Source organism: Streptococcus parasanguinis (assembly GCF_901875555.1).
Lineage (GTDB): Bacteria > Bacillota > Bacilli > Lactobacillales > Streptococcaceae > Streptococcus > Streptococcus parasanguinis_H.
In genome coordinates, this window is record NZ_CABFMD010000033.1 from 55,970 (window position 1) to 113,640 (window position 57,671).

Sequence of the window (57,671 nt, forward strand, 5' to 3'; positions counted from 1 at the left end):
TTTTGAATTGAATCCATAAAATTCCTTTATCTGATAGCAAAATTGGTCCATGATCATATAAATAATGAATTCGATGCTTTAAATCCCACAAATAATACTGAGATTTAACACGCTCCTCACTTCTTCTTTCTCCCATATAAGTGAGATAAATATTGCGATATATGGAGGTTTCTGCCTGTGAAGTAGAAAATATCTTCTTATGGTTTTTATTTTCAAAGGTAAATGAAGCGTCTTTATTATTTGCAACCAAGTAAAGGAGATTGTGCCCATTCGTCAATAAATCGACATAATAGCGTTGATCATCCTTTGTTTGATCTATAACCTTTTTCTGCCCATCACTTAAGGAGTAGGCTACAATTTTTGTGGTTAAAGCTGTGTTATCAATTTGTACATAATACAAGTAATTTTTAAAGACATTCGGAAAACCGCTATTTTCTGATTCAATTGTCTGATGAGACCCTGTTCCAAGGTCAAATTCTTCAATTTGATATAGGCTATCGCCTACTTCATAATTTATAAAGAGTTTCTGGTTGGATCGAGCTACTTGAGTAACTGGAACCGTTCCAATAGGTCTCCTATCGATCAGTGTCGTTAAAGATTTGTCTTTTATCTTCCAAAGATAGTAGATCCCTGTCTGATTGAGTTGATCATACTCTTCAAAAACAACAATATCATGATCTACATAGCTAACAGCTACATGAGTCAGATTGGATGTCTTTTCAACATCTTTTATCTTTTGAAAGTCCTTGGTATGTAAATTCATACTGGCAAGATAATTCTGATCTTCGTGTCCTTGGTCAACAGCCTCGCCATAAGCAATCCCATCATTTGACAACGCGGTAGGTGTAAAGATTTTCCCATCTGGATAAGGGATAGAAATAGAATTTTTTAATAAATCTTCTGCCTTTCTTTCCGCGAATCCTATTTTCCTAGATACATTGGTACTACCGGAAGGAGATTTCTTTTGTGGTCCTACAAGAGTGCAGGCTGATAAGAGAATGATAATACCGATGATGATAAAACTTAAAAATTTTTGTTTGACAAGATCTTTTTTCTTCATCAGCCTATACCTCCTGACTTAAGCATTACTTCGTTACCTATTTATCTACAATAAAAAGATAACGAACGATTTAAAATTGAAATCTATTTTTTTCTTTCTAGAATAATAATACACAAAATAAAAAAGCAAATGTCAAATTGTCTCTTATATACACATTTTATACTTAGATAAATGAACTCAAAATATTTTCCTCAGTATTTATTGGTTCAAACTATGCTATCAAAGTCTTCTGAACGGAAATCTCTTTATTTGATAATTGAAAATAATTGTATTTCATATTAAAAACACCTCAAATATTAGACGAACTCTAACATTTGAGGTGCAATTCAAAATTATTATTTGTTAAATTAAATGATCATTTTTTCAAATATTGCTTAACTAGGTGATCTAACGGGATAATGTGTAGTTTTCAATCCCTTACCCAATAACCATTGAGCATGGATATAACAATATGTCGATTATATCTTCAAACCGTTTTATGACTAAATCCATTTAGAAACTCATTTCTTGAAAAAGCGATTCACATCTGACCTACATGCTTCTAACAACGTTATTTCATCAGTTAATTCGAGTAACTGCAAGCCTTCATCGACCAACTTTTTATCACTTAAACAAATTCCAAGTGTCACTTTAGCATTTCCTAGAAAATCATATCGCTTACTTTTTTTGGCCGTATCTAACAATAAATAACTGATACTGGTACACTTCTCTATCAAACCATTCCAAAGAAAAATGCTAGCTAAATTAGAGAGTAATTTATACTTGGTGGGAAGAATCTCTGTATAATCAGAGTAATCATTCAACCTATCTATCACTTCATCACAGACAGAAATCACTGTTTCTAATGGAAGTGTAAATAAAATAACGACAATTAATTTAAGGTCACTATGGTACCAGACATCCTGTTTTTTAATTTCGTTCCAAGCTTCCGTGGCCATCATTCTTACCTTTTCATTTGGACCAGTTTCTCGTAAACAAAGAATGACCTCTACTCTCTTTAGTATATTTGACACAGGAATATCATTAGGATGGTTTTTTAAATAAGCTACACTCTTATTCTTCAGTTCCAATAATTTATCATTTGATTGGTAGGCATTGTTATCTTCTGCCAATAAGATAATTTCTTCTCTATCGGAATGGTGGTAAGAATGACATATATATCGAAATTCTTCGAAATCTAGGCCAACTTGCTTTAGAAGATACTCCATCAACTCAAAACTCGGCACCACTTGGTTCGATTCAATACGCGATAAGTGCGCTCTTGAAGTGTAATCCTGGCAAACTTCCTCTTGACTAATATGTTTTGATTTCCGTATTTTTTTATAAATCGTACCGTAATCCCAACGCATAACAGCTCCACCTCTAATTATGTGTATATATGTGACATTTTTACATTTCGATATAGGTTTAGTATATCATATATATTAAAGAAAAACGTAGAAAACGTGAAAAAAATCACTATTAATTCTTTGTATCATCGCTCCCACTCTTCAATTTGTTAGATAGTTGGAGATGGCGGGGATGCCATTCATTGAAAGGAGACCTGTGTTATGGTAACTAAGTATTACAAGTATATTCCTTGGTTGGTTTTAGGAGCTATTGGATCTTATGAGTCCGCAACTTATTTTGGACATAGTACATTTGATATGCTGTATTTATCTATTGTTTTTATGATTGTTTACGTAGCTTTGTTCATTCTACACGAAAAATATCTGAAATATAAATATAAAGAGATATTTACACATATTATGAGCAATCCTGAAAAAGATCATCATCATTAGTAAGATATAGCATACTAAAGCACTTCGAGAAATGACCTATTTTTTTCAAAGCTCATTTAAGCTCTATTTTCTTTGAGCTTGTAGTTTTATTAGTGAGGGGGGACAAATGGTTAAAGTTAGCGAATATAAAACTTACCTTGTATTGTATGTTAAAAGTATCCTCTATCTGTGGAAAACGTCGCCATTCAATATTTTAGTTTTGATTATCACGATACCGATCCAGGCATTATTGCCTTCGTTATCATTGTATATTGCGAATATACTCATTAATAGAATGAACAACCTGTCACAACAATTATTATTCTTATTGCTGGGAGTATGGGGTGTAGCTTTCCTTTTAAATAATATATTTACGCCGTTAACAACAATGATTCAAGGCAAGTTGACAGATGATCTTACCTATACATTGAACTGTGATATTATGAAAAAGTCTGAGGAAATTCAGACGATTGACTATTTTGAAGACAATATTTTTTATAACGATATTCAATTATTAAGTTCAGAAGCCAGTTGGAGACCTGTGAATTTATTGGTCTTTGGGACTAGTATTATTTCAAATGCAATACTGTTTATTTCAATGCTGGTTATATTTGCATCATTTCATCCAGTCATTGCCTTACTCATGCTGCTGGTTTTAGTTCCACAAGGGATGATTTCTTATTCCCTTCAACAGCAAGCTTTTGAAGTCCTTGTTTCCAACAGTGAAGAATCAAGAAAACTGGAATATTATAGTCAGGTTTTACTATCGTCAGAGGCGATCAAGGATGTGAGACTATACAACCTCTACAATTTCTTTATGAAGAAGTATACTCAATCTTTCTCCAGTATAAAAAGAAATATTCAAAAGACAAGGTTAAAAAAATTTAACAGTTCTGTCATTTTTTTGATTTTAACCGCTCTATTGAGTGTAGGAAGTTTTATCTATATCATCTATTCTATCAAAGTAGGACAATTGGGAATTGGAGCTGTAATGCTTTTTTCTTCAAGTATTGTGTATGCCATTAATAGTATGTCAAGATTGATTGAAGATTCTAGTTTGCTGTACGACACCTTGCTTTATATGGAAAAATTTTTCAAGTTTATTGCACTGCCATCAGACTCTAAGAGCGCTACAGTTGCTGTGCCATCAAGCATTGAAAAAATAGATTTCGTAGACGTATCATTTAAGTATCCAACTAATGAAAACTATGCCTTAAAACATATCAGCTTCAGCGTCAATAAGGGAGAAAAGATTGCTATTGTTGGAGAAAACGGCGCAGGAAAAACCACATTGATTAAGTTACTTACCCGATTTTATAATATCGAAGAAGGTGAATTATTGATCAATAACATCTCGATTAGTAACTTTGACCCAGAAAAATTTAGGGAAAATGTCTCCGCTATTTTTCAGGATTTTTCTAAATTTGATCTTACCCTTAGAGAAAACGTGGGCATTTCAAATATACAGGAGATCAATGCAGATGATCAAATCCTAAAGGCATTAGAGGACAGTGGATTTGAAAGTAGTCTATCAGACTTAAATACTATTCTTGGAAAAAAATTCGATCATAGTCGTGACCTTTCAGGAGGTCAATGGCAAAAAGTTGCGCTGGCAAGAGCTTTCTTCTCTCATTCACCTATACTGATTCTAGATGAGCCTACAGCTGCGCTCGATGCCCGAACCGAATATGAATTATTTGAGAAATTCTTAAAATTAACGGAAGGAAAAACTGTATTTTTCATTACACATCGATTATCAAGCGTCCGACAAGCAGATAAAATTTTGTTATTAAGAAATGGAAGGATTGAGGGATTTGATAAACATGACGCTTTAATGAAAACCAACAAATACTATGAAGAGCTTTATACCATGCAATCTTCTTTATATTACAAAGAATTGAACTAACTTTCAATTGCTATCGGTATAAGAGCGTATTCTTATGAAAACAAGCAAAAACAACCGGAAAAGAAACAGTTCACGACTGCTTCTTCTCTGGTTGTTTTTTATACTAACGATTTTTCCGACTTAATTGATAAGAATATAGGATCGGAATGAGAACAATGGTGAGGATGACCAGCACCAGTACATAAGAAAGCGCGAATTGGAGGCCTGCTTCAAGTAGGAGGATCAAACCTCCGAGGACCCACAACTTCCCTGCCAAGCGATGGGTCTTGTGCCAGTTATCTTCACTCTGTAAGGTCCAAGGCAGACGAATGCCAACCGTGTGATTCACTTTCAACTTCGGCATGTAATTGCCCATGATCACAAAGATGAGGCCTAGCAAAACCGAAACAAAAACAGATGGATTGGTCGTAGAGCCTAGCGCCTTGCTATAGATGAGATAGGAGATACTTAAGGAAACGATCGGAGTCAACCAGTGGTTTACTTTGACCATTTTCTCATTCATCGTGCGATTCTTAGGATCACGTCCGATCATAAAGATCACAAACAGATGCACCAAGAGAAGGAAAATAGGAAGGCCAAACACAACCAGGGGTTTTGGTTGGAAGTTATCAGCCTGATCAGCAATATTAAAGTGAATCGGGATTTGGTTAGGTAATTGCGACCAAATCATCAACCCCCAAAACATGGGGAAAAGGATCACCATAGAAGTTAATATCAATAGTTTTTTATTCGTTTTCATCAGTAGAGTCTCCTTTCAAATCAACGAGCCAGACCATTAAATCCTCCAAGACAGAAGTATTGAGTTCATAGTAGATAAAATTCTTCTCTTTTTCTTCTCGAATTAAATCCGCCTGCTTGAGGAGGCTTAAATGATGGGAAATGGTCGCTCCTGCTACATCAAAGTGGCTAGCGATATCCCCAGCAGATAATTTCCCCGCCTTTAGCAGTTCTAAGATACTTCTTCTTATCGGATTTGATAAAGCTTTGAATGTTTGCGCAAAATTCATTCTCTATCTCCTCTAATCTATTTAGATATCTTTCTAAATAGATTGTACAACTCCACTATCATTTTGTCAACTCTATTTAGAAAAAAATCTAAATAGTTTCTGTTGTAAAAAATTATCAGACCTAAGACCTATTTTCAAAAAGAAAACCCTTCCTTAAGTTTTCTTTAAGCAAGACGCACTATAATAAAACCATCAAATGAAGACCTCCTAACTTTATTTGATAGAAAATCCTAAACTTTTTCATAATAATCTCCCTATAGAGGCCACCAAAACCGGTGGCCTTTTTCTCTACGTATCTTAGCGAACGTTAAGTGAGCTTAGGTACATTGATGCAGTTTGAGCGGAGCGAAAACTACGATCCTTATTTTTTAGTGAGTCAAGTCCATTCGGGACGCAGACGAACTTAGGTACGTTGATGCAGTTCGAACGACAATGAGAACTACGGTCCTTAGAAAATTGAATGAGGTGAACTCAGAGAGTTCAACCGAATTTAGAGATATTGATGCAGTTTGAGCGGAGCGAAAACTACGATCCTTTCCCGAAACTATTTTTCATCATAACGCGAAAAAGCCTCTACAAAAATCTGGATCATCAGTCTAGACTTCTGTAGAGGCTTTTCATCTTTTATCTCTCTTCCATTACATATCTTTGTGGATGCGATAGGTATTGTAGGCTGTGACCACATTAGCCACGGCACTGACTCTTGAACTGCGTGCGATATCAGCTTGTAGGGCATTGGCTTCTTCTTGCAAATTCACTTGTGTTTCTTGGAATTGTTGCATTTCCAACAGATTATATGCTTCTGGTAGGGTTGAAGCGCGTCCTTCTGCGATTAAGTTGTAGAGTCGAAAAAGGTCGTGGTAGTTATAAAATTTTTGTGGAAAACCTTGCAGCCCTTGTTGGTAGGCTGGTTGGCTGATCTCCTGGTTATAGAGGGCCTGAGCATTGGCTAGAGCTTGCTTAGCTGGGGCTACAAATACAAAATATTTGAACGCAATGAGCCCACCCATCAAGGCAAGCATCAATAGGAATCCGTTCATGAGATGGCTTTGTTCTAACAGAAAAATCGTGAAGGCGAAAAGAAGGTTGAGGGCCATCGTTACAGTGATTGGTCCATTGAGTCTTTTCGCTGCTCGATTCAAGCGGTTTTGTTGCCGTTGGACTTCATCCCAAGCGACTGCAGCTGGTGCTGTTAGCACGCGCTTTTCATCTAATAGCTGTAAAATTTCTTGTGTCGTCATTGTAAATCTCCTTTTGTTATCAGCTTATCTTCTAGAATTGACCTTATTTTATCAAAAATCCTTTTCTAAAAAAGGGCCATGTAAACTATAGTTTCATTTTTCTTAAAAATAAGAAAAATTCTCGTATTTTGACCGAAAATTAAACTCAGAGTTTAATTTTATTTCTTTTTGAGCTATACTAGGGGAGTACAATAGAAAGGAAGTTTCTTATGTCCTCATCTTCTCCATTTGGTCCAACATTTCGTAAAATTCGTGAAGCACGCGGTCTTTCTCTCAAAGAAGTCGCTGCAGATATTGTCTCTCCTCAGTTCCTCAGCCAATTTGAACGCTCTCAAAAAGGAGTAACCATCGAAACCTTCTCTCGCCTCTTGCTGTCTATGGGGGTGGATTGGGATACCTTTTTGTCCCATTATCCTGGCTTAACCATTCAAAATTTTAGTCCTATTTTGATGAAATACATTAATCAAGAAAATATGGATTTCTTAGCAATCATCGATCGGTTAAAACATGAGAAATCACCTGTAGCAGAGGAAAACAAAGAGCTCTGGCAACTCTATTTGCGCTCGCTCGAAATCAATGTCAATAACGCGATGGGAAAAGAAATCCACCTGGAGGATGCACCCGTCTCGATTCAACGAATCGCTCAAGAAGTACCTTTTGCCTATCAAAATGAAATTGAGCAGGACTTCACCATTGCCCTTTTATCCGTCTTGCCTTATGAAGTGGTGGCTAAGATTCGAAAGGAGTCACTAGAACTGTTTGAAAGCAGTTATTCAGCATACTCTGCCAATGCATTGGCCTCTTTGCTACTGAATTTGGCCAACTACTTGATTAAAAAAGAACTCTACCTAGAAGCTAAGAATTTCCTCCAGTCCATTAACCAACTTCGCAAGCGCAAGCCGATTTTGAACACCAGCATTTCTATGCAGTTGGAATTTATGCAGGTCTATGCCCTCCTTGGTTTAAACGAAAAGGAAGGAATTTACCGTGCCAAGCAGGTCATGAAAGCACTTGAAGGCTTGATTGCACTTGAAAATTTCGGAACCCCCTTGGTTCAAATCAAAACCAAATTTATGCTCCGAGTTAATGAACTCAACCAAACCGGCATTGATTTCTTCAGCGAATAAATCCCTCTCAGACCTAAGACCTATTTTCAAAAAGAAAACCCTTCCTTAAGTTTTCTTTAAGCAAGTCGGGCTATAATAAAACCATCAAATGAAGACCTCCTAACTTTATTTGATAGAAAATCCTAAACTTTTTCATAATAATCTCCCTATAAGGGCCACCAAAACCGGTGGCCTTTTTCTCTACGTACCTTAGCGAACGTTAGTGAGCTTAGGTACGTTGATGCAGTTTGAGCGAAGCGAAAACTACGGTCCTTACTATTCTTAGTGAGTCAAGTCCATTCGGGACGCAGACGAACTTAGGTACGTTGATGCAGTTCGAACGACAGTGAGAACTACGGTCCTTAGAAAATTGAATGAGGTGAACTCAGATAGTTCAACCGAATTTAGAGATATTGATGCAGTTTGAGCGAAGCGAAAACTACGGTCCTTACTATTTTTACGAACGTTAGTGATCTTAGGTACGTTGATGCAGTTTGAGCGAAGCGAAAACTACAGTCCTTTGAAAAACGTACCAGTTCACTAACCGACCCATCGTTTTTGATTCTATTTTCTATTTACTCCCAATCTATGTTATAATGAAGAGAAATTTTTGACAGAGAGGTATTTATGAAGAAAACACATTCTCGTTTATTGATCCCAGGCATCATCATGCTTGGTATTATTTTGCGGACGCCCTTTACGACGCTACCGACCGTCTTATCTGATATTGCCACTGGCTTAGGAGTGGACGTCAGCTCTCTGGGGCTCTTGACTAGTCTGCCTCTTCTGACTTTTGCGATTTTCTCTCCTTTTGCGATTCAATTTGCAAAAAGACTGGGAATCGAGCGTCTTTTCTTTCTCGTTTTGATCGTCCTTACTGTTGGATCTGCCATTCGCACGATCAATCTTCCTTTTCTCTATTTAGGGACCATCTTAATTGGAGCTGGTATCGCCTTTCTCAATGTCCTGCTTCCAAGCTTGATCCAAGCAAACAAACCCAAGCAACTTGGTTTTTTGACCACTCTCTACATCACGTCCATGGGGATGTCGACCGCTGTGGCTGCTTCTGTCGCCGTTCCGATCACCAAAGCCACTTCTTGGCAAGGATTGGTAAATGTTTTGACCGTCTTGTGTGCAATCGCCTTAATCGTTTGGATTCCAAATCTCCGTTACAACCACCATTTGGAAAGGAATCAAGCTACTAAGTCTGATAGCAAGTGGTATACCAATAAATATGTCTGGGCCATCATGATTTATGGAGGTCTTCAATCACTCCTCTTTTACACCAGCATGACTTGGTTGCCAACCATGGCCGTTCAAGCCGGGCTTTCTAAAGTAGAATCTGGTCTCCTTGCTTCTGTATTTACACTGATTAGCTTACCTTATTCTCTCACAGTGCCAAGCCTAACCACACGCCTTTCAGATCAAAAACGCCATCTGATGCTCGTGATCTTGGCTGGAGCTGGTATTTTGGGAGTCGCTATGCTCTTAGTTCCGACCAGTAACTTCTTCTACTGGCTGCTCATCAATGCCCTGATCGGAAGTTGTGTTAGTGCCCTCTTCCCTTACCTGATGGTTACTTTCTCCATGAAATCGACTACACCAGAAAAAACGGCTCAACTGTCTGGTCTGTCTCAGACCGGTGGCTACATCTTTGCGGCCTTGGGTCCCATCCTCTTTGGTTACAGCAAATCGCTCTTTCATTCATGGACACCTGCTGTCGTTTTATTATTGATATTAACCCTTATCATGGCATTTGCCCTCTATCAGGTAGAAAAAGTCGATAAAATCTTATAATCAGGCTCTGGCTGGAAGTTCGTCTTCCAGCCTTTTTTTGTGCCTACAAAAAAAGAACTAGGAGTAAGTCCTAGTTCGATGTTTCTGGATTGAATTATTCGTTAAATGAGATATGCACGTGGTCATAGTGGTTTGCTGTATCTCCACCACGGTCAGGCATTTGGTTCCAAGTGTTAGCTGGTCCGTAAATATTGTCTACTGGCATGTAGAATTGTTGTTTCCAGATGACGTATGAGATACCTGCACGGTCCATATTGTCAATAGCATATTGAGCTACTTGATCTCCGAGTTGTGAACTGGTTGGGACCATTACGTCCACTGCAAGTCCTTTACCATGATCGTCTGGATCCCCTTCACGGTAACCACCAATGTTTGTGATACCGAATTTCGCAGCGATTTCTTGACGGAAAGCTTCCGCTTGTGGTAGAAGGTGTGGATCAGTTGGAATCGTATTTCCGCTTGCTGTAGTTGATGCTACTGGTTGCACTTCAGGGGCAACAGCAGTTTCTGTTGCTGCAGGTTGTGTTGCTGGAGCTGGTGTTGTTTCTGCAGGTGCTTCTTCCGCAGCTGGTGTTTCTGCTGGAGCTTCTGGTTGAGTAGTTGGAGCAGATTGAGGGGCAGCAGCTACTTCTGGGTTTTGAGTCGCAACATTGGTAGCTGGAGCACCGTAGCTTGGTGTTTCTGGAACAGCTGGTTGAGCTGGTGTTTCTGTTGCTGAAAATTCAACAACCGGGGCTTCCGCTGGAGCTTCTTCTGCGGCTGGAGCAACTGGAACTGCTTTGTTATCTTCATTGACTGGTTTTGACAAGTCGTTCACAGCGACGGTTTGGTCGTCAACTGTCACTTGGTTTGTTGTCAAATCAGCACTTGCAGTTGTAGCATCTGTCGCACCTGCTTGAGGAGTTTGGATTTCAACTGAAGTCACTTCTTTTTGATCGTTCACAGTTGTTTTCAAAACAGTACCTGGGTAGATCAAGTCCATGTTGCTGATGTTGTTCAAGTTTGCCAATACGTGAACATCGATGCCAAGTGCTTCTGCGATCGAACTCAATGTATCACCATATTTGATGGTATAGGTTTGTTGGTTGTCACCACTTTGTTGAATGTCGTGTTTGATTTCATCTACTGAGCGAGCCACCCAATCTTCAAGGGTTTCTGCTGTTGCTTTTGTGAATGGGATCACTGCAAGAGCTACTGTCGAAGCGATAAGGGCTTTCGTGTTAACTTTTAATTTCATCTTTTATCCTCTTTTTTCTTTGCTTTTGCTCAAGATTTTCTTGGGCAAATTGATTACTATTCTATCTTATCACAATTTAAAAATAATAAAAGGTCTTTTTGGCTATTTAACAAAACTGTATTTTTCTTGTAACATTTCGTCTTTCTTGTCACATTGTTACAAACTAGTAACATAGAAATAGAGAGTTGAGAGAAGAGGGCGAGGGCGCAAAAAACCTCATCTAGGAGTGGTCCCTTGATGAGGTTCTTGTATTTATAAAGCAATTGAACCCGGCTGAAATGCTGTGTGAAAAACGCAAACTGTAATAGTACTAACTTCAAAGGCACAGTAGCTGATTGGATTTTTCTCTCACTTTAAGAGCTCGGAAAAATCCTAATCAGCCTTGTGGGGGCAGGACAACGAAGCATTCTATACAACAGTGCTTCTGTCCCGCTCCCTATTTTCACCTTGCATTTTGCGGGCTTTGTATCTTATTTTACCTTCATGATTCTGACGAGGTTGGCGCGTTCGGCTTCTTCGAGTTTCATTTCGATATAGTAGATGGTTTCTTTGAGGTCTGGGATGGTCGCATATTCGAGTCCGTTCACTCGACGGCGAGTTTTCTCGATTTCATCTGCCATAAGTTGACAGCTTTTTTCGATTTCCGCTAATTTGAGCAAATCTGGAAGGAGAGCACCCATTTCTTGGATGGTGCTGTCCATTTGACTGTTGGAGGCAAGGTAGCTATAGACCACATCTCCTTCGTCATCGCCGTATGGATTATCGATACGAGCATGGAGCTTGGGCACGCGCACACTCATGACATTTTCTTCCTCGATATCGAGTCTCACTTCTCGCGTGGGAACAGCAAAGATTTCTTTTACCATGAGGTCGCTCTCTAAGGACTTGGCCATCACAAAATCTTGCATGTTGTCCACCAGTGCTGCCTCTACCCTTTGGCGCAATCGGTCATTCTCACGCACTGCCTCAATAAAGCGACGCATGAGTTCATCCCGCTTATCCTTGAGCAACTTATGCCCTCGGGTTGCTGTCTTGAGGCGCTCTTTGAGAATATTGAGCTCCATCCGAGTTGGTTTTACATTTAATCGTGCCATAGGCTAGTCCTCTTTGTTTGGCAGATACTTGTCAATCATCTCATCCTTGATCCGTTTAAGCTCTGTTCGTGGAAGGATGGATAAGAGTTCCCAACCGAGATCCAAACTTTCCTCAATCGTCCGATTGGTTGTAAAGCCTTGGTTGATGTATTCTTGCTCAAAGCGGTCGGTGAATTTGACATAGAGCTTGTCGGTATCGGACAAGGCAGACTCTCCAAGCACTACAGCCAGTTCTTTGGCTTGTTTTCCTTGGGCATAGGCCGCAAAGAGCTGGTTCATGGTCGCCGCATGATCTTCCCGTGTCTTGCCTTCACCAGAACCCTTGTCCTTCAAACGAGAAAGGGATGGAAGAACATTGATCGGTGGGCGGTAGCCACTGTTGTAGAGATCACGAGACAAAATAATTTGTCCTTCTGTGATGTAGCCTGTCAAGTCAGGGATTGGGTGAGTGATGTCATCTTCCGGCATAGAGAGGATTGGAATTTGGGTCACAGACCCTTTCTTTCCAACCAAGCGTCCTGCACGTTCGTAGAGGGTGGATAGGTTGGTATAGAGGTAACCTGGATAGCCCCGACGTCCTGGAACCTCCCGACGGGCAGCAGATACTTCCCGAAGGGCCTCACAGTAGTTGGTCATGTCGGTCATAATAACCAAGACGTGCATATCTTTTTCATAAGCCAAATATTCTGCTGCGGTCAAGGCGATCCGAGGAGTCGCAATCCGTTCGATAGCGGGGTCATTGGCTAGGTTGATAAAGAGGACAGAGCGGTCAATGGCCCCTGTCTCCCGCAGGTCGTTCATAAAGAACTCGGCTTCTTCAAAGGTGATCCCCATGGCCGCAAAGACCACGGCGAAATTTTCTTCGGAATTGAGAACTGTCGCCTGGCGAGCAATTTGAGCTGCCAACTCCTTGTGAGGGAGACCAGAACCTGAAAACACGGGGAGTTTTTGGCCCCGAACCAAGGTATTCAAGTGGTCAATAGCTGAGATCCCTGTCTGGATAAATTCATCCGGATAGTCCCGTGAAACAGGGTTGATGGCTTGTCCATCAATGTCCAAGTACTTCTCTGGAATAATCTCTGGACCACCGTCGATGGGTTTGCCCATCCCGTTAAAGATGCGGCCCACCATGTCTTCAGACACAGGGAGTTCTAGGGGACGTCCGGTAAAGCGAACCTTTGCTTTTTCCAAATTGATCCCGCTAGATCCTTCAAAGAGCTGGACCATGGCCTTGTCTTCTTGGACTTCGAGGACTTGTCCCTGACGGGTCGTTCCGTCATGGAGCTTGATTTCTACGAGTTCATTGTAGTGAACCCCCTCGACCTGATCGACAATCATCAAGGGGCCAACAACTTCGCTGACAGTACGGTATTCTTTAATCACGCTCATTGTCTACTCCTCCTTTTGCGACGATTTGGTGTAGGGTTTCTACGATTTCTTCTTCAAGTGCTTGAATGGTGGCCAACTGATCCTCATGGATGAACTTGCTCCGGGCAATGCGGTCTCGAAGAGCTACGGTTCCTTCCATGATTTCTGTGAAGTAAGCCCCTAATTCCAACGCTTTTTGACTTTCTTGGTCAAAGGTCAAGATATTGGTCAACAAGGCAACTTGCTTACTGAAAGAGGTATAGGTATCGACCTCATCAAAGGCATTTTGTTGCAGGTAGTCTTCGCGGATCATCTTGGCCGCATTCATGGTTAAGCGGTCTTTTTCAGACAAAGAATCTAGACCAACCAAGCGCACAATCTCTTGCAATTCACTTTCTTTTTGAAGCAAGTTCATAGCGCGGGTCACTTTTTCAGACCAGCTGATTTGCTCATGCTGATCGATATATTGACCCACCTCATCTTGGTAAAGCGAGTAAGAACTCAACCAGTTGATGGCTGGGAAGTGGCGCCGTTGCGCCAACTGAGCATCCAAGCCCCAGAAGACCTTGACGATCCGCAGGGTGTTTTGCGTTACCGGCTCTGAAATATCTCCACCCGGAGGGGAAACGGCACCGATTGCCGTAATCGAACCTTCACGCGCAGTGGTTCCGAGTGTCTTGACCCGACCTGCCCGCTCGTAGTACTCAGCAATCCGGCTACCAAGGTAGGCTGGGTAACCTTCATCTCCGGGCATTTCTTCTAGACGACCAGACATTTCACGGAGAGCTTCGGCCCAACGCGATGTCGAATCGGCCATGATGGCAACGGAATAACCCATATCACGGAAGTATTCAGCAATGGTGATCCCTGTGTAGATGGAAGCTTCCCGCGCTGCTACTGGCATGTTTGAAGTGTTGGCGATCAGAACGGTCCGTTGCATAATGGATTGACCAGTCGTTGGATCGATCAATTCTGGGAATTCATTCAGAACGTCCGTCATTTCATTTCCACGTTCCCCACAACCCACGTAAATTACGATGTCTACATTGGCAAACTTAGCCACCTGGTGTTGCACGACCGTTTTTCCAGCTCCGAAAGGACCGGGTACAGCTGCAGCTCCACCTTTAGTAACAGGGAAGAAGGTATCAATAACCCGTTGACCTGTGACCAAAGGCTCTACTGGGATCAATTTTTGTGCAAAGGCACGGCCTCGACGAACCGGCCATTTTTGCATCAAGGTTCCAGTAAAAAGGCTACCATCAGCCTGCTTGATCTCATAAACTGGCTCTTCTACTGTATAAGAACCTGCTGCGATCTTGGTCACACGTCCACTGACACCGAAGGGTACCATGATGCGGTGTTCCACCATATTGGTCTCCTGAACGGTACCGACGATGTCTCCAGCGACCACCTCTGTTCCTTCTGTCACACTTGGTTCGAAGGCCCATTTGGTGTCACGGTCTAGATTTGGAACTTGCACCCCGCGAACGAGGAAGTCACTGGCAGTGACTTCTTGGAAGCGTTCCAAGGGGCGTTGGATCCCGTCAAACATCTGGGAAATCAAACCGGGTCCCAATTCAACAGAAAGGGGAGCTCCAGTTGTGACCACCGGTTCTCCTGGTCCGACTCCAGATGTTTCTTCATATACTTGGATAGAGGCTTCGTCACGCCGCATCTCAATAATTTCGCCAATCAAACCAAGATCGCCGACCCGGCAAATATCTTGGATATTGGCCTCCTGCATCCCTGATGCGACCACCAAGGGACCGGAAACTTTGATAATTTTTCCTTGAGTCATGTATTCCTCCTGGGAATCCTTTGTTTCTTTGTATTACTTTTGCGCCATATCGGCTAGCGATTGCTTTTGTTGGCCATTTTCATCGAAATTAGTTGGATCCAACCAGGCTTCAAAACGTTCTTTGATAGCTGGCCATTCTTGATCAATGATAGACAACCAATCTGTGTCTCGCGTCCGACCTTTGTAAACAACAGCCTGGCGGAAACAGCCTTCATAGGTGAATCCCAAGCGCTCAGCTGCTTTGCGCGAAGCTTGGTTTAAGGCATCGCATTTCCACTCATAGCGTCGGTAACCTAAGTCCTCAAACACATAGCGCGCCAAGAGATACTGAGCTTCAGTTGCCATGCGCGTCTTCTTGAGCGCTGGTGAGTAGGTCACTGCTCCAACTTCGATCACCCGGTTGGCTTGATCGATCCGCATGAGAGAGAAGGTCCCTAAAGCCTTGCCGGAATCTTTGTCTACAATCGCATAGTAAAAGCGACCTTGGGCTGTCATGAGATCATCTAATAAGCGGTCCCACTCTACTTCATTGCGGGCAGGGCCTTTGAACAGAAAGGTCCACATATCTGCTGGGGAGGCTGGCCCGTAGACCTGATAAAGATCTGCCCCGTGTTTTTCCTTTGACAGGCGCTCGATCACGGTATAGCGACCCTCGATCCGCTCAATAGCTGGCAAGCGCCCCGGTGTAAAATCGGGCAGTGCATCGCCAATCGCTTGGCCAAATTCATTTGTTCTCATAAAATATCCTGTCCTACTGCTTTTTCAACATTATCACGAATGCGTTGCCGTCCTAGCCCTGTCGTTCCTCGATGGGTCGGGATAAGGATCAGAGCCGGTGTCAGCTGCTGGTCATAATAAGCCACTGTTTCTGGAATAGCCTGAGCTATATCCTCTGTCAGGTAAATAATCCCGAAGTTTTCTCGGCTGAGTTTGCGCAAGGTATTGACCGCTTCTTGTGGCTCTGCGACCGGATAGGTTTGAAAGCCAATCAGGCGAAAAGGAAGGATGGCGTCCCGATTGCCCACAACCGCGATCTTATAGGTCTGTTTGTCCATAAATCGGTCTCATCCTTTCTTTGATGTCTGCTAGTGGAAAACCATTGTCCAAACCAGAGAGGACCAAACGAAGGTTAGTCACCTCTAGCTCTTTTCCGTAAAGATAACGGACAAGGGGTAGGGGTCCATCGACTTCAAAACGGCCAGCGTCTAGAAGACTGAATTTCACCAAACTTTCTAGATATTCCAACTCCACGGTCTTTAGTTGACCGGTGCGCATCTTTTCTTCGTAAGTGTCTAAGGCAAGATCGTACTCCAGCGGATTGACTTGATAAAACCAGGTCAACCACTGACCCGATTCTAGTAAGTCGATCACCTGATGGGCACTGAGGCTTCCCTCATCCGAAAACAACTGGTGCATGAAACTATGCGGTTTTTGCTGATCCAAGGCTCGTTTGACCGTAATGGCATTGTAAAAGTCAATGGTCACGTCCACTAACTGCTTGAGAATTGGATGATCTAAGCTTTCTCCTAGAATTTTCAGGTGTTTAAAATAGGCTAGATCCATCCCGATTTCAAGTACCCGCAAGTCTTGATAGTCTTGGTATTCTTGCCAGGTAGCAGCTACTTCTTGAGCCATAAAATTCGGACAATGTTCTGCAGAAAAGGTCGCCACCAAATGCTCCAGCACATCGAGAGAATAAGGACCGATGGGGATCAATAAGTGTCCCAATGTGCGCTCTGTCGCCTTGTGTTTCAAATAAACCTTGAGGTTATGATAGGTATATTTCAAGGTAAAAAGGCTGACCAAATCTGACTGAGGCGTTGCCTCAAAGGCCCATTGGTATTCTGCCAACAAGGCAGCCATCAAACGGCTCTCGATTGCTTCTGGATCCTTGATCTCTTGACCATCTAACGCATAGGGGGTTCCTTGCAGCAAGACTTCTCTGCTTTCGCTAGAGTCACTTGCAAGCAACTGCTCAAACTGACTGGGACTGAGAAAACTGGCCTCACGTACACTGATTCCGGTATTGACTTGAGAATAGGTCCGTTCGCTCATCGTATCCTCCTAGTTTGCTTCATCAGTGAAAATGCTGGCTGCCATCTGGTAGCTTTCTTGCTCCCAAATGGAATCCACCAAATCACGGTAGAGATAGTTGTCATCAATCTTCCCAACCGACAAGACAAAGCCTGCTTGAGCTGGAATCGTCGCTTCTGAGACCGTCAAGTCCTGGTGAGCCTGACGCAAGTGTTCCAGATCAGCTGGTCCAAATTTTGCAGCACTCACTGCTCCAAAGGTCAAGGTTACCGCTTGTCCTTGATAGTGATCTAGGACCGCTTCTACAAATTGCACTTCCTTTTCAAGGGGCCATGCTGCCATCGCTTCATAAGCCTCTGCAAAGAGATCCTTTAAGACCCGTTGCTTGGTCACCAGGGTTGATTGGCGTTTTTTATTTTCGATTTGTTGGGTTTCACGTTGCAATTGACGTTGAATCCGCTTGAGCTGCTCCGAGCGTTGATTGAGTTTGTCTTGGATCAAACGCTCTTCTTGAACAGCCTCTTCTTTTAGGACACTCTCTTTGGCTTCTTCTACGAGTTTTCGCCCCTTTTCGTGGGCTTGGGCCAAGATCGAATCCTTTAATTGGGTATGTTCATCCATGTCGTTTTTCTCCTATTGGCATGCGTCTTGTGTTTTTCGTCTCTAGACGAATCCATCAAAGCTAGCTCTTAGCCGACGCGTAGGGTCAATAGGAAGGACACAACGAAGGCCAAGATGGCATAGGTTTCAACCATGGCCGCAAGGATAACCCCTTTCATCATGTCTTCAGGACGTTTTGCCAAGATTTGCATCCCTGCTGTCGCAACATTTCCTTGGTGTTTTGCTGAGAAATAACCAACGATCGCAACTGGAAGAGCTGTAAAGAAGTAAGCGACTCCTGTTTCAAGTGGCATATCTGGCTTAATTTGCAACCAGATCAAGATCCCGATAACAAAACCATACAAACCTTGTGTACCCGGCAACAATTGCAAAATCAAGGCTTGGGCGAATTTTTCGGGTTGTTCTTTCAAGAGCGCTGCTGCCGCTTGACCCGTTTTACCAACCCCAAGGGCAGATCCCATCCCGCTGAGAGCGACTGCGATCGCGACACCAAATGCTGCAAAGAAGGCACCCCCATGGGCTGAAAAATATGATGCTAAAGATTCCATGATATACTCCTATTTTTTAAAAGATAATACTTATTTTTTTGTTTTAATATAACGTTCAGAAGGTTTAAGAGGGCGAAATGGCTTTCCTCCTCCTTCGTAGAACTTGCCGAAGAATTCCACAAAGATCAAACGAGCTCCATGCACGTACCCTGACAAGAAGGACAGGAACATATTAATAGCATGAAGGACGATAAAGAGCAGAAACCCTACCGTAAACCGTCCAAGCGGTGGAAAGAGATTGACAATGAGGTTAAAGGCTGAACCGATACTGGCACCAGACAAGCCCAAAGCCATCAAACGGGTGAAGCTGACCAAGTCTCCGACATAGCCACTGACATTGTAAAGGTTAAAGAGACCAGACGCTAAACCGGACAGCTTCTTAGTACTGACGATGGAAACAATCAAGATCCCTATCGCATTCAAAATCGCTAGCCACTTGCCAATCGGCACCAGAAGCGCCATCCCAGGCAAGATATTACCCACCGCTAGCAGCATTAAGCCAAGCAGGATCAAAACCCAAGCAAAGCCTGAATTGTACGCTTCGGTGTAGTCTTTGAGGCGGACATTTTTCATGCCTCCTAGGAAGAGGCCCACTAAGACGGTGATAAAACCAAAGACCACTGAGAGGATCAGGATGGTCATAGCATTGCTGGTCGTACTGATCAGGGCAAAAGGCATCTCAAATCCAAAGAAAGAGCCATAGACCACTCCCCAAAGGGCAACAGAAATCCCAAGGAGACTGAAGAAACGAAGGTTCTTGGCTGTACCAGGCTTGAGCTTGAAGGCTTTAAGGGCAAACCCTGTCGCTACCGTTAGCAAGAGTCCATAACCGATATCTGCGACCATCATGCCAAAGAAAACAAAGTAGAAGAGCGAAACGATCGGTGTCGGATCTTTCTCGTAATACTTAGGCAGGGCGTACATCTCTGTGACTAATTCAAAGGGCTCTACCAAGGAACTATTGCGCAACTGGATCGGTACGTCATCCCAATCTTTTTCCGTCACATCGCGCGTCTCTAGTAGGACCCGAGAACCAAAACCTTGCCGCAAGAAATCTCGTAATAAGGCCACTTGGGCTGTTTCGATCCAACCCTCTAAGGCTACCAAACTTTGCGTGCTGGCTAGCAGTGACTTGGCTTCCTCACGAGCTCCCAAGCTCAACAAGTAATCCATCTGATACTTGAGCTGATCCAACTCCTTCTGGGAGTTTTGCAACTCTGCTAGCGTTGCTGCAACCACAGCTTCCTGCTCTTTGATTTCCCCTTCGAGGCGATCCAAGTAGGCGGCTGGAAGTTGCTCTTCTTCATAGTCCAATTCTTTGAACCCATGCTCTTCTAAGAGCTCTTGAACAGCCATACGGTCTCCCGAACGATACAGGATGACATAGCCGTGTTCCGTCTCAGACGTAAAGACTTCTTCTAGTTCCAGCTCAGGATGAGCTTTTAAGGAAGAACGAACAGCGTCTGTATCGCTATTAGGAATGGTCCCGATCAAGCCATGCACATAGTGAAAGGTAGCAAGGGAGGCTGGTGTCACCTCTAAGGGTCGCCATTTTTCTAAGCGCTCGATCTCTCCCTTTGCATCTGCAATCTTCTGGCGAGCCTTGTCTAACACGCGCAATTGGCGTTTCAACTTGGTCAATAGAAGATCCTCATCTCGAATCATCCCGTGGGCCTGCAGATCATCAAAAGACAAACTTAAGGGTTCTTCCTTGAGAGCTTGCATGGCCTTTTTCTCAGGCATGTAAGCTTCCAGAGTTTGAATCATTTTTTCAACTTGTTCTTGGCGTTTTTGCAACTCTACCAAGGCTTGACGATTGTCTTCTGTCAAGGGTTGAGACAAGGCAGACGCCTCAAAGGCTGCCTGCCACTCTTCGTTTTCACTCAGATCATAAATCTGAACGTTTGCTTGGGCTTGCAAGGCTAGTAGTAGGCTGTCCAAGTCATCTTTGGGCAAGATGAGGGACAGTTTTTGCATCTGACTAATGGCCATAGCTTGCTACCACCTTTTCTACAATGGCTTCGACTAAACCGGCTCTCTTGTCGGTCATCGCTTGCTGCACCTTGGCGTCATTTCTCGCGACCGTTTCGTCTAGGTCTTTGGCTAAAGCGACAAGTTTTTCTTGGGCATTGGTTTCAGCCTCAGCGACCAATTGCTTGGTTTCCTCATCGTAATGCTGCGCCACTGTTGCAAGGCGATCACGCGAATCCGTCCGGACTTGCTCGACTTGCTCTTCATAAGTAGCGATCACTCCTTGAGCAGCCTGTTCGATCTCTTGCATCATTTCGAGTGTTGCATTCGACATCGTCACACCTCCTTATTCAACTATCATTCTTTAAACAACAGTATAATTACCTTAGATTATACCATATTTTACATAGTTTTGTTCGGGAAATTAGGGATCGATCGCTCCTAAAACGACCGTTTTTTAAGACAAGTTTTTCCCCTGATCCATTAAAAATTTGGCTACTGCTCCCAATCTTCCTGCTTCATTTCCTAATGTAGCCGTTACAATTTCTCGCGGTAAGAATCGTTGGTCCTGAACTGCATGATACAACTCATTTTGCAACAGAGGCAGCAAAACATCTGAGCGAGCAAAGATGCCACCTCCTAAAATCATTTTCTCTGGATTTAAGATATAAGAAAGAGTGACCAATCCTTGTGCCAGATGATGAACGTATGTTTCTAAGACTCTCAAAGCAACTGGATCACCCTTATCCACCGCCTCAAAAAACGTTTTACCAGTTTGATGGTGTAAGCCAGATGCTTCCTCATACATCTGAACAAGTGCTGACGCAGACGCTAAGGATTGCCAATCAGCATTCCCAATCGGTAAATATCCGATTTCGCCTGCTGTGAAATTATGCCCGGACAAGATTTGTTCATTGGTGAAAATACCACCACCGATACCGGTCCCAACCGTAATCATAACAGTAGAATGGCTATTTCTGGCTGCACCTTTCCACATTTCTCCTAACAAGGCGCAATTGACATCATTTTCTACTGTGACGGGAATGGAAAATCGTTTCTGAATCTCGCTGGAAAAATCAGTTCCACTATAAGAAGGAATGGTATAACCTGCATATACAATTTTCCCTGATTGGCTGTCGACCACACCTGCTGTCGAAATCGCAACCCCGTCTAAATCAAGACTAGATTGATAGCTGGCAATCAGGTCGCAAATTTGCTCCAGTATCCCATTGGTTTGGTTCTCATGGCATATCTTGGTGCTCTGTTCTGAAAAATGTCCCAAAGCAGTCCCATCTTCGTCGTATACATCCGCTTTAATAGATGTACCTCCAATGTCGATTCCTAAAATATTCATTGTTCATCCTCCTTCTTATGCATATTGAGAGCCGAAAGTGTGTTGGTAAAGATATGATTTCTTTTTTCTCTATCCAAATCCACATAATAGGCATAAAAAATATCCACTACGACTAAGACTGGAAATTGTGGAGAGATCAGCGTACCTTGAGGCAAACTTTCCTTTACGGCCACAGATACCAGCTCCTCACACCGCTCTTTTAAAAACGCACTTGTTTTGGATGTTATCAAGACCGTCCTAGAGCCTCTTTGTTTCGCCTGATAGACAGCATCTAGAATTTCTTTGGTCTCACCTGATAATGAAATCCCGATCACCAGACATTCCTCATCCAGCATGACCTCATTGACTCGGATCATGTGGTCATCTGTAATCGCCTTACAAATCATTCCCAACCTCATGAAACGAAATTCCATTTCACGCGCCACAAGGCCGGAACTCCCCATACCGTATATATAGACCCGTTTCGCCTTGTCTAACATCCGGCTGACACGCAAGAACTGTTCTTCATCAATCAAGGAAAATGTCTTATTTAGCAACTCTCCATAATCAGATAAGACACTTTTTGTAATGTGGCGACTAACATTTTGAATCTCCTGATTGGATCCCTCAAATTCATAGACAAATTGCCGGTAGCCTGTAAACCCACACTTTTTAGCAAATCTTGTCAAAGAAGAGAGGGAAACATACAATCGTTTCGCTACTGATTGTGCAGACAAGTCGTCTTGCATAACCTGATCAGATAAAAAATAGTCGGCTATTTTCTTCTCTAAATCCGTTAAGCTTTCATAGACCGACTCAATAATAGGTTGTATACTTTTTTCTAATGTAACCATTTCTCCTCCACTCTGGCAAGATCTTCTAAAAACGGGGAAAGAGGCTGGGAATAGTCTCCAACCTCCACTAACAATTCATGGGAACATCCGTCCTCTGAAAGGCTCTATCGAGCCATTTAGACCACTCAATGAGAGAAATCAGTGGCCAGATGACAAGAACCCTTCCCTCAAAAATTGTTCTATTTCTCCCGCTTAGAATGAAAAGAATGAACCACGCAGGCTATAAGCGCACTTTAAAAACGACCTTGCGAATACCTTGTGCCTGATCCACTTTCAAACCTGTCTTGTGCGCATCATTTGGATCTAATAACAAAATGCTACCAGGGGTAAAATGAATATCAAACAGGGAAGTACCAGACATTTGTTGCCAATCCTCTTCTTTCACATAATCTTCCACCTTCATATTGGACAAAAAATTATATGAGATTCGTTCTTTTCCTTCAAATAGGACATGAACGTCATAATAAGCTCGGTGGCTTTCCCACACACGGTGCTCTTCATCCGTTGTTTCCATTTCAATCACATTGTAAAAGAAATCATCAGAGACTGTATGCGTCCCCTTTTCCTCTTGACTGACATCATGTGTTTTTAAATAGTCTACCACTTTCTTGAGTGCAGGGTGTTGAATGTCTCGTGCAATCGCTGCATCTTTATACTGTACTAATTCCATATTGGAACTCCTTTCCAAATTCTAACTAAGCTTCTAATTGCTCTTGCCCATTGAAGATAGGGACCTGTTTCCCTATCTTCAATAGCTGATGCATCGCTTTATTGACGTTTTGCCCAGCTACTATCCGCATGGATTTCAGGAATATCATAGATCGTGGTATATTTAGGAGCTGCACTACCTTTTTGAGTCAATAGTGAAACAACATATCCAGATACTAATGATACAAAAATTGAAATGAATGAATAAGCCCAATAGTTTACTGCTGTTGCAGGAAGCACGTATTTAATTACAATCATCACGATACTAGAAACAACCAAGGCAGTATAGGCACCATACTTGTTGGCTTTTTTAGAAGCGAATCCAAGAACAAAGATACCGCCTAAGATTCCTAATACCAATCCCATAAAGCTATTAAACCATTCATAGGCTGATTTGATATCTGAATGAGCCATCACGATCGACACAACAATTGAGAAAATACCTACTCCCAAGGAAATATAACGTGCAATCTTCGTACGTGTAGCGTCCGTCATATCTTTAGAGATAACATCTTGAATATCCAAGGTCCAGGAAGTCGCTACAGAATTCAAACCTGTAGATAAGGTTGATTGAGCTGCAGCATAAATAGCTGCTAAGATAATTCCTGTAATCCCAACAGGCAATTGATAAGCAATGAAATAAGTGAAGATTTGGTCCTGAGGAATATCGCTACCAAAAGCTCCTGGATTTTGAACCTTGTAATAAACGTAAAGACCTGTACCAATCAAATAAAATACAGTTGCTGTCCCAAGGGAAAGTACACCATTGGTAAACATCATTTTATTCAATTTTTTAATATTTTGAGTGGTCGTAAAGCGTTGAACTAAGTCTTGAGAAGATGCATAAGAAGACAAGATGGTTAAACCAGATCCCATGAGAATCAAGAATACAGATCCGGACAACAAATTCGGGTCAAATAATTTCTCAGTTGGGGCAATGAATTTACCATGAGCTAATTCATGGAAAATCGAACCAAATCCACCATGCAAATTGCCAACCAATACAACCAATGAGATGATGACACCAACGATCAAAACCGCACCCTGAATAAAATCCGTCCACAATACAGACTTGATTCCTCCAGTGTAGGAGTAGATGATCGCCACAATTCCCATCAAGATAATCAAGATGTTGACATCAATGCCTGTTAAAATCGCTAAGCTAGCGGAAGGCAAGTACATGATAATGGACATCCGTCCAATTTGGTAGATGATAAATAGCAAGGCTGAAATGACACGAAGAGGTCGAGAATCAAATCTTCGTTCTAGATAATCATAGGCGGTATCAATGTCCATTCTTGCAAAGATAGGCAAGATATACTTAATAGACAAAGGCACTGCAATGATGAGCCCTAATTGAGCAAACCATAAAATCCAAGTCCCAGCATAAGAATTTCCCGGTAATCCCATGAAAGAGATCGGGCTTAGCATGGTCGCAAAAATAGACACCGAGGTAACGTACCAAGGGACGGTACCATCTCCTTTGAAGAACTCTTTTCCTTGCATTTCCTTTTTGGAAAATAGAAGTCCTGCAATCAATACTGCCAATAGATAGACAATCAAAACAATTAAATCAATTGTTGTAAAACCAGAATTTCCCATATTACTTTCTCCATCCAACAAGTACTTCAGAAGGCCAGGTAACAGTCCAACCTCTAAAACGATACTTGAAAAAAACCGGATTGACGCAGTGGTCAATCGCTCAAAGCACTACTTTTTAGGAGCAGGAAGATTGAAAAGATTTAGAAAACCTCTTCAACCCGTCCACACATCGGAATCGTTCCTGCCCCTATGAAGCTCTAAACGCTGATTACAAGAAGCGTTCTCTTGCCTTATTGATTAAGTCAGCTGCTTCTTTTGCAATCGCCAGATCTTCTTCATGCAAGGGTTCGAGTGGGGCTCTTACAGAGCCAAGATCTAATTTTTCATTTAAACGGAGAATTTCTTTGATCACTGCATAAAGATTTGCTCGTCCACTGACCATCTTATAAATGACATCATTGATCGCATATTGCAATTCTTTAGCTGTTTCAAAATCGGATTCTTTGATCAATTCATTTAATTTCAAGAACAAATCAGGCATCACCCCGTAAGTACCACCAATTCCAGCTTTTGCGCCAATAACACGACCACTAATGAACTGTTCATCTGGTCCATTAAAGACAATATGGTCATCTCCTCCATCAGCTACAAACATTTGAATATCTTGTGTTGGCATAGATGAATTTTTCACCCCGATCACCCGTGGATTCTTGCGCATTTCAGCATAAAGATCGCGCGTGAGGGTGGTACCAGACAGTTGCGGAATATTATAAATGATAAAATCTGTATTTGGTGCAGCCTTGCTCATGTCATTCCAATAGCGAGCAATCGAATAGGCAGGAAGACGGAAGTAAATAGGTGGGATCGCTGCAATAGCATCTACTCCCAAGCTTTCAGCATGCTTAGCAAGTTCAACGCTATCTTTGGTATTGTTACATGCGACATGGGCAATAACGGTTAGTTTTCCTTTCGCAACCGCCATCACATTCTCTAAAATCAACTTGCGATCTTCCACGCTAAGATAAATACATTCTCCAGAAGAACCGTTGACATAGACCCCTTGTACCCCTTTGTCAATATGGTATTGCGTCAAGGCACGGACTCTTTCTGGACTCACTTCACCATTTTCATCATAGCAAGCATAAAACGCTGGAATAACACCTTCATATTTTTTCAAATTTGCATTTGTCATTTGGAGACCTCTTTCTTTATTTTGTTGCTTCTACAAATTTTTTTGTAATTAGTTGTGGACGTGTAATAGCAGATCCTACGACAACACTATAGGCACCTAGCTCCAAGACCCTACGGACTTTATCAGGGGTATCGATGTTGCCTTCTGCAATTAATGGATGAGATAGTTTACTCAGGGCCTTGCGAATAATTTCAAAGTCATTTGATTCGATTTTATTGCCCTGACTTTGCTTGGTGTAGCCCACCAAGGTCGTTCCAATAAAATCAAAACCTAATTGGTCAGCCGTCAACATTTCATCAATGGTGGAACAATCTGCCATCCATAATTGATCCGGGTATTTTTCCTTTGCTTTTTGGAAAAATTCTTTCAAGCTTTCGCCATTTGGTCGTGTAGAAGTTGTGGCATCTATCGCAATGATATCCGGACGAACCGTCATGAGTTCATCTACCTCTTTCATAGTTGCCGTGATATAAACATCTGCATCTTGGTAATCTCGTTTGATGATCCCAATGATCGGTAAATCCACCGCTTTTTGAATTGCTGCAATATCAACAACCGAATTGGCACGAATTCCAGATGCTCCTCCTTCCTTGGCAGCCACTGCCATACGAGCCATAATAAAATCACTATGCAATGGTTCGTCTGGTAGAGCTTGACACGATACAATCAGCTTATGCCGTAACTCTTCCATGATTTAATCACCTGCTTCTTTTTTGAATTGTAAGCTCTTACACCATTAATCATAATACTTTAAATATGTATTTTCAATACTTTTGCTATACTTAGAAAGTACTTTCAAAAACATCTTAAATTTCCTATATTTTTATTGTATACCTATTTGATTTCATATACAAATATTTTCCGTTAATTTTTACAAGTTCTTTATTATCAACTATTGAGAGAGGCTTATCTCCCGCCATTCATTTACTTCCTTATTTATTTCTTATAACTGCTATTTAACCTATCCACTTTTTGGCCTTCTCATTCTGAAAGTAAATTTACTCTTGGGACTACTTTTAGATTCATTCATTTTCCCTTTAAATCCTGTTACTAGTTTCAATAGTTTTTACTTGCTTTTACTTGAATAAAATGGTCTCCCCATGTTATAATGTGTAATATATTATAGGAGTGTCCTGTTATTTCATTTCGCGAGAAAGGAGGACTGCTGTGAAACAAGATCAAGATTTACGCATGATTATCGCTAGCCATGAAACGGAATTGACAGATATGGAACGCGACATTGCCCGCTATTTTCTATCATCCGAAGCACGACAGCATTCCCTATCCTCGTCTCGCGTGACCAAATTGCTACATGTCTCAAAAGCCGCTTTGACCCGTTTTTCCCAAAAATGCGGGTTTACTGGCTATCGGGAATTTGTATACCATTTTAACGAAGAAGCGAAAGAGCAACAGCACGAGGAAGAGCATGATGAACTCACTCTCAGCGTCTTGCAACGCTACCACCATGTCAGTAACGTTACTGAAAACTTCGTCAAAGACCCCCAATTGGAACATGTGGCAGACTTAATCGATCAGGCAGACCGGGTCTACTACTTCGGGATCGGAAGTTCCAGCTTGGTAGCCCGGGAGATGAAAGTTCGCCTCATGCGACTCGGTGTGGCAGGGGAAGTCGTGACCGATCAGGACGGATTTACCTGGACCACCAGTATTCTCGATTCCTCCTGCTTGGTCCTTGGATTTTCCTTATCGGGTAAGACAAACGCTATTACAGATAGTTTAGTGAAAGCCAAGGAAAACGGTGCAAAAACTGTCCTTGTAACGGCTAACCCTGCTTGTGTCCACCATGATTTTACTGAAGTAGTGCCTGCTGCTCCTCTTCCTAGCAATACCTATATTGATCGCATCTCAGCGGTCCTTCCTTTGCTGATTGTAGTCGACCTGATCTACGCCCATTTCCTCAGTAAAAATCGAGATGAAAAAGAGACGGTGTTTAATCGCTATTGGGAAAACAAAAAGCTTTCTAATCAACGTTCCCGAAAATCTTAATATGGTCTCCCTATTTAAAAAGCAAGAAGGATGAGTTTTACCTCATCCTTCTTGCTTTGTTGATTCTTCTAAAGAAATATTTTTACTCTATGATGCTGAAACCATCTCATCTATCTAAGCCATCTTTTGAGTCGCTTTTTCCTTTACGACAAGCACAAAGCCAATAGAGCCGACGACGGCACCAAGCAAGATCCAATAGAGCACATCTGACGAAACAATTGGCCCTGCCAAGAGACGTGCTAATAAAAAGAGATCGATATACAGTCGGGTATCCCGGTAGAAGTTCCAATTGAAATGGTAGCTACCTTCTGGGTACTGACGTGTCGATACAGGCGGTTGAAAGACCTGCAGAAGAATCAAAATCCCAACAAAAGCAAGATAAGCTAGGCTAACTACCGAAAGCGGAGCCTGCATCATCAAAGCTACAGCTGCTAAAAGCAAGACCAAGAGCCAGAAATGGAAGTCCATCCAGAATTCATGATGATAACGAAACCGTTTCATAAGATCACACCTTTCTATTATGTAATCGTTTCCTGCACTTATATTATAAGACTATAATAGGTTATTTACAAGCAATATGAAGCGAAATTTATCAATTTATATATGATATTAATTTTCTATCATTTTATTAATCCACTCAGATAAAACATCATCTTCATGTAATATTTCGTATGCCCCATCTTTTTTAAAATATAACAAAGCAGGTACTCCATCTATACTAAATTTTTGATAAAACTCCTGTATTCTAGGATTTTTTGAATCTGACTCAGTATCTAAATAGTAGACTTTGTTATTTGACTTTAATAAAAGCTCATTTAACATTGGCACAAACTCTCTACAAAATGGACAAGATTCTCTGCCTATATATACAAAACTGTTATTTTTTAAATTTCTATCTATGATATTTCCAGCACTTACTTTTGTATAATTTGTTACTATAGAGCGATATAATCTTTTCATTTTTAATTCATAATCTTTATCGATTTCAACTTTTGTTAATTGTAAATTTTCTTTATCAGCCAATCCTGATGATAAAACACAAGCATTTAACTGGCATAGAAGAATAATACCTAGCATTAATTTACTAAATTTCTTAAAATTCATTTCACGAACCATATTAATAATAACAAACAAAGGAGGATTATTTTAACGTAATCTTATAAACTATTTCCTTTTAATCATACATTATAGCACTTGTACGCTACGTTACCAAGTTCTCTAATTACAGATATCCACCCACCAGCTGGGGACACAGCAACTCCAAACAAAGACCAAATACAATCTATTTGTCGTTGAGTCAAATGAGCTGAAGCATTACCATCTTTGAGACAATAGCGCTTATAGGTTGAACTGTTTTTATTCATATCTCCACAAACACCACGGTCCCGTGAAATTGTTGCTTCAATGGGCTTTATAGCATTGGCACTAACCGGAGATACAAAAGATCCTATTAAGGAGAATCCTATAATCGAAAGAAGTATCATTTTTTTAATATTTTTCATATCATCACCTTCTCTACTTAATTGTTAAATTAGTATTTTTAATCAACTAAAAATACTAAAGATAGTACAGTTACAATTACTCCCAACATCTGGCTTATCCTCCTTTATTCGCTTTCGATAGTAATAGTATCACTTTAAAAATAAAATGGACATGACATAAATGTCATGTCCATTTTATTTTTATATGTTTTTCCATTTCTTTTTTTATTTTATTTTCAAGATCAAATTCGCCAAATGAATGAGCACAAACCATCGCTTGGTGATAAAATACTTTTGCTTTTTCTATATCTTTTTCCACGTAGAATGCATAGGTTCCTTTCATCATATCTATACCCGGCTGTTGTTGAAAATATTGAGTTTCTTGGACTAATTTATCCAATTCATTTATATATGGACCCAACTGCTCATAATCTTCATCTTGATATAAGATAGAAGTCATCGCTATCAAATTTCTGGTTATTAAATATAGGCTCGTTTTATCAGATGAATCTTTGGAAGCAATCATTTTATCAACTAAAACCATGGCATCTCTTTTATCCTTGGCTCTCGCGAGACATTTGAACAAAAATAATTTGATGATTAATAGATCATTTTGAGAAAATTCTTTTTTAGTCATCAATTGCCCAAAATATTCCTCAATCAAATTTTCTCCATATTCAGCTTTCTCAGTTGAAAAAACATTTAACGCTGCATCTACAGCTTCAATAGCAACTTGTTCCTCTTCTGGTAAATCTTCAAAATACGATTCGTAAATCTCATCAAAATAGGATTCCTTTAGTCTTATCCGTTCTTCGTCCCCATATGTCATAAAATGAGTAACTAGAAATTTCAACTCTAGATATCTACGAGGTAACACCGCTTTATCATGATCTACAATATTCGATACTGGAATACCCAGCATATTCGCAATATATTCTAATTTTTTTAAGCTAGGCAAAGACTCCCCCTTTTCAATACGTACTAACTGACGAACTGTTAATTCACTTTCATCGTTACAAAGTACTTCTCTCGTCAACCCCTTTTCTTCTCTTAATCGTCTTAGTTTTTTCCCAATTTCACTTTTTATATCTCTCATCTCTTAATCCTCTGAAAAAGGGCTAGAAGTTACCTCCCAGCCCTACTAAAAAAACTATGAACAAAGAGTAACTCCCACCTTATTCACTGATGTCATTTTCGATAATCACCTTGAGTGCATGGTTTTCACCCGCGTGTTTAAAGACATCATAGGCTTTTTCAACTTCTGAGAGTTTGAAGTGGTGGGTGATGAGTTTGGTTGCATCGATCTTGCCTGATTTCAAGACATTGAGCAACATTTCAGTGGTATTAGCATTAACAAGACCAGTGTTAAGGGTAATGTTCTTGATCCACAAATCATCCAAATTGAAGCTAACTGGTTTTCCGTGGACGCCGACATTGGCGATGTGACCACCGACAGAGATGACGTTTTGGCAGACATCAAAGGTAGCAGGATAACCCACACATTCCATAGAAATATCAACCCCACGACCATCCGTCACATCATTGATAAAGGCCTTGATTTCAGCGATATCACTGGAGCAGATGGTGTGAGTTGCCCCAAATTTCTTAGCTGCTTCAAGACGAGATTCAGACAAGTCCACCATGATAATCGTAGCAGGTGAGAAGAACTGAACGGTCAAGAGAGCCGCAAGGCCGATCGGACCAGCTCCAACGATACAGACATTGTCCCCTGGTTTCACATGAGATGGAAGCACCCCAATTTCATAAGACGTTGGGAGAATGTCTGAGAGCATGACCAAGGCTTCGTCATCCACAGTTTCAGGCGCATGATAAAGACTGCCATCCGCATGTGGAATATGGACATATTCTGCTTGGGTTCCGTTGATCAAGTGACCCAAAATCCAGCCACCATCTTCACAGTGAGAAGGTAGGCTACGCTTACAGTAATAGCAGGTATTACAAGCTGTGACACAAGAGATGATAACCTTGTCCCCCACCTTGAAGTTGGTAACTGCATCACCGACTTCTTCAACAATTCCAATTCCTTCGTGACCTAAAATCGTGCCTTCTTTACAAGCCGGAACATCTCCTCCTAGGATGTGAAGGTCTGTCCCACAGATGGTTGTTTTTAAGACACGTACAATCGCATCCGTTGGGTTTTTGATTCCTGGTTTTGGTTGGTCGATTAGTTGCAGATTGCCTGCAGATACATAGGTTGCAGCTTTCATAAGCGACTCCTTTTCTTTGTTGGTTTGATAAACCATGTTCTGTTTGTTACTTTGTGAATATTATAACATATCAAGTAAACGCTTACAATATTTTATGAGCACATTTTTAAAAGTTTTTTTGAGCAAACAAAAACATTCCTCTTATCTATACCAGAGGAATGTTTCAATCACCTTGTTCTAATTGTTGGCGCTGCTTATAGTATTCTTGCTGCTCGCGCTCACGCTCTTCTTCTAAGCGCTCTTCATAACGCTTGAGTTCTGCCTCAAACTCTTCTTGCAAGGCAAATAAACGCTCCAAGCCACTTTGAGCTTCCGCACTGGGGGCTTGAAAATGCAGGGCACTCAGCCAGTCTACTAAATTTTCTGTATGTTGGCGGACATCCATACGCATATCCGCATAATCCCACTCCAACTCGCTAAGTTTCTGGTTGAAGCGGTGATGTCGATCTTCTAGTTGTTCTAATTCACTATTTCCTGAATGGTACATCACATACCTCCTTTAATCGGACTCATGAAAATCGGCTTTTTCACTGATTTCAGTGCGGTTTCTGCCGCGTCCGCTGCTCCTCCTGTAAATCCATCTTTCAAATCACTAACTAGAGTCATTGTGGCAAAAGTGCGCATCTTTTCGGATTGACCGCTCAAAGTCACCTGCAAACTCATCCCTTCTAACATCATCAAGGCTTTTTGCGTTGCAATCAAACTCCGAATCGCAATCCGCTCTTGCTCCTTTTTAATCTCTCGATGGAGCTCCTCAATGCGTTCTCTATCCTCTCCCAGGATTTCTAACATCTTTTTCTCCTACTTATGAAAAATCAAAAGCTGCTGCTTGTCCCTTGTCCAAGTCCACCAATTGGGCTGATGCAGCTTCCAGTTGGCCTGCCAGATCTGACAAGCGTGTGGAATAGGCCTTCGCTTGAGCCAGGTTTTCCGCCTCGACCGCTTGGTCCCAGCAAGTATCCATGGAGAACTCTCCTAATAGTTGCTCCACTTCTGCATCTGTTAAAAATTGGGCCATACTGTGGGCCATTTGCGACACCTCAGCAACCTTATGGGAAACCGTCTCCTTGGCCACTTCTAGCTGATCTTTGAGCTCGGCCTCAAAGACCGTCGCTTGCGCGGAAGCATTTTGCGCTACTGCCAGTACCAATTCCTCTCGCAATTGAATGGTCTGGGTCCCAGACGCACTCGCTAGTTGCTGATGGAGGCTAGGAATACTGGACGCATCCTCAGGTATCCCCTGCCCATGCAGAGAAACAACCGAGGCAGATGATGGATTTTCTGATCTAGGTGCTTGTTGATCCCTTTGTGGCATCTCAATAATTTTCTGCGCCTGGTCTTGCATCCCTTGTACTCCATCTTCTAACTCCATTTGAGACAGCCTCCTTTCTTGGTTCATTTTATGGTCCACAGATCCTAAACTTCCTTGCCTCATCAGTAGAAGCAAATTCACACACTATAGGGTAACATAAATTAGCTCGTAATGCTATAAAAATTTCAAAAAATAGTGAAAAAACCAGCGCTTGATGAAAAAAATTAAATTTGAGTCCTGTGCTCCTAAAAAAAAACAGGAAAACTCAACTTTTTTAGCGCCATTTACTATAATCCCCTTTTTGGATCTCTAAATTGTAAACAACCTTCGCTTCTGGACTACCACTTTTATTTTTATTCACTCCAACTAACTGCCCAGCATCCGTAAGGACCTTTATACTCGTATCAATTCCTTCATCCTCACTCATCTTCGCATCGTCTGGTAGTTTCTCTTCATTTGAAACGTCAATTGCTTCTCCTGTTTTTGAATTATCTAAGAAGATGACCTCTTTATGATTCATTCCAAAATCAAATTCAACTCCCTGGTGGAAGCCATAGCGGAGCATGGGCTCTCCTTTTGCATCTTGCCCTAGATAAGCTTTATTTCCATGCCCGTCATAGACAACCGGAACCACATTCACTCGTAAAGGATCCCCAGACTTCAAACCTCCGTCAAAGATAATCGGAGAAAATTCAATTTTCCTAACACCTGTGAAATTTTCCTTCACGTACAATGCCGTTTGTTCTTCCAATAGATGGAAAGAATGTTTAAAAATGCTCTCCTCTTCATGGGTCAAACCTTGGGCTGTTCGATGGTGGTTCTTCAGCCAGATCACCCCTACACCCAGAATGACGACGATCACTAAAATGATTCCTATAATCTTTTTTCTCATCTTTACCTTCTTTGTTCTAGTTCTTTTCTTATACCCTATCATAAAATCAAGGGAATTGCGAACTCAAAGCAAAAAAACCCTCACTCTTTCGAGTGAGGGGGCTGATAAACATCAGTTGTTCCTTGGCGTCTTATTTACGACGTCCTGGACGTTCCTTGTAACCATAGTAAGCATCTTCGATAATTTCTTGCATATGGTCTACCATTGGAAGACGTGGGTTAGCTGGTGAACATTGATCTTCATAAGCGAGGAAGGCCAATTCACGAGAATGTTTCTTCCATTCTTTTTCATTGATTCCTTGTGCCTTGAAGTTCATTTGGATACCACAGCGTTCACCAAGTTCATATACAGCTTTTGCGTAAGCTTCAACAGCTTCTTCTGGTGTAGAGCATGGAAGTCCTAACATACGAGCGATGTCTTGGTATTTTTCATCTGCACGGTAGTAGTTGTACTTAGGCCATGTCGCAGTCTTGGCTGGGCGTGTACCGTTATAGCGGATCACGTATGGAAGCAAGATGGCATTGGTCCGTCCGTGGATGGTGTGGAATTGCGCACCAATCTTGTGGGCCATGGAGTGAGAAATACCGAGGAAGGCATTGGCGAAGGCCATACCTGCGATCGTAGAGGCATTGTGCATCTTTTCGCGAGCATCGTAGTTGGCTGTTTTCACAGATTCTTCCAAGTTTTCAAAGACCAGTTTAATAGCTTGAAGGGCAAGACCATCTGTAAAGTCGCTAGCCATTTGAGAGACGTAAGCTTCTGTCGCGTGGGTCAAGACGTCCATACCAGTGTCTGCTGCAACCGATCCTGGAACAGTCAAGACAAGAGATGGGTCCACAATCGCCACTGTTGGTGTCAATGAGTAGTCAGCGATTGGGTATTTGCGGTTATTGGCTTTATCAGAGATAACGGCAAATGGAGTAACTTCTGATCCAGTACCAGATGTTGTTGGGATGGCGATGAATTTTGTCTTCTTACCAAGCAATGGGAATTTGAAGGCACGTTTACGGATATCCATGAATTTTTGAACCAAATCGTGGAAGTCCACTTCTGGCTGTTCATAGAAGAGCCACATAACTTTGGCCGCATCCATTGGAGAACCACCACCAAGAGCAATGATCGTATCTGGCTTGAAGGTCCGCATGATATCGGTACCACGTTCAACAGTTGTGATATCTGGATCTGGTTCAACGTCCGCAAAGATTTGGTAAACTACCTTGTTGCGACGAAGGTCTAATTGTTCAATAATGCGATCCAAGAAACCAAGTTCTACCATCGCATGGTCTGTCACGATCATGACACGTTCTACATCACGACATTTTTGTAAGTATTCAATTGATCCACGTTCGAAGTATGTCTTCGAAGGAAGTTTCATCCATTGCATGTTATTTCTCCGGCGTCCGACTTTTTTGATATTCAAGAGGTTTACTGCGCTTACGTTATCACCAACTGAGTTGTGTCCATATGAACCACAACCAAGAGTCAATGATGGCAAGAAGGCATTGTATACGTCCCCGATACCACCAAAAGTAGAAGGAGAGTTCCAAATCACACGGATGGCTTTGACTGCTTTCCCAAATTCTTTAGCCAGATCAGCATCTGCAGTATGGATGGCAGCAGAGTGACCCAGACCGTTGAATTCAACCATTTGACGAGCTTTGTCAATTCCATCTTCACGGCTGTCTGCTTTCAAAACAGCGATGACTGGAGACAATTTTTCACGAGTCAATGGTTCTTTTGGACCAACTTCCTTCACTTCTGCAGCAAGGATATTGGTTCCTTCTGGGACAGAGAAGCCAGCTTGTTCAGCGATCCATGCTGCTGGTTTCCCAACGATGTCCGCATTCAATTTCGCACCCGCACAGTTCTTACTGTTGGCTTTGACACCGAAGCAGAACTCTTCAAGGAGGGCTTTTTCTTTTTTGTTGACAAAGTAAGTGTGGTAAGATTTGAATTCTTCTACAAACTCATCGTAGATTTCTTTATCGATGATGACCGCTTGTTCAGATGCACAAACCATTCCGTTGTCAAATGACTTAGACATGACGATATCGTGGGCTGCTTGGCGGATGTTAGCTGTTTTTTCAACATAAGCAGGTACGTTTCCGGCACCTACCCCAAGAGCTGGTTTCCCGCAAGAATAGGCAGCTTTCACCATGGCATTCCCACCAGTCGCAAGGATAGTCGCAATTCCTTCGTGGTTCATCAGCGCACTGGTTGCTTCCATAGATGGTTGGGTAATCCATTGCACACAGTTTTCAGGTGCTCCTGCTTTGATCGCTGCATCCCGTACAATTTGAGCTGCATGAGCAGAAGATTCTTGAGCAGATGGGTGGAAGGCAAAGATGATTGGGTTACGAGTCTTCAATGAGATCAAGGCTTTGAAGATCGCTGTAGAAGTTGGGTTAGTGGTTGGAGTGATCCCACAGATCACGCCGACTGGTTCTGCAATCAAGGTCAAGCCTGTCACATCATCGTCATCGATGATGCCAACTGTTTTCGTATGACGCATGTTGTTGACCACGTGTTCGCAGGCAAACAAGTTCTTAGTTGCCTTATCTTCAAAGACACCACGACCGGTTTCTTCATATGCATGAAGGGCCAATTCTCCGTGGGCATCAAGAGCTGCTACAGATGCTTTTGCAACGATATAGTCCACTTGCTCTTGCGTTAATTTACGCATTTCTTCTAATGCAACAAGGCCCTTTTGGACCAACTCGTCAACGTGCTTTTCAGCGGCGAGTTTCTTTTCTTCAGGGGTAAGTGATTTTTTATCAGCCATTTGATGGTTTCCTCCGAATTGTTCAAAAGAAAGTCGTTTTCATGTTTTCAGTAAACATTCAAACTTTTTACCCAATCTTTCTTTTGTTAATTTTTTCACAATATTATTCTACCCTATTTTGAGCTTTTTGTAAACACTTCCAAGCAATTTTCACAAAGATTTTTTCTAACTTTGTGAATCTTTTTTCAAATTCCTTTGATAGGGGGTTTTGAAACCCACACTTTGTGAAATAAATTTTTAAAAAACTTTTTCTTCACAAGGAGAGATTTTCACTCTGTTTTTGTAAGCGTTTTCTTAATCTTACTAAAAAAAGCAACCTTTTGCAAGTATAAAGTTGCTTTAGAAGGTAGACAAACTACTTTTGTAAAAAATAAAGATGAGTCCTAATTTTAAGAATGAATCAAGAAAATACCGAAACTTTCCAATGTGAGAAAAGTGCCTGAAACAATACAGTTTCAGGCACTCGGAATTTTTGAGACCTTAGGCTCAAAAATTAGTCATGGAACTTCATAGAAGTTCGCTGACGTCCGTACTCACCTAAGGAAAGTTTTTAATATGAATTTGTTTTTCTTTTTCCAAAAATCTTAACTACTTCTTAACAGGGCCTTTTTCAGCCTTGTCAAGAGCTTCTTTGACTGTTTGAGCATAGAGTTCCCCACCATTTGTTTCCATATTGAAGTGAACAGAGTCTGTTCCCACCCAAATATTTGGATTTTCCAAGGCTACTTGATACCAGTCCGCAATGGTGATGAAATCGTATTTCTTGGCTAGTTCCAACTCATAAAGACGAGTTTGGACCGATTCGCTGGACTGATCGTTGGCATATCGACCATCATATGGTGTCACAAGGATCAAGCGACGGCCTTTTGGAAGTTTTTCAACATACTGATCCAGCAACTCTTTGTAGTTGCTCACAGTATTGGTTCCTAGGGCAATGACCACATTTTTTAGGAGAACTTTATTGGAGATATCAGTCTCAAAGACCTTCATCCCATTTTCCAACTGACGGCTCACTACCGCATCGATCTGGATGCCAGGGATCGCTTTTATTAGATAATCTTGTGCCCGCAAATTGACCGAATCCCCGATCATGGTTACCCCATTTGAAACGTTGTAATCTGTCGCCGTCGCATTGTCCACCTGGGTCCGTGTGACCTGCATTTTATTATTAGCTTGATTGAGCCCGCTGGCAACCAGACTCTCATCGAAGGCTCCAACCGTTGGCGCAAAAGCTGAAATCCCAACCATCAGTAAGGCCAATGGGATCATGAGATAAAAGACCGGTTTGGTCAAAAAGCTGAGATCCATCTTCATGCCAAAGACACGAGGTTCCTTACCTGCAATGGTTGGCTCCAAAATATAGAAGGACAGAGCCGTTAGAATCAAGGAAACGATCGTCGTCACAAGGGCTGCCATCATATTTCCCAAGTGTTGAGAAAAAATGATAAAGAAAGGCCAGTGGAAAAGATAGACACCATAACTGGTATCTGCCAAGAAATTGAGGATGACTGGTTCTTTTTTATCTGGCGTCTTTTCATGGAGAATGCGGGCCGACAGAATCATGGCACAAGCTGCGATTGTCGCTGCTAAAAAGCCAAAGAGATAGGTCCACAGGCTATCAAATGGCAAGAAAAGACTGAGTACAAACAAGAAGGCAAAGCTTCCACCCAAGACTGACAAAGTCTTTTTCATACTCCAAGACTGTACCAGTTTTGTAAAATTAGGGCTGACATTGGCAATCCCTGTCACCGTTGCTAGGCACGATCCCGCAAAGAAGGGGAAGATGTGAGTGAAGCTCGAAAAATAGATGGTAGAGAAATTAGCTGTCAGAAAGGCGCGGATAAACATGGACAAGAAGGTAAAGAGAAAGAGTCCACTAGAGGCCAAAAAGAGCATGCCTCGGTACTTTCCAACCGTCTTAGCCCGCTTAGCCAAGAACCATGCCAAAAGTGCCCATAGCACATAGTAATGCACTTCTAGAGCCAAACTCCAGGTATGAAGGAAGAGATGCGGAATGAAGTTGCTTTCGTAACTACCACCCGTTGCCATCTCAAAGAAATTGGTCACAAAACCAAAGACCGCCGCAATCTGAGTCCCAATACCAGCCACGTAGTCTCGTTGGACCATAAAGGTAAAGGGCATTACGACCAAGACCATAAAGACAAGGGGAGGTACGATCCGGTAAAAGCGCCGTTTCAGGAAAGCCAGGTAGTCGATTCCTTGCTTACGCGCAAATTCATCGATCAAGAGCGCTGTAATCAAAAATCCTGAGAAGGTGAAGAAAATATCTACCCCAATGAAGCCTCCAGGAAAGGCTTTTTGGAAGAAATGGTATAGCAATACCAATAAGAGTCCTGTAACACGGACGAGTGAAAACCATTTAATGCGCATTTTGATAAATCCCCTGCTTGAATGTTCCTTTGTATACGACGTTGGCTTCTGTGGTTAAGGTGCCTTTGCCCTCTGGCTGACCATTGACAAACTGCCCTTCATAGGTCCAACCAGCCTTGGACTTAAACTTACCATAACCACTAAAGGAGCCATTGACGAGGTTGCCTGTATAGGTATCCCCGTTTTTAAAGGTGACGGTTCCCTTGCCATTCATCTTGCCACGGACTAGACTTCCGTCGTAACGGATCGCCCCCTTGTCCAAGGTCAAGACACCATGACCTGGAATGGCCGAAAAGAAAACCATCAAAGCAGATAGAATAATCACGACTAATGATGCTATTTCTAAATTTTTTCGCGTCAGATAGACCTTGTAGGTCTCATAAAATTCTTTCATATTCTGTATTCTCTCACATCTCAAACTCTTAGGAAGTGGCTAGCTGATCTAACCAAGCCTTACAGCCAGTCAGAACTCTGGAATAGGTCTCCTCAAAATCACCGGTATACCATGGATCTGGCACACTTTCAGCAGCAAAGAGCTGAATCTTGTGCTCTGTCCCTGCAGGAGCCATTTGCTTCAAATCTGCCACATTATTTTCGTCCATCCCTAGGATCAAATCAAAGTTGTAAAAATCCTCTTCCTTGATCTGTAAAGAAGTCTTGGCTGGATCATACGGGACCTGGTGTTGTTGAAAGATTTTCTGGGTTCCCTGATGGATCGGATTCCCATGTTCCCAGCTAGAGGTGGCACGGCTTTCAATCTCATACTGATCCGTCAAGTCCTTCATGACAAACTCCGCCATGGGGCTCCGGCAAATATTTCCTAAGCAGACAAAGACAATTTTTTTCATGATTCCACCTAACTCCTTGTTCTGATTATCCAATCTAGCTGAGTACGTCGCTTTCCACTAAAGTAAACTGGTACACTATTACTATTATAACAAAAATGTGACAGAAAGATGACAAAGGGGCTCCATCATTTTAAAGAAAAATCAGATTCCCTTTTCAAATCTGATTTTTTCTCTATTTTGGAAAACGAACCTCTAATTGAGGCCATTTACTCTGCCAATTTTTCTTTTTCATACGCTCTGTATAAACCGCCAAACGCTCTGGGCTGGCTAAAAAATGCGGAGTCGGCTCAACGATAAAATCTTCGATATCCCTTGTTCCATAAGGGAGAAAGAGCTCCAACTGACCATCTTTCCTTAGGCGAACTGCAAGAGCCGTACACTGCTCGGGATATTTGGAAACCGCATCACAGGCACTACGATAAGGAGCTGTCCCCGGACTATGCTGGTGCATGTAGACTTGATTTTTGACTTCCCAAGCGTATTGGGGATATTTTTCCTTTAATTCCTGCTCGATCTGCTGCGTCTCCTCATAGCTAATCGTAGGATCATAAAAGACCAGATCCATATCGGTTGTCACGTCAAACCCTGGTTTTCCAGAGAGCTGATTCCAGATGAAATTTCGCACTGCCCCTGCTGCTAACCAGGCATCTGCTAAGTCTAGATCCCGAATAATAGTCAAGACGACCATCATCTCCGGATCCGCTTGGATCTGTTCTACTATCACTTTTTCCGTCAGCATCTTCTTCTAGTCTCCATTGTAGGGATAACCCAGGTGTTCATAGGCCTTGCGGGTCGCCACGCGCCCTGTCCGGGTCCGCATGATAAAGCCTTTCTGAATTAAGTAAGGCTCATACATGTCCTCAACAGTTTCCCTCTCTTCAGCAATATTGACCGATAGAGTCCCAAGGCCGACCGGGCCACCACCGTACATTTCAATCATGGTACGCAGGATCTTTTGATCGACATAGTCCAGTCCTTCATGGTCCACATCTAGCATAGAGAGGGCCTTGTCCGTAATGGTGTCATCAATCAGGCCATCGCCCATAATCTGGGCAAAATCACGTACCCGTTTGAGCAAACGATTGGCAATCCGTGGAGTCCCACGACTACGAAGAGAAAGCTCTTTAGCGGCTTCGTGGGTAATTTCCATCTCAAAGATCTCGGCGGTCCGCTCGACAATCTCTGTCAAATCATCTTGCTCATAGTATTCCATGTGCCCGGTAATTCCAAAGCGAGCGCGCAAGGGATTGGACAACATCCCAGCTCGGGTCGTTGCCCCAATCAAAGTGAAAGGTGGAAGGTCCAGATGGACACTTCGGCTGCTCTCCCCAGCGCCAATCATAATGTCGATGTAAAAATCTTCCATGGCGCTATAGAGCACTTCTTCAACCGACATAGGTAGGCGGTGGATCTCATCGATAAAGAGGACATCCCCCGGCTCTAGATCATTAAGAATCGCCACTAAGTCACCAGCCTTTTCAATGACAGGACCAGAAGTCTGCTTGAGATTGACACCCAGTTCATTGGCAATGACAAAAGCCATGGTGGTCTTCCCCAATCCTGGAGGTCCAAAAAGGAGGACATGGTCCAGCGCCTCATCCCGAAGCTTAGCCGCCTCAATAAAGATTTTCAGCTGGTCCTTGACCTTGTCTTGCCCGATATATTCCTGTAAATATTGCGGGCGTAAGGTCCGCTCAACGGCTTCCTCATCGCCCATAATTTCATTGTCTAAAATTCTACTCATACACACTATTATAGCAAAAAATGATACCTTCGGTACCATAAATAGAATGTGTTTTTTAAAGATCCTGGTTCTCACTAACGTTTGCTAAGAAAGAAGGATCGTAGTTTTCGCTCTGCTCAAACTGCATCAATGTATCTAAGTTCGTCTGCGTCCCGATTGCACTTGACTCACTAAAATGGTAAGGAACGTAGTTCTCACTAACGTTCGAACTGCATCAATGTACCTAAACTCACTGATGTTCGTGAAAAATAAAGATCGTAGTTCTCACTAACGTTCGAACTACGTCAACGTACCTAAGCTCACTAACGTTTGCTAAGGTACGTAGAAAAAGCCACCGGTTTTGGTGGCTCTTATAGGGAGATTATTATGAAAAAGTTTTAGGAGTTTTATCATTCAAAGTTAGGAGGTCTTTGATGATGGTATTAGTATACGATAGGAAGCTTAAACTTTCCTTATAGTTTTTCTAAAAATTTTTTTCGTGAAAAAGAGGAGGTCCCAAGCAAGAATTTCACATCCTTGTTTGGCCACTCCCCTTTCCTCTTTATTTCTTAGCGATGGCATGGTAGCTGGTCTTGCTGGTGAAGACTTGACCTGCTCTCAAGATGACCTTTTCAACTTGATCGCTATGAATGGCATCTGGCACTGTTTGAAATTCTAGCGCCAAGCCATTGTGCTGAACCATTGGTTGGCCTTGCAGACGAACGGTTTCATCTACGAAATTGGCTGAATACACCACCAAGGCTGAGGTTTCTGACTTGAAGGTCAAGAAACGTCCAGAGGGCTGATGGTAAAGAAAACCGGCATTTTCATGTCCTTCTGGAAGAGCAAATGGATGGTCTAATCCTTCTACCAGGCGAATTTGCGGATCAGAGTCTTTAAAAAGATCCTCCAAGAGCATAGCTTGATAGAGATGCTGAACAACCGGGCTTTCTCTATCCACGGCCTGAAGAGGGACGCCGTCCGGATGGATAGGGTAAAGCCCTTGATGGTTGATCTGAAAGACATGGTCATTAATCGGCTGGGTGAAGTTCCCAGATAGGTTGAAATAGCTGTGGTTGGTCGGATTGACCAAGGTGTCTTGATCCGTTTCTACTCGATAGTCAATCTCTAGTTCACCATCTTCCGTCAAACCATAGGTTACCCAGATCTTGAGATTTCCAGGGAAACCGCCGGTCCCATCCGCCCGCTCTGTATAGAGAGTGATTTCCTGATCCGTTACCGACTCCACGCTAAACAAGGCGCTGTCCCAACCAGTCGATCCACTGTGGTTGCAGTTGGCACCGTTATTAGCTTCTAAGTAATAGGTCTCTCCATTGAGTTCAAAACTGGCCCCTGCTATCCGGCCTGCTACTGGGCCAATACTAGCCCCATATTTAGGGCTGTTGCCTACATATTCTTCAAAGCGATCAAAGCCTAGGATAATATTAGCAAACCGGTCTTCTTTATCAGGTGTCACATATTCTAAAATCGTCGCCCCATAAGTCATGACAGACAATTGATAACCTAGGTCATTTTCGAAGCGATAAGCACGAACTTCTTGATTCTGCCATTCCCCAAACACGCTTTCTTGATACTGTTTCACAAACCTTCTCCTCTCACTGTTTTTCTCCATTGTATCAGTTTTACAAAAAGAAGCACTCCACTTTTTATAGAAAATTAGTGGCTATTTTTTATGAAATGGATGAATGATCACTCCTTGCACAACCCGATTGACGGTACCAGTCGGTGATGGTGTGTCTGGGCGATTTTGCACCTTGAGCGAAGTCAAGAGAGAAATCAATTGACCGTAGATAATGTAAGGGAAGGCACGGTAAATATCTAGGGAGTCTGCAGAAGCTTTTACTAAGACCTCCCGTACATGATCGATTTCAGGCGCTTGATCTGTCAAAAGGACGACTTGACGGGCAATCCGATCCCCTGCCACTTCTCGTACCAAGTCTAAATCATACTGACGCGTATAAGGATCGATGGATCCAAAGACCAATACAAGGGTATCTTCACTGATCAACGATTTCGGACCGTGACGGAAACCAACAGGACTCTCGTACATGGTTGCGATTTTGCCTGCTGTTAATTCCAAAATCTTGAGCTGGGCTTCATGGGCTAGACCAAAGAAAGGTCCTGCCCCCAGATAGATCACGCGCTCGAAGTCTAAATCTACAACTTCCTTGACTGCTTGATCACTGGCTAGTACCTGTTCAGACAGACGAATCAACTCCTCAACCCGTTTTTTCTTGGTTTCTTCCTCACTCGGATCAAAGACCAAGAGGGCTGTCAGGAGCATAGAGGTAAAGCTCGAAGTCATAGCAAAGCCGGCATCATTGGTTTCTTTAGGTTGGAGAAGTAAGAGATTGCGCTCATCCCCGTGCGCCTGGAGGGCTAATTGCCCTTCCTCTGCACAGGTGATGGTGACTTGGTAAAGATCCTCCACTAAGTCTTTGGCTAAGTCTACCGTTGCAACACTTTCTGGGGAATTGCCACTTCGGGCAAAAGAAACCAGAACCGTTGGAACCTCTTTTTTCAAGTAGGTTTGGGGATGGGCTACAATATCTGTTGTCGCAATGGATTGGAAATTCCAGTGGCGTTCATCCTGCACTTCCTGCAAATACGAAACCAAGGTATCCCCCACATAAGCAGAGGTTCCCGCTCCAGTCAAGATGACCTTGATGTAGGCATGCTCTTGGCCAATCTTATCTAAGAAAGCTTTTATTTCCGCTTGTCTTTCTTGGTACAAGCGAGCTGTTTCCTTCCAAACTGCTGGTTGTTGGTAGATCTCACGCGTGGTGATCTCTGCTCCTAGCTCCTGCAAGTCTTCTTTTGTATAGTCTAACATAGAACCTGTTGTTCCTTTCTACAATCTAACGTTGATAAATGGGAAAGGAGCCTGAGATGATACTCCCAGACTCCCCTACCAACCTACTCATCTTCATCATCATCAAGGTTTGACAAGAGGTCATTGACCTTGACAATACTTTCTTTTGCACGTTCCGGATAGTTGCCCTCACTACCAATCAGACTGCTATTGATGAATTCAATCACCATCGGAAGATTCATCCCTGCGTATAAGTCAATCGCACGTCCTTCAAGGATCAAGCGGCTCACAGTGTTGCAAGGAGTCCCTCCTAATAGATCTGCAAATACAATATAGTCTTCTAGGCCTTGAACTGTTGCTTCAAATTTAGCAGTAAAGTCTTCTGGCCCTTCTTCTGGTAAGAGTGCAACCGTATGGATGTTTTCTTGTGGCCCCATAATCATTTCTGTACTGGCTTTGAGCTCTTCACAGAAGCGACCATGACTGACCAATACTAACTGTTTTGCCATACACTACTCCATTATGCCATTCCAAAGAAGAAGTGGCCAAATGCTGAGAATGCGATTGCTGCAAGGATGATGAGCAAGATAGCTTTTGTAGAGTTCATACCCTTACGTCCAAGCAACCAGTAGATTACACCGGTGATGATAGCTGGTACCAAACGTGGGAAGATAAGGTTGAGCATATCTTGAATTTCAATCGCTTTGTCCCCAATGTGTGGAGTCCAAGAAACTTCAACACCAATCATGCTGGCAATCAAGGCACCAACCATGAAGATACCCAGAACGGCAGCTGCATCGATCAAAGCTGTCAAGGTACTTTGCATGTTGTTGATGAGGTTAACCCCTTCTTTATAGGCAAATTCCAATTGTTTCCAACGGAAAATGTCATAAGCAACTGCCACAGCGATCCACAAGAAGATACCGGCTGGGTTTCCTGCAACAGCCAAAGTTGCTGCGATTGAACCCATAATAGCTGGAACCAAGGAACCAAAGATTGAGTCCCCAAGAGGAGCGAATGGTCCCATGAGACCTGTCTTGATCCCGTTAACAGCGTCTTTTGATTTCACACCATCTTTTTCTTCCATTGCAAGGTCAAAACCGGCAATAATGGTGTGGAAGAATGGAGAAGTATTGAAGAATTGAGTATGAACTTTCATCATTTCCTTCAATTCAGGAGTGCCATCTCCATACATTTTCCGCAATTGTGGTAACAGCATGTATAGGTAACCGGAAGCCTGCATCCGTTCGTAGTTCCAACCCAATTGGAAGGTGAAGAGGCTCCGTTTGTTGATTTGTTTAAAATCTTCTTTTGTTAGTTTGTAATTAGAATTCGTCATCTTCAATTTCCCCGCTTTCTGATTCAGTTACTGGAGCAGCAACGACTGTACGTTGACTGTTTTTGAAGTGTTGTACTGCAAGGAAGATACCGATGATGGCAACCCCAATCATAGATACACTCTTGAAGTTGTTAACAAAAGTAATAGCTTGTTCTTTTGGAAGTTTAGCGAACACTTCAGAACCAACAATGCTAGACACTGCAGTACCAAGGCTTTGAACATTGCTATAAAGCACTGTCAACATAGCTGTCAAACCAAAGCCAAGTGCTAAGTAGTGAAGGTTACGACGAACAGGAAGGTAACGAAGCAAGATCGCAAATCCAAGACCTGGAAGCATTTGACCTGCAAGTTTCAGACCGTTTGCCAACCATTGTACATTAGCAAGACCTGTAACAACAGTTTCTACGAAAGATCCACCATAAGCAAGCGCGAAGAAAACTGGGAGAGCTCGAGAAAGAGCCCAAGGAATCGCTCCAAGAAGGTAGTTGCGTTCGATACCTTTGTAGTCAAAGCGGTTGATTGCAGCATCTACACGGTGAGCGAAGTAAGTTGTAGTCATACGACCAAGAATATCAAAGTAGGTCAACAAAGTTGCTACCGGCACAGCGATTGTAGCAATAGCAAGCTCTGGATCAATCCCTTTCGCTACTGAGAAGGCAGTCGCAAGAACGGCACCAGAAGTGGCGTCAATACGAGAAGCTCCACCGAAAGTACCAACACCGAGCACGGTCAATTGAAGAGAAGCTCCGATAAATAGACCTGTCTTTAAATCTCCCATGACAAGTCCTGTAATAAAACCAGCAAAGACTGGTGATCCTGCTGATGAAACAATCGTCAACTCATCACAGATTTGATAAGCTGAGTACAAAGTAAGTAGTAAAATTTGCCACCATTGTATCATGACAATTTCCTCCTAAAATTTTTCTTTTTTATTTATAAACTATTTGAGCAACTTCAAGAAGTCTTCAACTGAATCATTTGGAACCATTTGAGCAGTTAGCTTAACTCCTTTTTCAGCTAGCTTGTGGAAAGCTTCCACATCAGCATCCACAACATTGATCGAACGGGTAATCGCACGCGTCTCATCGGATTGAGACATGTTGCCGACATTCAGCGTTTCGAGCTGAACTCCTGCTTCGATCAAACGAAGGAAACGATCTGGTTTGCGAGCTACGATAAAGAGTCGTTGGCTATCATATTTTCCAGCCAGGATATTTTCCGCAGCCTTTGCGACTGGCAAGATACTGAGTTTAACACCAGGTGGTGTCGCTAGTTTCAAGCCACTTTTTTCGATATCATTTTGAGCGACTTCATCATCGATCACCATGATACGCGAAACATTTAGTTTGGTAGTCCAAAGATTGGCCACCTGCCCATGGATCAAACGTCCATCGATACGGCATCCTACAATAGTCATAAGTTTTCCCCCTTTATTGTCAAAAATGTAGGTTGTTGAACAAGTTCAAGTGTCTCTTGGTAACGCCCTTCTGTTTCAAAGACGATAATGGTATTGGCGCCTTCTTTGAGAAAACCATGAGGCACATAGAGCGAGGTGGTCGGTCCGACCTCCCAGAAGCGACCGAGATTGTGGCCATTGATAAAGACGACCCCTTTCCCAAATCCTGACATATCCAGATAGGTGTCAAGGGTGTAGTCTAGCTGAAAATCATACCGGTAAAAGGCGGGAGCACCTGCCTGCCATTCCTTTGAAAAATCGAGCCGACTGATATCTTGTAAATCCAGAGGGTAGTGCTTCCAATGGAGGTGAAAATGCAAATCTACACAAACACCTGTGCGAATGCCCTTGTGCTGGCTATCAGCTAAGAGCTTGTGCCCATAGTTGACACGACCCATATTTTCAATCAAGATCTTTAAGTTCGTAACCGCTTTCTTTTTTCCTTTGATAAAAAGATCCTCACCGATCTCTGTCTGGTATTGCGTTGCCAGATGATGATCATTCACGTACACCTGCGCCCGGTCTCGACCATCGATGATCCGGAGTCTCTCCTCCGGCGCATCCATTTCAACATCTGTCTCATACAAGAGATAGCCAGTATGTTGGCCCAGCTCTTCCATCCGTTTTGGATAGAGACTGGTTTCGACCTGAGCCAAATTGTCCAGATTCTCAAAAAGACTGGTTTTGGCTGACAGTTGCAAGCTTTGTTCCGGCAAACATTCTTTGATGAGCGGTTCTTGCTGTGGGTATTCCGGATAATAGGTCGCCATCATTTTTTGAATAGCATAATATTTCTCTGTAGGATTCCCCTGCTCATTAAGCAAAGCTCCATAGTCATAGGAAGTTACCTGTGGCAAATCGAGCGTTCCCCGAGCTGAGCAACCATTCATGAAGCCGAAATTAGTTCCGCCATGAAACATATAGAGATTGATGGAACCAAGCTCCAAGACCTCATGTACAGCTTCTGCCAATTCCTCTGGGTCCCTTCGAATCACGGGTTCCTTCCAGCGGGTAAACCAGCCTTCCCAGAATTCCATACACATCAAGGGCCATTTCTTGCCATATTCGTCAAAGAATTCCTGCATTTGGCCAAAGTTATAGGCCGCTTTGGACCCGAAGTTTCCCGTCACGAAGAGATCTTCTTCGATCAAGGTTCCTGCTCTTAGCGTTGCTCGCCATGGACCATCTGATGTAAAGAGGGGACAGGTCACACCTTTTTTCTTCATCAAATCCCGAATGGCACGAAGATAATCCTTGTCCTCTCCATAAGAGCCGTATTCATTTTCCACCTGCATCATAAGGATTGGACCACCCTGATCCACTTGGTAGGGTGTCAACACCCCAAGCAAGCGATCGTAATAGCGATCCACTGCTTCGATAAAGGCTGGATCTGATGATCGGATGCGCAGGTCTTCTTCTAAGAGCCAGGCTGGCAATCCACCAAATTCCCACTCTGCACAAATAAAGGGTGACGGCCTTACGATCATGTAAAGTCCCAGGGACTGGGCTGTTTGGATGAAACGCTCTAGATCCAATCGACCACTAAAGTCGAACTCCCCCTTTTGGGGTTCATGCGCGTTCCACGGGACATAAGTCTCAACCGTGTTAAAGCCTAAGGCCTTTAGATTATACAAGGAATGATACCAGTCTGCTGGATCAATTCGGAAATAATGAATCGCTCCAGATAAAATCTTAAAGGGTTGACCGTTTAAATAGAAAGTATCTCGAATCTCAAAAACTCCCATAAGCTCCCCTCTTTCTTATATGTAACCATTTTCACTTATTAATATAATAAATAATTTTAAAAATGTCAACACTTTTATAAAAAATATGTTAAAATAGGGTTAAATAAGAGAAATCTAAAGAGAGGTAGCACTATGGCTATTCCAAAGTACCAATATATCAAAGATGAATTGAAGCAGCAAATTATCTCAGGAAAATTTGAAAATGGAGATAAATTTTATACTGAGGCTGAACTCATTAAAATTTACGATGTTAGCTCTATCACCGTTGTCCGTGCTTTGAACGACCTCGCTGCTGATGGCTACATTGTCCGCCAGCAAGGAAAAGGAACCTTTGTTTCGCGCGCTCGAAAACACAAACTAGTTGAGTTCTCAGACGTTGAAACCTTCCCTATCCAAAAAGCAAAAGTCAAAGTTCTCTCTATTAAACGTGGAAATACCTTGAGCATCCTAGATAAACTAGGCCTTAATCCTACGCAATTTTACTATAAGATCGAACGGATTCGCCAGACAGGGGATGATACCTATATCTTCCACCAAACCTATGTTCCTGAACAATACATCAATCCAAACTATCCAAATTTGGAATATTATAACTCTATCTATGATCGCTTCAAAGAAGACTACCACATTCATATGAATGATGAGCACTTCGAAGAAATCAACGAAATCGTCTTTCCTACACCTAGCAAGGTCGCTAAAGTATTGAGAATCGACGAAAATTTCCCAACAGTCAAACAAGTGAAGACGACCAAGTTAGAAGCTACTGGCCAAATTCTGGAATACACGGAAACCTACAAACGCGGTGACTACTACAAGATTAAATTCATCTCCTGTGACCGCGATCACTAAGAACCAAAAAGACTGAGAGATCTCGGTCTTTTTTATAGGTCCAGTATAGCATGTAAAAAACAATTTCCAAAGACCTCTTTAAAAATATATATAATTAGTGATAGTTTGGCTATAAAAAGTTTAAAAAGGGAGTGGGAAAGAACTCTGTAAATTAAAAAAAGTTGAAAAGGTTCCCCAAACCTTTTCAATCTTTCCACCCCCGCACAGTTGATTAGGTCATCTTTGGAGCTTAAAATGCGAAAAAAGATACCAATCAACCACTGCGTATTGCAGCTATTCCTATCAAACATCAAAGGCTGGACAGTTTTTGTCCAGCCTATTTCGTCTATTTTTCAAATTCCCGTTTTTCGTTGTGATTAGTCACCCAAACCGATGCGTTCAAAGATTTCATCCACACGTTTAGTGTAGTAAGCTGGGTTGAAGATTTCGTCGATTTCTTCTTGAGTGAGGCGTGAAGTCACTTCTGGATCGGCTTCAAGAAGTGGTTTGAAGTCTACTTGGTTATCCCATGATTGAGCTGTCTTCGGCTGAACAAGGTCGTAAGCTTGCTCACGCGTCATGCCTTTTTCAATCAAAGTCAACATGGCACGTTGGCTGAAGATGAGACCAAATGTAGAGTTCATGTTGCGTTTCATGTTTTCTGGGAAAACTGTCAAGTTCTTAACGATATTTCCAAAACGGTTGAGCATGTAGTCAATCAAGATGGTTGTATCTGGTGTGATGATCCGCTCAGCTGATGAGTGAGAGATATCCCGTTCATGCCAGAGTGAGACATTTTCATACGCTGTTACCATGTGACCACGGATAACACGCGCAAGACCTGTCATGTTTTCAGAACCGATAGGGTTGCGTTTGTGAGGCATTGCTGAAGAACCTTTTTGTCCTTTGGCAAAGAACTCTTCCACTTCACGTTGTTCAGATTTTTGAAGACCACGGATCTCCGTTGCCATCCGCTCGATAGAAGTTGCAATGCTAGCAAGAACTGCAAAATACTCAGCGTGAAGGTCACGAGGAAGGACCTGTGTAGAGATTTCTTGAGCACGGATACCAAGCTTATCGCAGACGTATTTTTCAACGAATGGTGGGATGTTGGCAAAGTTCCCAACCGCACCAGAAATCTTACCAGCTTCCACACCAGCAGCCGCATGCTCGAAACGCTCGATGTTGCGCTTCATTTCGCTGTACCAAGTCGCCAATTTAAGACCAAAAGTTGTCGGCTCAGCGTGCACACCGTGGGTACGACCCATCATGATCGTAAACTTGTGTTCTTTCGCCTTGTCTGCCACGATTTTAGTGAAGTTTGCAAGGTCCTTGCGGATAATTTCATTGGCTTGCTTGTAGAGGTAACCATAGGCAGTATCGACCACGTCAGTAGAGGTCAAGCCATAATGGACCCACTTACGCTCTTCACCAAGCGTCTCAGAAACCGCACGCGTGAAAGCAACCACATCGTGACGAGTTTGCTGCTCGATTTCAAGAATACGGTCGATGTCAAAGTCCGCTTTTTCACGAATCAAAGCCACATCTTCCTTAGGGATTTCTCCCAACTCAGCCCATGCCTCGTCAGCCAAGATTTCCACCTCAAGCCAAGCACGGTATTTATTTTCTTCACTCCAAATGTTCGCCATCTCAGGGCGGCTATATCTATCAATCATGATTTCTTTTCCTTTCTTTCGATGTTTCACATCAGCTAGCAACTGACTGTCGCTTACTCAAATTCTTCTTTCCCAATCCACACAGATGGGTAGTGATCTAGTGTATTCAAATGCGTTGACAATGAGTTGAATCATAAAACCTCCCAAATCACAATTCAACATCCAACTTTAAAATATCCCCCTTCTCTCCATAATGGAGAAGCCGCAAATATTCTCCCCAAACTCTGGACTTACCAATGTCTGTATTCATCCAGCTATCCCGACCAATCTCAACATCCTTGTAAAAGGCATTGAAGGTATATGGGATGTAGCGAAGATGCTTTGGCAAGTGCTGAGCCAAGGTTCGCCATTGCCGACCAGTCGCGTGACTTTTGCAAATGAACATAACGGTATCAACAGTATTAAAATCAAAAATTTCTTTGGCAAAAAGTACGTTTTCTAAAGTATTGCTAGAGGAGTTTTCAGATTTAATTGCTTCTTCAGGAATGCCCGCAGCCAGCAGATGCTGGATAATAACCTCTGCCTCTGTATGTCCATTCCAATCTGGATGAGGCGTTCCTGTCAAACTTCGGCCACCGGTCACAATAATTCGTCTTACATAACCTTTTTGATATGCCTCAATAGCTTTCTCCCAGTGACCCGGGTGAGTTCCACTGAAAACAAATAAAACATCACACGGCTGAGGTTCGATTATTTTCCCAAAAACACTCTTAGTCAAAAAGGAGATTTCTTTATTAGAGAACTCTTTCGGAACTTCTGGACTTTTCGGAATAATCGGTTTCATCTATAACATTTCCTCCACAGATTTTTTAAAAATCAATCCCTTTCCCAAATTCCTCAACCTCGTCTGGCACATCACTAAACAACGTCACATGCCCCATCTTGCGGTTGTGCTTTGCTTCTAGTTTACCATATAAGTGGAGGTGAGCGCTTGGATTTTCTGTCACAAATTTTTCAGCAGCGTTGACGTGTTGGCCGAGAACATTGAGCATGACAGCAGGTGCATGTAAGTGGATTGCTGGAAGTGGTGCTCCGAGAACTCCCAAGATATGCGTGTCAAATTGTGAGAAGTCACAGGCTTCGATTGAATAGTGCCCTGAGTTATGCGGGCGTGGCGCAATTTCGTTGACAATAATATCATCAGACGTTGCAAACATTTCCACGCAAAGGGTACCAGAGAGGTTCAGTTGTTCAGCGATTCGCACTGCCATGGTTTTGGCTTTTTCAGCTAGACTCGCTGAAATACGTGCTGGCACAATGGTCTTAGAGAGGATATTGTTACGGTGGATATTTTCCTGAACAGGGAAGACTGTCACGTCCTTACCATTCCCAGACACGATGACAGAAATCTCCAAGTCGAAATTGACAAATTCTTCCAAAACACACTCGGCTGAATCGGCTAGAGCATAAGCTTCTTCCAAGTCTGCTTCTGAACGAATAACCTTTTGACCATGGCCATCGTAACCACCGGTCGCAGTCTTGAGGACATAGTTTTTCGACAGGTCGATGTCCGCCAAATCTTGGCTTGAAGTTACAACCTTATAAGGTGCAACGGTGACTTGAGCCTTATTTGAGAGAAAGTCCTTTTCAAAAATCCGATTTTGAGAGATGCGAAGCAGATCAGTCCCTTGTGGAAGCTGTCCTTCTTTGATAACAGCATCCAAACCGTCAGCATCCACATTTTCAAATTCATAAGTGAGAACATCACAGCGGTCCGCCAATTGACGAAGAGCCTCTACATCGTCGTAAGGGGCTGCGATAATTTCCGCCACACGGGAGGCTGGGCAATCAGCTGCTGGGTCCAAAGCGATAACCTTGTGTCCCATGTAGATAGCTGAGATCGCCATCATCTGACCCAGCTGACCGCCACCGATAATTCCGATTGTTTTAGTTGAGCTCATTCGTCGACTCCTCTGCGATTTTTCCTTGTTCTTCTGCGAAATCCGCTAACGCTGTCGCAATAGCCTGGTCCTCTACTGAAAGAAGGCGGAGGGCAAAGAGGGCTGCGTTGGTCGCACCAGCTTCACCGATCGCCATGGTTGCGACTGGCACCCCACCTGGCATCTGAACGATAGAATAGAGTGAATCCACACCGCTAAGAGCACGTGATTTGACGGGCACACCGATGACTGGAAGGGTTGTTTTAGCAGCAACCATCCCTGGCAAGTGAGCAGCCCCACCTGCACCAGCGATGATGACCTTGATACCACGACTACGTGCTTCTTCCGCATGTTTGAACATAAGATCCGGCGTCCGGTGTGCGGAAACAACTTTCTTTTCGTAAACGACGCCGAAGTTGTCGAGAACTTCAGCGGCTTTTTGCATGGTTGCCCAGTCGGATTTTGAGCCCATGATAATGGAAATTACTGGTTTCATTTATTCTCCTTTTTTAATAATCGTCTATTGTAGTGCGGACGTAAGCGACCGCCTTTGGCGTTCCATTACTAAAACTGGAGCCTAGGTCTCCAGTTTTCCGCTCCTAGTAGCTTTGCTACTAGGAGTTCCACTACTGCGACGATTATCTTATACTAGCTCGCTAACGCTCGCAAATCAAACGACCATTATCGGGTTTAGCGACTTCGTCGCTTTTGAAATTTTATTTGTTCGCCTTGCTACCGATATCGGTTCGGTAAAACAGGCCTTTTGTGTTTTGCTTGTCGAGTTCGTTGTAGATGATGTTTTGGCCGTCTTTGACGGTGTCTGCTGTGGTGACCAGCATGTAAACACGTCCTCCGTTTGAAAGAAGGTCTTCCTCATTTTCAGCGAACTTAGCACCTGCATAGTAAGTGATGATATCACCCTCTGTCTTGGCTGGAAGCTTGACACCCTTCTCATAAGCCAGTGGATAGCCGTTTGAGGCTACAACCACACCCAGTGTCACACCCTTGTCCGTCCAAGTGATAGCTGGCTCTTTACCATCCAAAATATCAGTGATATTTTGCGCAAAGTCAGATGTCAAACGAGGCAAGATGATTTGCGTCTCAGGATCGCCGAAGCGAGAGTTGAACTCGATGACTTTCGGTCCATCAGCTGTCAAGATAAGACCAGCGTAAAGGACACCAGTATAAGGACGACCTTCTTTAATCATACCTTCAAGGACTGGCTTGACAATCGTGTCAACCGCTGTGTCAACCACGCTCTGTGGCAAGTGAGGAACTGGCGCATAGGCACCCATCCCACCAGTGTTGGGACCCTTGTCACCATCATAGGCACGTTTGTGGTCCTGTGCCGTTGGCATGATGTAGAACTTGTCCCCATTGACAAAGGCAAAGAGAGAGAACTCTTCCCCATCAAGGAATTCCTCGATGACCACACGCGCACCTGAGTCACCGAATTTATTGTCCAGAAGCATCTCGTGAGCCGCTTCGACGGCTTGCTCGACTGTCTCCGCAACGACAACACCTTTTCCAAGAGCTAGTCCATCTGCCTTGACGACGATCGGAGCGCCTTTTTCCTCAATGTAGGCCTTGGCTTTCTCGAAATCTGAAAAAGTCCCATAGGCTGCTGTTGGAACATCATATTTGACCATGATTTCCTTGGCAAAATCCTTAGACCACTCCAGCTCAGCCGCAGCCTTGGTCGGACCAAATGCTTTGAGTCCTGCCACATTGAAATCATCCACGATTCCAGCTGCGAGGGCATCATCTGGGCCAATAAAGGTCCAAGCAATATCATTGACTTTTGCGAAATCAATCAGCTTAGAATGTTCGGAAATTCCGATATTGATCAAATCCAGACCATCTAATCGCATCCCGTCATTACCAGGAGCCACGAAAACTTGCTCAACGTCCTTAGACTCCAATAATTTCTTGGCAATCGCATGTTCACGACCGCCAGATCCAACAACCAAAAGTTTCATTTCGAACCTCTTTTGCGAATTATTTTATTAAATTATATCATAATCGTTCGCTTTATTCTATTAATTTCAGTGAATCTCCTTGAAATGCAGTAGAATCCAAACTTTTTTCCTTTTCAAAACCATTTCTGCATTCTTTTCCGAATAGTATAAGTGAGACCTACTAAATTAACGAAAAGGAGTATTATGCAAACCATTAAAAAATTCGTATTACTGACTTGCGCCACCTGGGGGATGCAAGGCGCCTTGGCTCATGCCGATCAAGCAACCAATGCGATCTATGCAGAAAAAGGGAAACTCATGATCCATCTTGGAAATGTTCCAGCGAAATACCAAAAGATTCAAGTCCCCATCTGGTCTGATCAAAATGGCCAAGATGACCTGATTTGGTATCCTGTGGAACGAAGTGACACCGGATTCAATCTAGAAGTACCTTTAATCAACCATTCTGATCAAGCTGGGCTTTACCATGTCCATGTCTATGGCGTCGAGGGCAATGGACAAGTAGCTGGCCTTTACCCTCTCACGACCAACGTCCAAGAAAAAGACCTAGCTTCTTCTCAACCCAAAATTACGATCAAACCTGTCTCCTCACAAGAATTCGAGGTAGATCTGAAGTTATTCGAGGATGTGGAGGAGATTGTCTTTCCCATATGGTCAGAAGAGAACGGGCAGGACGATCTGGTCTGGTACCCTGCAAAGAAGATCGCACCTGGACATTTCCAACTGCGCTTTCAGGCCCAAAAACACAAAGGGAGTGGGTTATTCCACCTCCACGTCTACCAGAAAAAGAAGGGACAACTACAAGGCATGTTCCCAACTACCTTTCAAGTGGAAAAGGCAAAGCCAAAGCTCACGCCACTCGCGACGCATCCAGGAAACACCTACCCCATCGGTGAATGTACCTGGGGTGCTAAAGAATTAGCCCCTTGGGCCCACAACTGGTGGGGAAACGGTGGCATGTGGGCAGCTAGTGCACGCGCCGCGGGATTCCGTACAGGAGATAGCCCAGAGGTCGGCGCCATCGCCTGTTGGGACAATGGAGGATATGGCCACGTCGCTCTTGTAACAGACGTCGAACACGATCAAAAAATTCAGATCCAAGAGGCCAATTACAACGGCCATCGCTTTATCGACAACTTTCGTGGTTGGTTCGACCCGACCAATCCCGTCTGGGGAACCGTCACCTATATCTATCCCGATTAAGGTCTTTATAACCACCAAAACGGCACCCATCCATTGATGCGTGCCGTTTTTGATTAATGACGGAAGTGACGAACTCCTGTAAAGATCATGGTTAAACCATGTTTATCAGCCGCTTCGATAGACTCTTGGTCACGTACTGAGCCACCTGGCTGGATGATCGCCTTGATACCTGCTTTAGCGATTTCTTCCACGTTATCTGCAAATGGGAAGAAGGCATCTGAAGCAAGAACAGCGCCGTCAAGACGGTCTTTAGCCTGGTCAATAGCGATACGGACGGAAGCCACACGGTTAGTTTGACCAGGGCCAACACCAAGTGTCATGTGATCATTGGTCACGATGATACCGTTTGATTTGACATACTTGATGGCTTTCCAAGCAAACTCAAGAGCTGTTGCTTCTGTCTCAGTTGGTTGGCGTTTGGTCACCACTTGCCAGTCAGCTGGACTTTCTTTCACCACATCTTGGTTTTGAACGAGAAGTCCACCAACAACACCAGTGTATTCCGCTTCTACTTCGCTAGCATCTTGAGCATCGAATGGCAAGACAAGTATGCGCAAGTTTTTCTTCTTGGTTGTCAAGATTTCAAGTGCTTCGTCTGTATAGCTTGGTGCAATGATGATTTCAAGGAAAACACCATGCATTTTTTGAGCTGTCGCAGCGTCTACCTCACGGTTGAGAACGACGATACCACCGAAAATTGATACTGGATCAGACTCATAAGCGTAGTCCCAAGCAGTTTCGATATCGTCAGCTTGACCAATCCCACATGGGTTCATGTGTTTAAGAGCCACAACGGTTGGACGGTCTTTGAAGTCACGGATGATCCGAATGGCCGCATCCGCGTCACGAATATTGTTGAAGGATAATTCTTTCCCGTTCAGCTGTTTAGCG

At 42.8% G+C, this 57,671-nt stretch carries 57 protein-coding genes and 1 pseudogene (2 of these 58 running past the window's edge); 7 read left to right on the forward strand and 51 right to left on the reverse strand.

Annotated elements, in window-relative coordinates; genetic code table 11:
- Positions 1–1,060 carry the 5' portion of a hypothetical protein gene (locus tag JX304_RS08170; RefSeq protein WP_205012026.1) on the reverse strand. The gene continues 74 nt to the left of window position 1, outside the view, so 1,060 of the gene's 1,134 nt are visible here — the first part of the coding sequence; its start codon is at positions 1,058–1,060; its stop codon lies off the left edge, out of view.
- A 500-nt stretch (positions 1,061–1,560) separates the two neighbouring features.
- Complete coding sequence (locus tag JX304_RS08175) at positions 1,561–2,409, reverse strand: helix-turn-helix domain-containing protein (protein ID WP_205012027.1); 849 nt, start codon at positions 2,407–2,409, stop codon at positions 1,561–1,563.
- Between the two features lie 201 nt (positions 2,410–2,610).
- Here JX304_RS08175 and JX304_RS08180 point away from each other — a divergent pair, with 201 nt between their 5' ends.
- Together JX304_RS08180 and JX304_RS08185 are read left to right on the forward strand one after the other, a co-directional pair.
- Positions 2,611–2,841 (forward strand): hypothetical protein, encoded by a 231-nt coding sequence (locus JX304_RS08180; protein ID WP_049499762.1) that lies wholly within the window; start codon positions 2,611–2,613, stop codon positions 2,839–2,841.
- 106 nt (positions 2,842–2,947) lie between these two features.
- Positions 2,948–4,726 carry an ABC transporter ATP-binding protein gene (locus JX304_RS08185; RefSeq protein ID WP_205012028.1) on the forward strand — a complete coding sequence of 593 codons (1,779 nt, stop codon included), beginning with the start codon at positions 2,948–2,950 and terminating at the stop codon, positions 4,724–4,726.
- A gap of 103 nt (positions 4,727–4,829) precedes the next feature.
- On the opposite strand, the gene JX304_RS08190 is transcribed toward JX304_RS08185, so the two are convergent.
- The 3 genes from JX304_RS08190 to JX304_RS08200 all read right to left on the reverse strand — a co-directional run bounded on the left by JX304_RS08190 (position 4,830) and on the right by JX304_RS08200 (position 6,974).
- On the reverse strand, positions 4,830–5,465 hold the full coding sequence (locus JX304_RS08190; RefSeq protein ID WP_205012029.1) for an SdpI family protein: 636 nt from the start codon (positions 5,463–5,465) through the stop codon (positions 4,830–4,832).
- Positions 5,452–5,733: an autorepressor SdpR family transcription factor gene (locus JX304_RS08195; RefSeq protein WP_031572731.1), complete on the reverse strand. Its 282-nt coding sequence runs from the start codon at positions 5,731–5,733 to the stop codon at positions 5,452–5,454. Before JX304_RS08195 ends, JX304_RS08190 begins: the two co-directional genes overlap by 14 nt.
- A 638-nt stretch (positions 5,734–6,371) precedes the next feature.
- Positions 6,372–6,974: a hypothetical protein gene (locus JX304_RS08200; protein ID WP_205012030.1), complete on the reverse strand. Its 603-nt coding sequence runs from the start codon at positions 6,972–6,974 to the stop codon at positions 6,372–6,374.
- A gap of 209 nt (positions 6,975–7,183) precedes the next feature.
- On the opposite strand from JX304_RS08200, the gene JX304_RS08205 reads away from it, so the two are divergent.
- Together JX304_RS08205 and JX304_RS08210 are read left to right on the forward strand one after the other, a co-directional pair.
- Complete coding sequence (locus JX304_RS08205; protein ID WP_205012031.1) at positions 7,184–8,101, forward strand: helix-turn-helix domain-containing protein; 918 nt, start codon at positions 7,184–7,186, stop codon at positions 8,099–8,101.
- A gap of 606 nt (positions 8,102–8,707) precedes the next feature.
- Complete coding sequence (locus tag JX304_RS08210) at positions 8,708–9,877, forward strand: CynX/NimT family MFS transporter (protein WP_205012032.1); 1,170 nt, start codon at positions 8,708–8,710, stop codon at positions 9,875–9,877.
- A 94-nt stretch (positions 9,878–9,971) separates the two neighbouring features.
- Here JX304_RS08210 and JX304_RS08215 read toward each other — a convergent pair whose 3' ends face one another.
- The 17 genes from JX304_RS08215 to JX304_RS08295 form a co-directional block, all read right to left on the reverse strand.
- Positions 9,972–11,114, reverse strand: coding sequence for a LysM peptidoglycan-binding domain-containing protein (locus tag JX304_RS08215; protein ID WP_205012033.1), 1,143 nt, complete (start codon positions 11,112–11,114; stop codon positions 9,972–9,974).
- A gap of 470 nt (positions 11,115–11,584) precedes the next feature.
- Complete coding sequence (locus tag JX304_RS08220; RefSeq protein WP_205012034.1) at positions 11,585–12,208, reverse strand: V-type ATP synthase subunit D; 624 nt, start codon at positions 12,206–12,208, stop codon at positions 11,585–11,587.
- 3 nt (positions 12,209–12,211) lie between these two features.
- Positions 12,212–13,597 carry a V-type ATP synthase subunit B gene (locus tag JX304_RS08225; RefSeq protein WP_003002370.1) on the reverse strand — a complete coding sequence of 462 codons (1,386 nt, stop codon included), beginning with the start codon at positions 13,595–13,597 and terminating at the stop codon, positions 12,212–12,214.
- Complete coding sequence (locus tag JX304_RS08230) at positions 13,584–15,374, reverse strand: V-type ATP synthase subunit A (protein ID WP_205012035.1); 1,791 nt, start codon at positions 15,372–15,374, stop codon at positions 13,584–13,586. Before JX304_RS08230 ends, JX304_RS08225 begins: the two co-directional genes overlap by 14 nt.
- A gap of 33 nt (positions 15,375–15,407) precedes the next feature.
- On the reverse strand, positions 15,408–16,112 hold the full coding sequence (locus JX304_RS08235; RefSeq protein WP_205012036.1) for a GNAT family N-acetyltransferase: 705 nt from the start codon (positions 16,110–16,112) through the stop codon (positions 15,408–15,410).
- Positions 16,109–16,429, reverse strand: coding sequence for a V-type ATP synthase subunit F (locus JX304_RS08240; RefSeq protein ID WP_200772135.1), 321 nt, complete (start codon positions 16,427–16,429; stop codon positions 16,109–16,111). The genes JX304_RS08235 and JX304_RS08240 overlap by 4 nt, the downstream gene beginning before the upstream one ends.
- A complete protein-coding gene (locus JX304_RS08245; protein ID WP_205012037.1) occupies positions 16,410–17,429 on the reverse strand; it encodes a V-type ATPase subunit in 1,020 nt (339 codons plus the stop codon). Before JX304_RS08245 ends, JX304_RS08240 begins: the two co-directional genes overlap by 20 nt.
- A 9-nt stretch (positions 17,430–17,438) precedes the next feature.
- The gene (locus JX304_RS08250; RefSeq protein WP_205012038.1) at positions 17,439–18,029 is read right to left on the reverse strand and encodes a hypothetical protein; all 591 of its coding nucleotides are present in this window, start codon (positions 18,027–18,029) and stop codon (positions 17,439–17,441) included.
- A 68-nt stretch (positions 18,030–18,097) separates the two neighbouring features.
- Positions 18,098–18,577, reverse strand: coding sequence for a V-type ATP synthase subunit K (locus JX304_RS08255; protein WP_003009435.1), 480 nt, complete (start codon positions 18,575–18,577; stop codon positions 18,098–18,100).
- Between the two features lie 30 nt (positions 18,578–18,607).
- Positions 18,608–20,569, reverse strand: coding sequence for a V-type ATP synthase subunit I (locus tag JX304_RS08260; protein ID WP_205012039.1), 1,962 nt, complete (start codon positions 20,567–20,569; stop codon positions 18,608–18,610).
- Positions 20,559–20,882 (reverse strand): hypothetical protein, encoded by a 324-nt coding sequence (locus tag JX304_RS08265; protein WP_200772131.1) that lies wholly within the window; start codon positions 20,880–20,882, stop codon positions 20,559–20,561. The genes JX304_RS08260 and JX304_RS08265 overlap by 11 nt, the downstream gene beginning before the upstream one ends.
- Before the next feature lie 123 nt (positions 20,883–21,005).
- Positions 21,006–21,902 carry an ROK family protein gene (locus tag JX304_RS08270; RefSeq protein WP_205012040.1) on the reverse strand — a complete coding sequence of 299 codons (897 nt, stop codon included), beginning with the start codon at positions 21,900–21,902 and terminating at the stop codon, positions 21,006–21,008.
- Positions 21,899–22,735, reverse strand: a complete 837-nt coding sequence (locus JX304_RS08275) for a MurR/RpiR family transcriptional regulator (RefSeq protein ID WP_200772129.1) — start codon at positions 22,733–22,735, stop codon at positions 21,899–21,901. Before JX304_RS08275 ends, JX304_RS08270 begins: the two co-directional genes overlap by 4 nt.
- Before the next feature lie 220 nt (positions 22,736–22,955).
- Positions 22,956–23,405 carry a YhcH/YjgK/YiaL family protein gene (locus tag JX304_RS08280; RefSeq protein ID WP_200772128.1) on the reverse strand — a complete coding sequence of 150 codons (450 nt, stop codon included), beginning with the start codon at positions 23,403–23,405 and terminating at the stop codon, positions 22,956–22,958.
- A 98-nt stretch (positions 23,406–23,503) separates the two neighbouring features.
- Entirely contained in the window at positions 23,504–25,045 is a 1,542-nt protein-coding gene (locus tag JX304_RS08285; protein WP_187539543.1) for a sodium:solute symporter, read from the reverse strand.
- A gap of 208 nt (positions 25,046–25,253) precedes the next feature.
- Positions 25,254–26,177 (reverse strand): dihydrodipicolinate synthase family protein, encoded by a 924-nt coding sequence (locus JX304_RS08290; protein ID WP_205012041.1) that lies wholly within the window; start codon positions 26,175–26,177, stop codon positions 25,254–25,256.
- Positions 26,178–26,193: 16 nt separating this feature from the next.
- A complete protein-coding gene (locus JX304_RS08295; protein ID WP_205012042.1) occupies positions 26,194–26,868 on the reverse strand; it encodes an N-acetylmannosamine-6-phosphate 2-epimerase in 675 nt (224 codons plus the stop codon).
- Between the two features lie 476 nt (positions 26,869–27,344).
- Between JX304_RS08295 and JX304_RS08300 the strand changes: the two genes are divergently transcribed.
- Entirely contained in the window at positions 27,345–28,184 is an 840-nt protein-coding gene (locus tag JX304_RS08300; RefSeq protein WP_239649425.1) for a MurR/RpiR family transcriptional regulator, read from the forward strand.
- Between the two features lie 114 nt (positions 28,185–28,298).
- On the opposite strand, the gene JX304_RS08305 is transcribed toward JX304_RS08300, so the two are convergent.
- The 22 genes from JX304_RS08305 to JX304_RS08410 all read right to left on the reverse strand — a co-directional run bounded on the left by JX304_RS08305 (position 28,299) and on the right by JX304_RS08410 (position 49,214).
- Positions 28,299–28,685 carry an ABC transporter permease gene (locus JX304_RS08305; protein ID WP_205012043.1) on the reverse strand — a complete coding sequence of 129 codons (387 nt, stop codon included), beginning with the start codon at positions 28,683–28,685 and terminating at the stop codon, positions 28,299–28,301.
- Between the two features lie 108 nt (positions 28,686–28,793).
- Complete coding sequence (locus tag JX304_RS08310) at positions 28,794–29,288, reverse strand: hypothetical protein (protein ID WP_205012044.1); 495 nt, start codon at positions 29,286–29,288, stop codon at positions 28,794–28,796.
- A 74-nt stretch (positions 29,289–29,362) separates the two neighbouring features.
- The gene (locus JX304_RS08315) at positions 29,363–29,686 is read right to left on the reverse strand and encodes a hypothetical protein (RefSeq protein ID WP_205012045.1); all 324 of its coding nucleotides are present in this window, start codon (positions 29,684–29,686) and stop codon (positions 29,363–29,365) included.
- A gap of 163 nt (positions 29,687–29,849) precedes the next feature.
- Positions 29,850–30,761 carry a helix-turn-helix domain-containing protein gene (locus tag JX304_RS08320; RefSeq protein ID WP_205012046.1) on the reverse strand — a complete coding sequence of 304 codons (912 nt, stop codon included), beginning with the start codon at positions 30,759–30,761 and terminating at the stop codon, positions 29,850–29,852.
- 79 nt (positions 30,762–30,840) lie between these two features.
- Entirely contained in the window at positions 30,841–31,893 is a 1,053-nt protein-coding gene (locus tag JX304_RS08325; RefSeq protein WP_205012047.1) for a zinc-dependent alcohol dehydrogenase family protein, read from the reverse strand.
- Between the two features lie 163 nt (positions 31,894–32,056).
- Positions 32,057–32,380 (reverse strand): hypothetical protein, encoded by a 324-nt coding sequence (locus JX304_RS08330; protein WP_003002347.1) that lies wholly within the window; start codon positions 32,378–32,380, stop codon positions 32,057–32,059.
- Complete coding sequence (locus JX304_RS08335; protein ID WP_205012048.1) at positions 32,380–32,685, reverse strand: hypothetical protein; 306 nt, start codon at positions 32,683–32,685, stop codon at positions 32,380–32,382. Before JX304_RS08335 ends, JX304_RS08330 begins: the two co-directional genes overlap by 1 nt.
- Before the next feature lie 13 nt (positions 32,686–32,698).
- The gene (locus tag JX304_RS08340; protein ID WP_205012049.1) at positions 32,699–33,265 is read right to left on the reverse strand and encodes a hypothetical protein; all 567 of its coding nucleotides are present in this window, start codon (positions 33,263–33,265) and stop codon (positions 32,699–32,701) included.
- A gap of 214 nt (positions 33,266–33,479) precedes the next feature.
- Positions 33,480–34,097: a hypothetical protein gene (locus JX304_RS08345; protein ID WP_205012050.1), complete on the reverse strand. Its 618-nt coding sequence runs from the start codon at positions 34,095–34,097 to the stop codon at positions 33,480–33,482.
- 130 nt (positions 34,098–34,227) lie between these two features.
- Positions 34,228–36,879, reverse strand: coding sequence for a bifunctional acetaldehyde-CoA/alcohol dehydrogenase (gene adhE, locus JX304_RS08350; protein ID WP_205012051.1), 2,652 nt, complete (start codon positions 36,877–36,879; stop codon positions 34,228–34,230).
- 588 nt (positions 36,880–37,467) lie between these two features.
- The gene (locus tag JX304_RS08355) at positions 37,468–39,270 is read right to left on the reverse strand and encodes an acyltransferase family protein (protein WP_205012052.1); all 1,803 of its coding nucleotides are present in this window, start codon (positions 39,268–39,270) and stop codon (positions 37,468–37,470) included.
- Positions 39,260–39,664 (reverse strand): hypothetical protein, encoded by a 405-nt coding sequence (locus JX304_RS08360; RefSeq protein WP_205012053.1) that lies wholly within the window; start codon positions 39,662–39,664, stop codon positions 39,260–39,262. The genes JX304_RS08355 and JX304_RS08360 overlap by 11 nt, the downstream gene beginning before the upstream one ends.
- 28 nt (positions 39,665–39,692) lie before the next feature.
- Positions 39,693–40,118 (reverse strand): low molecular weight protein-tyrosine-phosphatase, encoded by a 426-nt coding sequence (locus tag JX304_RS08365; RefSeq protein WP_205012054.1) that lies wholly within the window; start codon positions 40,116–40,118, stop codon positions 39,693–39,695.
- 172 nt (positions 40,119–40,290) lie between these two features.
- Positions 40,291–40,857, reverse strand: coding sequence for a nucleotidyltransferase family protein (locus JX304_RS08370; protein ID WP_205012055.1), 567 nt, complete (start codon positions 40,855–40,857; stop codon positions 40,291–40,293).
- Positions 40,858–40,863: 6 nt separating this feature from the next.
- Complete coding sequence (ruvB, locus tag JX304_RS08375; RefSeq protein ID WP_205012056.1) at positions 40,864–41,862, reverse strand: Holliday junction branch migration DNA helicase RuvB; 999 nt, start codon at positions 41,860–41,862, stop codon at positions 40,864–40,866.
- 541 nt (positions 41,863–42,403) lie between these two features.
- On the reverse strand, positions 42,404–43,444 hold the full coding sequence (locus tag JX304_RS08380) for an aldose epimerase family protein (protein ID WP_205012057.1): 1,041 nt from the start codon (positions 43,442–43,444) through the stop codon (positions 42,404–42,406).
- A gap of 81 nt (positions 43,445–43,525) precedes the next feature.
- Positions 43,526–44,695: an SIS domain-containing protein gene (locus JX304_RS08385; protein WP_205012058.1), complete on the reverse strand. Its 1,170-nt coding sequence runs from the start codon at positions 44,693–44,695 to the stop codon at positions 43,526–43,528.
- Positions 44,696–44,778: 83 nt separating this feature from the next.
- The gene (locus JX304_RS08390; RefSeq protein ID WP_205012059.1) at positions 44,779–45,183 is read right to left on the reverse strand and encodes a PTS sugar transporter subunit IIA; all 405 of its coding nucleotides are present in this window, start codon (positions 45,181–45,183) and stop codon (positions 44,779–44,781) included.
- An 11-nt stretch (positions 45,184–45,194) separates the two neighbouring features.
- Positions 45,195–46,013: a PTS system mannose/fructose/sorbose family transporter subunit IID gene (locus tag JX304_RS08395; protein WP_205012060.1), complete on the reverse strand. Its 819-nt coding sequence runs from the start codon at positions 46,011–46,013 to the stop codon at positions 45,195–45,197.
- Complete coding sequence (locus JX304_RS08400; protein ID WP_205012061.1) at positions 46,000–46,914, reverse strand: PTS mannose/fructose/sorbose/N-acetylgalactosamine transporter subunit IIC; 915 nt, start codon at positions 46,912–46,914, stop codon at positions 46,000–46,002. The genes JX304_RS08395 and JX304_RS08400 overlap by 14 nt, the downstream gene beginning before the upstream one ends.
- Positions 46,915–46,953: 39 nt before the next feature.
- Positions 46,954–47,430 carry a PTS system mannose/fructose/N-acetylgalactosamine-transporter subunit IIB gene (locus JX304_RS08405; protein WP_205012062.1) on the reverse strand — a complete coding sequence of 159 codons (477 nt, stop codon included), beginning with the start codon at positions 47,428–47,430 and terminating at the stop codon, positions 46,954–46,956.
- Positions 47,427–49,214 carry a glycoside hydrolase family 35 protein gene (locus tag JX304_RS08410; RefSeq protein WP_205012063.1) on the reverse strand — a complete coding sequence of 596 codons (1,788 nt, stop codon included), beginning with the start codon at positions 49,212–49,214 and terminating at the stop codon, positions 47,427–47,429. The genes JX304_RS08405 and JX304_RS08410 overlap by 4 nt, the downstream gene beginning before the upstream one ends.
- 132 nt (positions 49,215–49,346) lie before the next feature.
- Here JX304_RS08410 and JX304_RS08415 point away from each other — a divergent pair, with 132 nt between their 5' ends.
- A complete protein-coding gene (locus JX304_RS08415) occupies positions 49,347–50,063 on the forward strand; it encodes a GntR family transcriptional regulator (RefSeq protein WP_205012064.1) in 717 nt (238 codons plus the stop codon).
- 356 nt (positions 50,064–50,419) lie between these two features.
- Here the strand turns inward: JX304_RS08415 and purB are convergent, their stop codons facing one another.
- The 6 genes and pseudogenes from purB to purD form a co-directional block, all read right to left on the reverse strand.
- Entirely contained in the window at positions 50,420–51,718 is a 1,299-nt protein-coding gene (gene purB, locus JX304_RS08420; RefSeq protein WP_205012065.1) for an adenylosuccinate lyase, read from the reverse strand.
- Between the two features lie 53 nt (positions 51,719–51,771).
- A pseudogene (locus JX304_RS08425) lies at positions 51,772–51,840 on the reverse strand (phosphoribosylaminoimidazole carboxylase); the annotation flags it as partial.
- Between the two features lie 26 nt (positions 51,841–51,866).
- On the reverse strand, positions 51,867–52,502 hold the full coding sequence (locus tag JX304_RS08430) for a YdcF family protein (protein ID WP_205012066.1): 636 nt from the start codon (positions 52,500–52,502) through the stop codon (positions 51,867–51,869).
- Between the two features lie 25 nt (positions 52,503–52,527).
- The gene (gene purK, locus JX304_RS08435; protein ID WP_205012067.1) at positions 52,528–53,619 is read right to left on the reverse strand and encodes a 5-(carboxyamino)imidazole ribonucleotide synthase; all 1,092 of its coding nucleotides are present in this window, start codon (positions 53,617–53,619) and stop codon (positions 52,528–52,530) included.
- The gene (purE, locus tag JX304_RS08440; protein WP_205012068.1) at positions 53,606–54,094 is read right to left on the reverse strand and encodes a 5-(carboxyamino)imidazole ribonucleotide mutase; all 489 of its coding nucleotides are present in this window, start codon (positions 54,092–54,094) and stop codon (positions 53,606–53,608) included. Before purE ends, purK begins: the two co-directional genes overlap by 14 nt.
- 220 nt (positions 54,095–54,314) lie before the next feature.
- Complete coding sequence (gene purD, locus JX304_RS08445) at positions 54,315–55,577, reverse strand: phosphoribosylamine--glycine ligase (RefSeq protein ID WP_205012069.1); 1,263 nt, start codon at positions 55,575–55,577, stop codon at positions 54,315–54,317.
- Positions 55,578–55,760: 183 nt separating this feature from the next.
- Between purD and JX304_RS10895 the strand changes: the two genes are divergently transcribed.
- Positions 55,761–56,780 (forward strand): GBS Bsp-like repeat-containing protein, encoded by a 1,020-nt coding sequence (locus JX304_RS10895; RefSeq protein WP_205012070.1) that lies wholly within the window; start codon positions 55,761–55,763, stop codon positions 56,778–56,780.
- A 53-nt stretch (positions 56,781–56,833) separates the two neighbouring features.
- Here the strand turns inward: JX304_RS10895 and purH are convergent, their stop codons facing one another.
- Positions 56,834–57,671: the 3' portion of a bifunctional phosphoribosylaminoimidazolecarboxamide formyltransferase/IMP cyclohydrolase gene (gene purH, locus JX304_RS08455; RefSeq protein ID WP_205012071.1), read on the reverse strand. 710 nt of this gene lie beyond the right edge of the window; only the last 838 of its 1,548 coding nucleotides appear in the window; the start codon falls outside the window, past its right edge — the gene reads right to left on this strand; its stop codon occupies positions 56,834–56,836.

Bases quoted from the DNA above. Each gene is read 5' to 3' on its own strand.
- ruvB (WP_205012056.1), bottom strand. From the start codon at position 41,862: ATGAGTAGAATTTTAGACAATGAAATTATGGGCGATGAGGAAGCCGTT.
- JX304_RS08410 (WP_205012063.1), bottom strand. From the start codon at position 49,214: ATGGGAGTTTTTGAGATTCGAGATACTTTCTATTTAAACGGTCAACCC.
- JX304_RS08255 (WP_003009435.1), bottom strand. From the start codon at position 18,577: ATGGAATCTTTAGCATCATATTTTTCAGCCCATGGGGGTGCCTTCTTT.
- JX304_RS08215 (WP_205012033.1), bottom strand. From the start codon at position 11,114: ATGAAATTAAAAGTTAACACGAAAGCCCTTATCGCTTCGACAGTAGCT.
- JX304_RS08260 (WP_205012039.1), bottom strand. From the start codon at position 20,569: ATGGCCATTAGTCAGATGCAAAAACTGTCCCTCATCTTGCCCAAAGAT.
- JX304_RS08205 (WP_205012031.1), top strand. From the start codon at position 7,184: ATGTCCTCATCTTCTCCATTTGGTCCAACATTTCGTAAAATTCGTGAA.
- purK (WP_205012067.1), bottom strand. From the start codon at position 53,619: ATGAGCTCAACTAAAACAATCGGAATTATCGGTGGCGGTCAGCTGGGT.
- JX304_RS08295 (WP_205012042.1), bottom strand. From the start codon at position 26,868: ATGGAAGAGTTACGGCATAAGCTGATTGTATCGTGTCAAGCTCTACCA.
- JX304_RS08390 (WP_205012059.1), bottom strand. From the start codon at position 45,183: ATGGCAAAACAGTTAGTATTGGTCAGTCATGGTCGCTTCTGTGAAGAG.
- JX304_RS08250 (WP_205012038.1), bottom strand. From the start codon at position 18,029: ATGGATGAACATACCCAATTAAAGGATTCGATCTTGGCCCAAGCCCAC.
- JX304_RS08395 (WP_205012060.1), bottom strand. From the start codon at position 46,013: ATGACGAATTCTAATTACAAACTAACAAAAGAAGATTTTAAACAAATC.
- JX304_RS08210 (WP_205012032.1), top strand. From the start codon at position 8,708: ATGAAGAAAACACATTCTCGTTTATTGATCCCAGGCATCATCATGCTT.
- purB (WP_205012065.1), bottom strand. From the start codon at position 51,718: ATGATTGATAGATATAGCCGCCCTGAGATGGCGAACATTTGGAGTGAA.
- JX304_RS08185 (WP_205012028.1), top strand. From the start codon at position 2,948: ATGGTTAAAGTTAGCGAATATAAAACTTACCTTGTATTGTATGTTAAA.
- JX304_RS08360 (WP_205012053.1), bottom strand. From the start codon at position 39,664: ATGAAAGAATTTTATGAGACCTACAAGGTCTATCTGACGCGAAAAAAT.
- JX304_RS08330 (WP_003002347.1), bottom strand. From the start codon at position 32,380: ATGTACCATTCAGGAAATAGTGAATTAGAACAACTAGAAGATCGACAT.
- JX304_RS08385 (WP_205012058.1), bottom strand. From the start codon at position 44,695: ATGTTAGACTATACAAAAGAAGACTTGCAGGAGCTAGGAGCAGAGATC.
- JX304_RS08325 (WP_205012047.1), bottom strand. From the start codon at position 31,893: ATGAAAGCTGCAACCTATGTATCTGCAGGCAATCTGCAACTAATCGAC.
- JX304_RS08190 (WP_205012029.1), bottom strand. From the start codon at position 5,465: ATGAAAACGAATAAAAAACTATTGATATTAACTTCTATGGTGATCCTT.
- JX304_RS08220 (WP_205012034.1), bottom strand. From the start codon at position 12,208: ATGGCACGATTAAATGTAAAACCAACTCGGATGGAGCTCAATATTCTC.
- JX304_RS08430 (WP_205012066.1), bottom strand. From the start codon at position 52,502: ATGAAACCGATTATTCCGAAAAGTCCAGAAGTTCCGAAAGAGTTCTCT.
- JX304_RS08320 (WP_205012046.1), bottom strand. From the start codon at position 30,761: ATGAGAGATATAAAAAGTGAAATTGGGAAAAAACTAAGACGATTAAGA.
- JX304_RS08195 (WP_031572731.1), bottom strand. From the start codon at position 5,733: ATGAATTTTGCGCAAACATTCAAAGCTTTATCAAATCCGATAAGAAGA.
- JX304_RS08285 (WP_187539543.1), bottom strand. From the start codon at position 25,045: ATGGGAAATTCTGGTTTTACAACAATTGATTTAATTGTTTTGATTGTC.
- JX304_RS08305 (WP_205012043.1), bottom strand. From the start codon at position 28,685: ATGAAACGGTTTCGTTATCATCATGAATTCTGGATGGACTTCCATTTC.
- purD (WP_205012069.1), bottom strand. From the start codon at position 55,577: ATGAAACTTTTGGTTGTTGGATCTGGCGGTCGTGAACATGCGATTGCC.
- JX304_RS08200 (WP_205012030.1), bottom strand. From the start codon at position 6,974: ATGACGACACAAGAAATTTTACAGCTATTAGATGAAAAGCGCGTGCTA.
- JX304_RS08265 (WP_200772131.1), bottom strand. From the start codon at position 20,882: ATGTCGAATGCAACACTCGAAATGATGCAAGAGATCGAACAGGCTGCT.
- JX304_RS08270 (WP_205012040.1), bottom strand. From the start codon at position 21,902: ATGAATATTTTAGGAATCGACATTGGAGGTACATCTATTAAAGCGGAT.
- JX304_RS08245 (WP_205012037.1), bottom strand. From the start codon at position 17,429: ATGAGCGAACGGACCTATTCTCAAGTCAATACCGGAATCAGTGTACGT.
- JX304_RS08280 (WP_200772128.1), bottom strand. From the start codon at position 23,405: ATGGAATTAGTACAGTATAAAGATGCAGCGATTGCACGAGACATTCAA.
- JX304_RS08405 (WP_205012062.1), bottom strand. From the start codon at position 47,430: ATGACTATTGTAGGATGCCGTATCGATGGACGTTTGATCCATGGGCAG.
- JX304_RS08345 (WP_205012050.1), bottom strand. From the start codon at position 34,097: ATGAGAAAAAAGATTATAGGAATCATTTTAGTGATCGTCGTCATTCTG.
- JX304_RS08365 (WP_205012054.1), bottom strand. From the start codon at position 40,118: ATGAAAAAAATTGTCTTTGTCTGCTTAGGAAATATTTGCCGGAGCCCC.
- JX304_RS10895 (WP_205012070.1), top strand. From the start codon at position 55,761: ATGCAAACCATTAAAAAATTCGTATTACTGACTTGCGCCACCTGGGGG.
- JX304_RS08175 (WP_205012027.1), bottom strand. From the start codon at position 2,409: ATGCGTTGGGATTACGGTACGATTTATAAAAAAATACGGAAATCAAAA.
- JX304_RS08290 (WP_205012041.1), bottom strand. From the start codon at position 26,177: ATGACAAATGCAAATTTGAAAAAATATGAAGGTGTTATTCCAGCGTTT.
- JX304_RS08230 (WP_205012035.1), bottom strand. From the start codon at position 15,374: ATGACTCAAGGAAAAATTATCAAAGTTTCCGGTCCCTTGGTGGTCGCA.
- JX304_RS08315 (WP_205012045.1), bottom strand. From the start codon at position 29,686: ATGAAAAATATTAAAAAAATGATACTTCTTTCGATTATAGGATTCTCC.
- JX304_RS08355 (WP_205012052.1), bottom strand. From the start codon at position 39,270: ATGCGCATTAAATGGTTTTCACTCGTCCGTGTTACAGGACTCTTATTG.
- JX304_RS08310 (WP_205012044.1), bottom strand. From the start codon at position 29,288: ATGAATTTTAAGAAATTTAGTAAATTAATGCTAGGTATTATTCTTCTA.
- JX304_RS08400 (WP_205012061.1), bottom strand. From the start codon at position 46,914: ATGATACAATGGTGGCAAATTTTACTACTTACTTTGTACTCAGCTTAT.
- JX304_RS08180 (WP_049499762.1), top strand. From the start codon at position 2,611: ATGGTAACTAAGTATTACAAGTATATTCCTTGGTTGGTTTTAGGAGCT.
- JX304_RS08240 (WP_200772135.1), bottom strand. From the start codon at position 16,429: ATGGACAAACAGACCTATAAGATCGCGGTTGTGGGCAATCGGGACGCC.
- JX304_RS08225 (WP_003002370.1), bottom strand. From the start codon at position 13,597: ATGAGCGTGATTAAAGAATACCGTACTGTCAGCGAAGTTGTTGGCCCC.
- JX304_RS08275 (WP_200772129.1), bottom strand. From the start codon at position 22,735: ATGGTTACATTAGAAAAAAGTATACAACCTATTATTGAGTCGGTCTAT.
- JX304_RS08235 (WP_205012036.1), bottom strand. From the start codon at position 16,112: ATGAGAACAAATGAATTTGGCCAAGCGATTGGCGATGCACTGCCCGAT.
- JX304_RS08335 (WP_205012048.1), bottom strand. From the start codon at position 32,685: ATGTTAGAAATCCTGGGAGAGGATAGAGAACGCATTGAGGAGCTCCAT.
- adhE (WP_205012051.1), bottom strand. From the start codon at position 36,879: ATGGCTGATAAAAAATCACTTACCCCTGAAGAAAAGAAACTCGCCGCT.
- JX304_RS08370 (WP_205012055.1), bottom strand. From the start codon at position 40,857: ATGCTGACGGAAAAAGTGATAGTAGAACAGATCCAAGCGGATCCGGAG.
- purE (WP_205012068.1), bottom strand. From the start codon at position 54,094: ATGAAACCAGTAATTTCCATTATCATGGGCTCAAAATCCGACTGGGCA.
- JX304_RS08340 (WP_205012049.1), bottom strand. From the start codon at position 33,265: ATGGAGTTAGAAGATGGAGTACAAGGGATGCAAGACCAGGCGCAGAAA.
- JX304_RS08415 (WP_205012064.1), top strand. From the start codon at position 49,347: ATGGCTATTCCAAAGTACCAATATATCAAAGATGAATTGAAGCAGCAA.